Raw genomic sequence first — 56,258 nt, forward strand, 5'->3', positions numbered from 1 at the left:
GGCGGGTTCCGGCGGGGCGGGTTCGGTCCCCTGGGCGGATCCTGGAGCGGAGGCGGGCGCGGTCCCCTGGGCGGACCCCGGGGTGGAGGCGGGCGCGGGCCACTGGGCGGATGCCGGGGCGGGGGCGGTGGGCTGTGCGCTGTCGGTCGGTGTGACGTCCGGCGTGGTGCGCGCCTCCCGCCCGGACAGCAGCCGCAGCCACCTCCCGAGCACCCCCTTCAGCTCGGCCGGCGCCACGATCGCGTCCGCCGAACCCGCCCTGAGCTGGGACTCCGCCGTGTACGCGGCCGGGTCGGCGCCGGGCGGGCGGACCCGGGAGCCGGCGAAGCCGACCTGGGCGCCGGGGAGGGCCAGGACGATGTCCGCGCCCGCGCCGAGGGTGGCCCAGCCGCCACCGGTCGTCGGGTCCCGCAGGACCGCGATCTGGGGCAGCCCGGCCTCGCGGGTGAGCGCGGACTGCCGGGCCACCCGCTGGAGCTGGGTCAGCGCGAGCATGCCCTCCTGCATCCGGCTGCCCCCGGTCGCGATCAACGGCACGACCGGCAGCCGGTGTTCGCGGGCGTGGGTGTACGCCGCCTCCAGCCGGTCCCCGGTGCGCTCGCCCAGCGAGCCGCCCAGGAAGCCGAACTCGAACGCGATCAGGACGGCCCGGGTCCCCCCGACGCGCGCGGTGCCGCAGACGACCGACTCCCGCTCGCCGGTGCGGGCAGCGGCACGGTCGCGGGAGGCGTCGTAGCCCTGCCAGCCGAGGGGGCCGTCGTCCCGCTTCGACTCCCGCACCGGGGCGGGCAGTTCACGGAAGCTGTCCGCGTCCGCGACCAGCGCGAGTATCTCCCGTGCCGAGAGCCGCTCAGGCATCGGACAGGGCCCGCTTCATGATCTTCCCCATGTCGTTGCGGGGGAGCGCCTGAAGGTAACGGACGACCCGGGGGCGCTTGTGCGGGGCAAGCCGCCGCGCCACGTGGTCCGCCAACTCCTCGGCGCCCGGCGGGGTTTCCGGGTCCGCCGGGACGATCCAGGCCACGATCCGCTCGCCCAGGTCGGCGTCCGGCTCTCCGGTGACCGCCGCCTCCCGCACCCCCGGGTGCTCCAGCAGCGCGTTCTCGATCTCACCGGCCCCGATCTTGTACCCCCCGCTCTTGATCAGGTCGGTGGCCTTGCGGCCGACGATGCGGACGTAGCCGTCGGGCTCGCGCACGGCCATGTCCCCGGTGCGGAACCAGCCGTCGGCGGTGAACGCGGCGGCGGTGGCGTCGGGCCGGTTCAGGTACTCGGTGAACAGGTTCGGGCCGCGCACCTGGATCTCCCCGACGCTCTCCCCGTCGTACGCGGTGATCTCCGTGCCGTCCTCCTCCACCAGCCGCAGCTCCACGCCCGGCAGCGGCACCCCGACCGTCCCGGCCCGGGCCTCCCCGTCGGCCCGCACGCTGGTGTTCATGAGGGTCTCGGTCATGCCGTACCGCTCGATCACCCGGCGTCCGGTCGCCGCCGCGATCCGCTCGTGGTCGTGGACCGGCAGCGCGGCCGAGCCCGAGACCAGCAGCCGGGCCCCGGCGAGCGCCTTGGCCAGCTCCGGGTCGCCGGGCAGCGCCTCCGCGATCCGGTGGTACATCGTCGGCACCCCGAACACCATGGTCGCGCCGGCGTTCAGCTCCCGGGCCACGCCCTCGGGGGAGAACCGCCCCAGGTGCCTTACGGAGCCGCCGCGCCGCAGCGGGCCCAGGACGCCCAGCACCAGCCCGTGCACGTGGAACAGCGGCAGCCCGTGCACCAGCACGTCGTCGCCGGTCCACCGCCAGGCGTCGGCGAGCGCGTCCAGGGTGGTGGCGAGGGCCCGGCGGGGGAGGACCGCGCCCTTGGGCGGGCCGGTGGTGCCGGAGGTGTAGACGATCAGCGCCGGGTCACCGTCCGAGGCCCGTTCCTGAGGGACGGCACCGGTGGCGGACGCGTCGACCTCGATCCGTGCCAGGTCACCGAACACCGGCGGGAGTTCGACGCCGGGCGCGGCGAGCACGAGGGAGGGGGCGCTGTCGGACAGGATGTGCGCCAGTTCCCGCTCGCCCGACTTCGGGTTGAGCGGCACCGCCGCCACCCCGGCGAGCAGCGCGCCCGTCACCGCGACGGCGGTCTCCAGCTCCGCGGTGGCCCATACGGCGACCCGGCCGGAGCCCTCGATCCGCGCGGCCAGGGCACCCGCGGCGCCCGCCAGCCCGCCGTACGTCAGGGACCGTGGTCCGAACCGCAGGGCGGTCCTCCCCCGGACTTCGTCCGGGGGTACCCCCGTCTCGCTGCGCTCGCCCGGACCGTCCGTCAGGGCGGGGAAGAGGGAGGACACGCGGCGCACTCCTTACTGTCGGGCGGTGCCGACTGCCGGGGACGACAGCACCTTCCTACACCAGGACCCGCGTCCCGACGACAGCGCTCAGATCGGCCGCGAGCCGCAGCTCGACCGCCCGCAGCGCCGGATGCTCCAGCCAGTGCAGCCGGGCCCGGTCGACCCGGCCCTCGTGCAGCGGCGGCCATCCGGCCGCGGGCGTGAAGTCGTCCACGACGACCGTGCCGCCGGGCGCCAGCAGCCGCTCCACGTCGGCGGGCGCGTCCCCGGGCGCCTTGCCCTGCCCGCCCCCGTCGAGGACGAGCAGGTCGAAGGGGCCGTACTCCTCGATCCGCCGCCAGTCGCCGGTCAGCACGGTGACCGCGGGCCGGCCGGCGAAGACCTCGGCGGCGCGCCGCGCCCGCTCCGGATCCCGCTCGACGCTGACCAGCCGCACCCCGGGGGCGGCCCCCGACGCGAGCCAGGCCAGGCCGACACCGAGCCCGGTGCCGGTCTCCCCGATCCGGAGCCGGGCGCCGCCCGCCAGCGTGTGCAGCAGGCGGCCCTGTTCGGGCCGGCAGGAGAAGGGGAAGCCGTGCGCGCGGGCGGCGGACAGGGCGTGCCGCACGAGCGGCGGCAGCCCGTCCGCACCGGTGTACGCGTCGGTGCCGTGCTGTGCCATGCGACCGTTTCTAGCCGACGGGGACGGACGGGCGGGCGGATCGCACCACATCGGCGACGACACAACTGACGTTGTCGGGACCGCCCGCCGCGTTGGCCGCGTCGATCAACGACCGTACGACGGCCTCCGGATCGGCCTCGGCGGCCAGCAGCCGTTCGATCAGCGCGTCGGGGACGACCCGGGTCAGCCCGTCCGAGCACAACAGGTACCGGTCCCCGGCACGGGCCTCCCGTACCCGCAGATCCGGCACCGGCGGTGTGCCGAAGGTGCCCAGCGCCTTCAGCAGCAGGGCCCGCTGCGGATGGCTCTCGGCCTCCTCCTCCGTCAGCCGTCCCTCGTCGATCAGCGACTGGACCACGCTGTGGTCGTGGGTGATGCGGAACAGCTCGCCGTCCCGCAGCAGGTACGCCCGCGTGTCCCCGATGTGCACGAGGGCCAGCTTCGACCCCGTCCACAGCAGCGCGGTCAGCGTGGTCCCGCTCTCCTCGCCGCCCTCCCCTCCGGCCCGCGCGAGGTCCTGTACGGCCTCGTTCGCCCCGCGCACCGCCTCCTCCAGCAGGTTCAGCACACTGCCGGCGGCCGGTTCCTGCTGCTCGTCCAGGAACCTCAGCGCCGCCACCGCGGCATTGCTCGCGGGCGCCCCCGCCGGGCCGCAGCCGTCGGCGACGGCGAGCAGCCTGCGGCCCGCGTACACCGTGTCCTGGTTGGCCGGGCGGACGTGGCCGCGGTCCGAACGGGCCGCGTAACGCAGTTCCAGCATGGTGGTGTGTTCCCCTCTCGACTCACCGGTCAGCTCCTCGACGAGGAACGCGGCGAGGTCCCGCCGTACGGCCGTCTCCGCCTCCACCCGCGCCCAGTACGCCCGGATCTCCCGGGCCGCGCCCGCCGCGTCCAGGGCGCACACCGCCCGGATCTCGGCCAGGGGCATGCCCAGGCGGCGCAGCCAGGCCACGAGCCGGGCCCGTTCCAGCTGGGCGAGGGCGTAGTAGCGGTAACCGGTGTCCGGGTCGACCCGGGCGGGCGGCAGCAGCTCCAGCTCGTCGTACAGGCGCAATGCCTTCGGTGACAGCCGGCTCGCCTTCGCGAACGCCCCGATGGTCAGCAGCTCCATGCGCACCTCGCGCGTCTCGTCGTCCGCCACCGATGCTGGGGCTTGACCGAAGGGGAAGGTCAACAGGGGTGTCACGGTTCCCGCGGCGCTTGTTAGCCTCGCAGCCGCACCGACCGTCGAACCCGCGTACGACAGGGAGTCCGCCGTGCCCCGCATAGCCCTCGCCACCTACGACCCCGGAACCGGGCCGAGCAAGGACGCGGACCTGCCGGCGCTGGTGCGGGCGCTCGCGGACGCCGGTGCCGAGGCGGAGGCCCGGCACTGGGACGACCCGGCGGTGGACTGGGGCGGGTACGACCTGGTCGTCATCCGCTCGACCTGGGACTACAGCTGGCGGGCCGCGGAGTTCGCCGCCTGGGTGGACCGGGTCGGCGCGCTGACCCGGCTGGCCAACCCGGCCCCCGTGGTGCGCTGGAACGCCGACAAGCGTTACCTCGGGGAGCTGGCGGCGGCCGGCGTGCCCACCGTCCCCACCCGCTACCTGGCCCCCGGCGAGCCGGCCGGCCTGCCGGCCGGGCACGAGTTCGTGATCAAGCCGACCTCGGGCGCGGGCGCCCGGTTCGCCGCCCGCTACACGCCCGCCGAACGCGACACGGCGGTACGGCACCTGGCGCGGATGCACGCGGAGGGCTTCACCGCGATGGTGCAGCCGTACATGCCGGGCATCGACGTGCGCGGTGAGCGGGCGCTGCAGTTCTTCGGCGGGCGGCTGCTGCACGTCAGCCGCAAGGGAGCCGTGCTCTCGCCCGGCACGCCGTACGACGCCGACAAGGTGGCCCACCCCGACCTGGAGCGCTGGCAGCCCACGGACGCCGAACTCGCCGTCGCCGAGAAGGCGTTGGCGGTCGTGCCCGGCGCGCCCGGGCTGCTGTACGCGCGCGTGGACCTGGTGGACGGCGAGGACGGCGAGCCCCGCCTGATGGAACTGGAGCTGGTGGAACCCAACCTGTTCCTGTGGCTGCACCCGGACTCGCTGCCGCGCGTGACGGAAGCGATCCTCGCGGCGGCCGAGGACCCGGACCCGGCCGCCCCGGCGGTCACGCGTACCTGACCGGCGCGCCCCCGCGCCCTGCCGCTTCCGATGAGGCTCCAGCTCTCACCGCTCCGGGGTGAGGACGGCCGTCCGCTGGAGCAGCCCCCAGGTGAACTCGGCGACCACCTGCCGCCGTACGCCGTCGCGGCCGGGGGCGGTGAGCGCCAGCCCCCACCGGGTGGGGGCGGTGCCCTCCAGCGGGCGGGCGGGGGCGAAGGCGCGGGCGGCCTCGTCGACCGTGCAGGACCAAGGGGTCAGATCCTCCAGCGTGCGCAGCTCCGGCGCCGGCGCACCCGGCGCCCGCACCAGCCACTCGTTCCAGACTCCGCCGTCGGGCCCGACGAGCACCTCGAAGCGCAGGGCGGGCCAGAGCGGCAGGGCCCACCGCCGGGCCTCGCAGTCGACGTCGCCGAGCCGGCGCGGCACGACGGACTCCGGTTCGCCGAGGACGGAGCGGTAACGGGCGGCGGCGCCCCGGGACCGCGGCGAGCGGACCATGGCCTGCCACCGCTTGTTGGCCTCCCGCATGTCCGCGATCGAGGCGCCCAGCCGCCGTCGGGCGTCCTCGACGAGGCCGGGGTTGTGGTCGGCCATGCGGCGCAGCAGGACCAGCTGGAAGTCCGGATCCATGGGTCCATGGTGCCGTGACCACGGGTGTCCCTCCCGACCCATTGCCCGGGCACCTCTCCATGACTAGCCTGTGTTCGTCATGCCGATCGCCTGTTGATATCTCGAACGTCCCGGACGTCTCGACCGCCGATATCGCCGACACAGGCGCTGAGACCCAAGGGAGGGGGCCGGACGTGGGACGCCTCGTGCCTGCCGTGACCCGAGCTCTCGACATTCTTGAGCTGTTCCTCGACGGGGACGGGACGCTCTCCGCCCCCGACATCGTGCGCAGGCTCCAACTGCCCCGCACCACCGTGCACGAGCTGGTCACCACGCTCGCCGCCCGGTCGTACATCGTGCAGGTGCCCGGACAGCCCGGACGGTACCGGCTCGGCGTACGCCCGTACCAGCTCGGCAGCCGCTACGCCGAGCAGCTCGACCTCGCCGCCGAGGGCCAGCAGGTGGCCCGCTCCGTCGCCGAGACCTGCGACGAGACGGTGCACGTCGCCATCCTGGAGGGCACCGACGTCATCTACATCGCCAAGGTCGACTCCACGCACGCGGTCCGCATGGTCTCCGCCGCCGGCCGCCGGCTGCCCGCCCACTGCACCTCCGTCGGCAAGATGCTGCTGGCCTCGCTGCCCGAGCCGGAGCTGACCGCGCGGATCCCCGACGAGGCCGAACTGGTCGCGATGACCCCGAACAGCATCACCGAACCGGCCGCCCTGCGCGAGGTCCTGGCGGAGATCCGGCAGCGCGGGATCGCCGTCGAGAGCCGCGAGTCCAACCCGGACGTCTCCTGCGTGGCCGCGCCGGTCCGCGACCGCACCGGCCAGGTCGTGGCCGCGCTGTCCATCTCCGTCCCGATGATCCGCTGGAGCGACGAGCGCCGGGCCGAGCTGGAGCAGCTCGCCGCGAAGGGCGCGGCGGAACTGTCGGAGCGGCTGGGCCACCGGAGCGCGGCATGACGGCGTACGAGGTCGCGGTGCGGGCGGAGGCCGCGCTCGGTGAGGGCCCCACCTGGGACCCGGCGACGGGCCGGCTGATCTGGCTGGACATCCTGGGCATGCGGCTGCACACCTACGACCCCTCCTCCGGCCGGCGCACGATCCGTACGACACCGCAGCACGTCGGCGCGGCCAAGCCCCGGGCGGGCGGCGGCCTGGTGCTCAACCTGCGGGACGGCGTGGGCCTGCTGGACCCCGACGACACGTTCCGCTGGCTGCACCACGAGCCGGTCGCGGGGCGCCGCGCGAACGATGCGGCGGTGGCGCCCGACGGGTCGTTGTGGGCGGGCACGATGCGGTACGACGAGGCGCCCGGCGGTGGCACGCTGTCCCGGCTGACGGGGGACGGCGCCGTGCGCACGGTCCTGCCGGACGTCACGGTCAGCAACGGCACCGGCTGGAGCCCCGACGGCCGCCTGATGTACTACGTCGACAGCCCCACCCGGCGCGTCGACGTCTTCGACCACGACGAGGACGGCGTCCGTGATCGCCGCACGCTGGTGGAGATCGAGGAGGGCGCGGGCTTCCCGGACGGACTGACCGTCGACGCGGAGGGCTGCGTGTGGGTGGCGCTGTGGGACGGGGGAGCGGTCCGCCGCTACACGCCCGCCGGCGAGCTGGACCGGGTGATCACCCTGCCGACCCCCCGCACGACAGCCTGCGCGTTCGGCGGCGCCGCCCTGACCGACCTCTACATCACGACAGCCCGCACGGGCCTGCCGCCCACCGACCCCCTGTCGGGCTCCCTGCTCGTGGTGCCCGGCGCCGGGCAGGGCCTGCCCCAACCGGCGTTCGAGGGCTGAGCCCGCCGGCGCGGCTCGGGATCGGGCCGCGCGACCAGGCGCTGACGGGGCCGCCGTGCACCACACAGTCGACGGAACCGCAGTTCCCCAGGGGCGCGGGGAACTGCGCGACCGGCCTCGACGGGCCCGCGGCCGGCGGACGGCAGGGACCACCCCCAGGGCCGCTCCCGAAGGGCCGCGGGGAACTGCGCGATCAGCCACCACGGACCCGCGGCCGGCCGACGGCACAAGCCGCCCCCCCGCGCCCTACAACCCCGCGGACTTCCGTTCCTCCGACGTCAGCGGCGGAGCCGTGAGCGCCGGCTTCAGGGGCCCCGCCACCGCGGCCACCAGCACACTCGGCGCCAACAGCACCTCCGCCCCCCGCTGAAGCGCCGTCACGTCCGTCACCCGCCGGGCCACGCGCCCGTTCCCCGTGGCGGTCCGCAGCAGGCGTCCGACGTACGCGGCCAGCACCCGGTCCCGCAGCGTCGGCCCCTGCTCGGTCGCGCCGGGATAGAACACGTCCGCCCCGACGGCGAGGTCCCACGCCGCCCGGACGGTCCGCCCGACGGCCCTCTGCGCCTGGCGGGCCACTCCCCGGCCCCCCAGCCCCTGACGCCGTACCACGTCCCGCAGCGCCAGCGCCGATCGCGCGGCCACCGCCATGCCGTGCCCGTACACCGGGTTCAGCGCGCACACCGCGTCGCCGACGACCACGAAGTTCTCGGGCCACACCGGCATCCGCTCGAAGAAGTGGCGCCGGTTCGCCGTCGTCCGCGTGACCGCGACCTCCCCGAGCGGCTCCGCGCCCCCGCCCAGCAACTCCCCGATCAGCGGATGCCGCAGTCCGTCACGGGCGTACGCCTCGAACTCCTCGGCGCGGGACGGCGGTTCGTCACCGCGGCCGCCGAACAGCGTGACGATCCACTTGCCGTCCTCCACCGGCATCAGCACACCCCCGCGCCCGGTCCCGGAACCCCGCGGATCGGGCTCGATGTTGACGACGGGGAAGCCGGCCCGCGCCGCCTCCGGCGCCCGGTACAGCCGGCTGGCGTACACCAGCCCGGAGTCGACCTCCCGCCGTTCGACGGCGGGCAGCCCCAGCCCGGTGAGCCACCCCGCCGCCCGCGAGCCGCGTCCGGTGGCGTCCACGACGAGGTCGGCCGTCAGCGTCCGCTCGGCGCTGTCGTGGGCGCGGATGCGCACCCCCGTCACCGCGCCGGCCGTGCCGGTGAGCCCCGTCGCCTCGGCCCGCTCCACGAGTTCGGCCCGCCCGTCGGCCAGCACCAGCCGCCGTACCACCCAGTCCAGCAGATCCCGGCTCGCGGGCAGCATGAACGCGGACTCGGCCCAGCGCCGGTACCAGCCGTACGGGGACAGCGCCACCATGTCCGTGGTCATCGGCACCCGGCTCACCCCGGCCGCGCGCAACCGCCCGATCGCCCCGGGCAGCAGCTCCTCCAGCGCCCGCGCCCCGCCGGACCAGAGCTGATGCACATGCCGGGCCTGCGGCAGCCCCTTGCGGGGCGCGGGCCCGTCGGGCAGCGCGTCCCGCTCGACCACCGTCACCCGGGCACCGGCGGCCGTCAGGGCGTGGGCCGCGAGCAGGCCGGCGAGGGAGCCGCCGAGGACGACGGCGGTGGGTCTGTGCTCATTCATGAACGGCAACGCTCTCTGCTGGGACGGCCGCACGCGCGCGCACCGCCGCGATGTCGTCGGGACGGCGGAGGGCTCGGGATACGGCCCCGATCTCCTGGAGCAGGTTCGTGGTGTCCGGCCCGGCGGCCGCCTCGGGCGGCTCGGGCGCACGGGCCTTGGTCTCGACGGCGTCGAGGATGCTCACCGCGGCCGCCAGCGCGCGGGCCCGCTCGGGCGGGTGGCCGAGGCCGAGCGCGGCGTCGTACGCGCGCCGGCCGAGCCCGGTGTCGATGTGCCGGGCCAGCGGCAGCAGCACGTCCCGGATGAACGTCTCGCGCCGGGTGAGCCGCAGTTCGGGCGTGGCGCGCAGCACGAACGGCACCCCTTCGCCGCTCACGGTGCGCATGAGCTGGTACAGGGGCCGCAGTTCGCGGTGGGCGAGCCGGACCCGCCAGCGGTCGTGCAGGTACTGGCCGGCGTGCGGCAGGATGAAGCCGACGGCGATGAGGATGGCGGAGAGCGCGGCCACGGGCGGGGCCAGATTGGTGCTCAGCCAGTCCAGGTCCTGGCCGAACCAGCGGGCGACGACGGCGATCAGCTTGACCGCGTCGAAGATCAGGTTCAGCACGTAGCCGGCACCGAGCAGCTTCAGGCCCCAGCGCAGCCAGGCGTCCAGGCCCTCGGTGCGCACCCAGTTCCAGATGAGCCGGGAGGTGATCAGGCAGGCCACGGCGTGGGCGACGAGGTAGAGCAGGATCTCCTCGCGCATGAACGGGGTGGTGGCGTAGTGGGTGTCCAGGTCCCGCAGCCGCTCCTCGGGGGCGTCGGCGAGGAGGAACAGCACCCACAGGGCGACGATCACCCCCGAGTACACCGAGATCACCCAGCGCATCGCGCGGCGGGTGGCGGCCGAGCGGTCGGACAGGCCGTTGCGCCAGGTGATGATGAGCAGCAGACAGGAGCCGCAGAACGCGGTGATCAGCGAATAGCACCAGGGCGCGGAGATGTTGGGCACGCCGGTCAGCCGGTTGACCCAGGCGATGGTGGAGGGCGTGCAGAACACGAACACCGCGCAGGCGAGCAGCAGCAGTCCGCCGACCGCGCGCAGCAGTGGGTCGCGCCACAGCCGGATGATGGTGGGCAGCTTGATCACCAGGGCGGCGGTGAGCACGGCCGTGGGGATCCAGAAGGAGATGTAGAACTCGTTGAGGAATCCCGAGGGGTTCAGCGCCAGCCGGGTCACCGGGCGGTTCCTCCCCTCACCGGGCCGTTCCTCCCCTGCCTCGGTATCCGAGGGAACGCTGCACCGGGTCCAGCGCGGTGGTGCGGGTCCCGCAGAGGTGGCCGCGGAACAGGGTGGCCAGCCGGTGCCCGAAGTCGTCGGCCTCGGCCTCGTCGGTCTCCCGGGAGCCGTCGCGGGCGGCCACGGTGAGGGCCGCCTCCCGCCAGCCGGGCGTGTCGGTGAGGGCCCGGGCGGCGGCGGCTCCGGCCAGGTGGTGGTGCCGGTGACCGGCGTGCAGGTGCCACAGTTCGTGCCCGAGGATGACCAGTTGCTGCACGGCCTCGGCCCGCTCCTCCACGATGACCAGGTCGAAGTCGGCGAACTCGACCCACAGACCGGTGACTTCGATCTCGTCCGGGAAGCGTTCGAAGCGCAGCTCCACCGGCCGTCCGCCGCGCAGCGCGCTCATCTCCTCGCACAGCGCCCGGCACAGGGCCCGTACACCGCCGGGCGGTTCGGGCCGGGCGCGGACGGCGGCGGCGAGGTCGCCGGCCAGGGCGCGCATCGCCGGGCCGGGGCCGGAGCGCCGTGTGCGGGCCGGGCCGGAGCGGGCGCGTCGCAGTCGTGCGGCCAGGCGTGCCGCCTGCTCCCGCGCGCCCCCGAAACTCATCTGTCTCCCTCCCCACCGCCGGTTGCGGCTGGTCCGAGCGTACGCGCCTGGATGTGTCCGCGTCATGCAATCCGGCGACCGTCGTTCAACGAGGAACCACCTATGAGCTTGTCTGCGACCCATTGACGTGGAAGCGCTTCCTATCTACGGTTCCGTTCGAAGTTACGAGCGCTATCCGATATCTCGAACGGCGATCTCTCGAACGGTGGGGGCACGCACCGGTCCACCACCTGGCGACCCGCCCCGACGCCCCCTACGCGGTCGAGGGCCCGACAGCGAGGGCCGGTCGATGCTCGACGGAGGCGGCGACCTCCTGCTGGCCGGCCACGGCCGCTACGTGGGCCCCGGCGGCGAGTCGACGTTCCGCACCCACGGCAAGACCTGGCTGGCCTACCACTACTACGACGCGGACGACGACGGCACCCCGAAGCTGGGCCTCAACGAGCTCCGGTGGCGTGCGGGTTGGCCGGTCTTCAAGTGACCCGGAAGGATTCCATGAGCAACAGCACCGCCCGCTTCACCCTGGACCCCGCATTCACCGTCGGCCGAGTCAACCCCCGCCTCTTCGGCTCCTTCGTGGAACACCTCGGCCGCTGCGTCTACACCGGCGTCTACGAACCCGGCCACCCCACGGCAGACGCCGAAGGCCTCCGCACGGACGTGCTGGACCTCGTCCGCGAACTCGGCGTCACCACCATCCGCTACCCCGGCGGCAACTTCGTCTCCGGGTACAAGTGGGAGGACTCCGTCGGCCCCGTCGAAGAGCGCCCCCGCCGGCTCGACCTGGCCTGGCACTCCACCGAGACCAACCGCTTCGGCCTCTCCGAGTACATCGCGTTCCTGCGGAAGCTCGGCCCCCAGGCCGAACCCATGATGGCGGTGAACCTCGGGACGAGAGGCGTGGCGGAGGCCCTCGAACTCCAGGAGTACGCCAACCACCCCGCCGGCACCGCCCTCTCCGACCTGCGCGCCGCCCACGGAGACAAGGAGCCCTTCCGCATCAGGCTCTGGTGCCTCGGCAACGAGATGGACGGCCCCTGGCAGACCGGCCACAAGACGGCGCGGGAGTACGGACGGATCGCCGCCGAGACCGCCCGCGCCATGCGCCAGCAGGACCCCGGTGTCGAACTGGTCGCCTGCGGCTCCTCCAGCCAGGCCATGCCCACCTTCGCCGAGTGGGAGGCGACCGTCCTGGAGGAGACCTACGACCTGGTCGACCACATCTCGCTGCACGCCTACTACGAGCCCGTCGACGGCGACCTGGACTCCTTCCTCGCCTCGGCCGTCGACATGGAGTCCTTCATCGAGAACGTGGTCGCGACGGCCGACCACGTGGGCGCGAAACTGAAGTCGAAGAAGAAGATCAACCTCTCCTTCGACGAATGGAACGTCTGGTACCTCTCGAAGTGGGAGGAGTACGCCAGGTCCGTCGACCAGTCCGACTGGCCCGAGGCGCCCCGCCTGCTGGAGGACAACTACAGCGTCACGGACGCGGTCGTCTTCGGCTCGCTCCTCATCGCGTTGCTCCGGCACGCCGACCGCGTCACCGTCGCCTGCCTCGCCCAGCTCGTCAACGTGATCGCCCCGATCATGACCGAGCCGGGCGGCCCGGCCTGGCGGCAGACGACGTTCTTCCCCTTCGCGCAGGCCTCGCGGTACGGCCGGGGCCAGGTGCTGGACGTCCGCGTGGACTCGCCGACGTACGACACGAAGAAGTACGGCGAGACCGACCTGCTGCACGCCACCGCCGTCCGCGCGGACGACGGCACGGTCACCGTGTTCGCGGTCAACCGCGGCCGCACCGAGCCCCTGCCCCTGGAAGTGGCGCTGAACGGACTGGAGCTGACGGCCGTGACCGAGCACAGCGCGCTCGCGGACGCCGACCCCGACGCCCGCAACACCCTCACCGACCCCGACCGCGTCACCCCGCACCCGGTCGAGGGCACCGCCCTGAGGGACGGCACCCTCACCGCCGTACTGGAGCCGCTGTCCTGGAACGTGATCAGGCTGGCGTGATCAGACCGGCTCGACCGGCACGCCGCCCGTCGCCTTGCCGAGCAGCGTCAGCCGGACCGACCCGGGGCCCGACAGCGTGGTGAACTCCGAGAGGACCGCCAGCGCCAGGGTGTTGGTGCCCCGGGTGCGCAGGATGCCGTTCGGCAGGACGAAGGTGTGCTGCGGGCCGACGTTGTTGACGTACTGGCCCAGGTTCCAGCCGTTGAGGAAGATCTGGGCGCGGTAGGCGCGGTACGGGTCGTCGTCCAGGGTCAGGCCGATCGACGCGTCCACGTCGGCCGGCACCGACAGCCGGAACGTGGTCCGGTACCAGGTCACGCCCTGGTACCGCGCCGCGCGCGGGAAGGTCACCTTCTCCCAGTCCCGGTCCCGGAAGCCGGGCAGGTGCCAGCCCTCCCGCTCGCCGTACAGGCCGCCGTTGTTCATCGGCCCGCGCACGGGGTCGGCGGCGCCCGCGCCCTGGATGCGCCACCGCACCTTCGGCGACGCCCCCTTGAACGTGACCGCCGTCAGGCCCCGCGCCACCTTGTGCGTGTCGAGCGCCTTGCCGTCCTGGTCGTGCTGCATACGCCGGACGAGGACCGACAGCACATGCCGACCGGGGGAGCGCAGCCGCTCACGCACCGGGAACACCGCCGTGTCCGCCCAGCTCCCCTTGCGGATGGTCACGTTCTTGTCCGGCACCGGCATCCGGTGCGTGCCCAGCGGCTCGCCGTCCAGCCACGCCATCAGCAGGCCCTGCGTGCCGGTGCTGTAGGCGAGGGAGACCTCCTCGACACCGGTGCTGTCGGAGAAGCTGCCCCGGTACCAGACGTCCCCGTAGTGGAAGCCGTAGTCGTCCGCGAAGAGGACCGGCTGTCCGTCCGGGACGGCCGTGGTGCTGTACGAGGACGTCTTGTCGGCCGCCTTCCACGACGAGTCGTCGAAGCTCGGGCCCGCCTCCGGGTTCTCCGTGCGCATCCGCCAGCCGCCCAGCCCGGGCAGCCTTACCTCGGGCGTGTCCGGCAGCATCCCGGTGGTCAGCAGGCTGCCCGAGAGCGTCACCCGGGTGGGCAGCTTCCGCCCGTTCCAGACCAGGGTGCCGATCCCGCGCGGGCCCCACACCTCCATGCTCGTCCGCTCGGCGATGTCACCCGTCAGGTGGACCTCCGACCCGCGCAGCTCCGCGTGCCGCAGCAGCGCCGGGCCGTACACGAGGAGGGTCCCGGACGGGGTGTCGTACGGGAAGAGGCGGACGGCCGTGGCGTCGTCGGCGAAGAGCAGCAGCAGCGGGGTGTCGGTCTCGCCCTTCTGCACCAGCACCCGGGTCAGCCCGCCCTGGCCAAGGGGGGCGTTGACATGGAGTTCGTTCCGGTCGAAGGCCCAGCCGGCCTCCGGGTCCAGCCGCTGCACAAGGGGCTCCGCCGGGCACTTCAGCACCAGCTCGGCCATCTCGTCGCCCCGCCCGGCGAACACGGCGATGTCCTGCCGGCCCGCCGTCAGCACCGTCATGGGCGCGGCGGTGGCGTACTTCAGCGTCCGCTTGCCGAGCGGCAGTCCCGTGGTGAGCAGCTTGGCGTCCTTGCCGGGCACGGTGATCCGCAGCTTGCCCGCGTCGGTGGGCAGCTCCGTGGTGACCGGGTCGGTGCCGTCGTTGCGGGCGACGTACACATGGGTGCCGGTGTCCGGGTTGGTCAGGTGGTAGACCTTCAGCCCGTCGGCCGTCACGTCCGCCGCCCGGTCCAGCTTCGCGAAGTCGGGCACGCGCTGGAGCAGATGGCCGAGCTGGTGCATCGGCGCGATCTTGTCCGTGACGTTCCGGCCCTCGTCGATGGCGGCGCCGTAGTCGTACGACGTGTAGACGACCGGCGCGGGCAGCCAGCCCCACGACGTCCCCCCGAACGTCATGTACACGTTGTGCAGGGTGAGTCCGTTGGCGAGGTTGGTGAGATAGAACCGCCGCTCGTACGCCGCGTCCCGGGTGCGCCGTGACTCGGCGTATCCCTTGCCGTCGAACCAGGCACCGCCCCACGGATCGAACCAGCCGCCCCCGAACTCGGGCACGAACCCGGGCGTGGTGGGGGAGGCGGTGGCCCCGCCCTTCGCCCCGCCGGGCCCGTAGTGTCCCCAGTCCGGCGGGGTCTGGGACGGCGACGGATACCCGTCGAACCCGTACAGCCAGCCGCCCCGCTCCCCACCGGTGTCGAAGGACCCCGGGACCCAGTAGCCGTTCCGCCCCTTGTCGTTGTGGAACAACGGAACGTCGATCCCGTCGCCCCGCACCTTCCGGTACAGGTGGGACATGTAGTTCCGCCCGGTGGACTCGTCCACGTGGGCGTCGTACTCGTTCTCGATCTGGTACAGCAGGATCGTGCCGGTGCCCTGCGTGAACAGATGCCGGCGGGCGATCCGGTTCACCCGGGTCAGCCACTCGTCCACGTGCGCCAGATAGGCCGGGTCGTCGGTCCGGGCCGTGCCCTCGGTCGCCGTCAGCCACCCGGGGAAGCCGCCCCCGTCCACCTCGGCGTTGATGTAGGGACCGGGCCGCAGAATGACGTACAGCCCGGTCTCGGCGGCCGTCCGCAGGAACAGATCGAGGTCCCGGACACCGCTGAAGTCGTACTCGCCGGGCGCGGGGGAGTGGTAGTTCCACGCCACGTAGATGCTCACGGCGTTGTACCCGTGCGCCCGCATCTTCTGGAGCACGTCCCGCCACAGGGACGGGCTCGGCAGCCGGAACGGATGCATCTCGCCGGACCACACCACCAATCGCCGCCCGTCCACGAGCAGCGAGTAACGGTCGTACCCGATGGTGTGCCGCTCGCCGTCGGCGCTCGGCGGCAGCGGTGCCGGACCGGTCGGCGCGCTGCTCCCCGCGTACGCGGAGGGCGCCCCGGGGCCGCCGCTGCCGCCGAGGGCGAGACCGAGCGCGGCGGAGCCGGTCAGGGCACTGAAGGTACGTCTGCTGAGCGCCAAGGTGGATCCTCCCGGGCGATCTTACGGGGGCGAGGTCCGGCCATTCTCCCCACGGACACGCCCCACAATGGACCCATGAGGATCTCGGCGCGGGCGGATTACGCGGTACGGGCGGTACTGGAGCTGGCCGTACGGCAGGGTAACGGCCCGGTGAAGGCAGAAGAAATCGCCGCCGTGCAGGAGATCCCGCACAAGTTCCTGGAAGGGATCCTCGGCGACCTGCGACGGGCCGGGATCGTCGACAGCCGGCGCGGCGGGGGCGGCGGCTACCGGCTGGCACGGGACGCGGCCTCGATCACCGTGGCCGACGTCATCCGGGCGGTCGACGGCCCGATCGTGTCGGTGCGCGGCGAACGCCCGACGGGCCTCGCCTACACCGGCACCGCCCAGCCGCTGCTGCCGCTGTGGATCGCCCTGCGCGCCAACGTCCGCCGCGTCCTCGAGGGCGTCACCGTCGCCGACCTCGCGGCCGACGACCTCCCCGAGCCGGTCCGCGCCCTGGCGGCGGAACCGGCGGCCTGGGAGAACCCGTGAGCGCAACGCCGGCCCCCCGGCGGGCGCACCGGTGAGTGTCCCCCGGCCGGCGCACCGGCGAGTTTCCCCGGCGGGCATCCGTCGTTAGGGCGGGCATGATCAAGAAACTCGCCTGTGTCACCGCCCTGACGGCCGCCCTCCTGGCATCCGCGCCCACCGCCGGAGCGGCCGCCCGCCCCGCCCCGCCCACCGGTGTCCCGGGCGCCTCCCTCCTCAACGGCATCCTCGGCTCCCTGGAGATCGGCCACCCGGCCACGTCCCTCAAGACGCTTGTCCCCACGGGCGTCCGGGGCGAGTGAACGGCACGACCGCCGCGTGCGCGCCCGGCCCACCGGGCGCGTCCGTGAAAACCCCGATGTGAATGGCCGGAGTTCGCTCTCCCGGCGCCGGGCGGGGCTCCCTACGCTACCCACGCCTCCACGCTCCGTTCACAACGGACGCACAACTTCTTCAAACTTGAACGGCCCGAACGGCTCGAACGACTGGAACGACCCGGAGCGGATGCGGCGGGAGGCACACCCCCCACTCGAAAACCGGGAGAAACCATGGCTGGTGGAATCCTCCTGAGCGGCGCCGTGGCCGCTCTCCTCACCACCGCACTGCCCGCCCAGAGCCCCTCCTCCGTCTTCGACGACCCGCCCCCGGACAAGATCGTCATCGACGTGGCGACGGTCAACGGCTCGGGCTGCCCCGCCGGTACGGCCGCCGTAGCGGTCTCGCCGGACAACACGGCCTTCACGGTGACCTACAGCGCCTACCTGGCCCAGGCCGGCGGCAACTCCGACCCCACGGCCTTCCGCAAGAACTGCCAGCTCAACCTGGTGGTCCACGTCCCGCAGGGCTTCACGTACGCGATAGCCAGCGCCGACTACCGGGGCTTCGCCTCGCTCCAACGGGGCGCCACGGGCACGCAGAAGGCGTCGTACTACTTCCAGGGCTCGTCGAACACCGTGCCCAGGACCCACCCGTTCAACGGCCCCTACAACGACGACTGGCAGGCCACCGACTCCACCGACTGGGCCCAACTGGTCTGGGCGCCCTGCGGTGTGCTGCGCAACTTCAACATCAACACGGAGCTGCGCGTGAACGCCGGCACCGCGACCCCCGACAAGGTCAGCTTCATGACGATGGACTCGACGGACGGGGACATCAGTACGGTGTACCACTTGGCCTGGAAGGAGTGCCCGACCTCGTGAACGGCGCCGAGACGCCCGGACCGTGAACGCCGGCTGAGTCGGTTGCCGTCGGTCCGCCCGCTTCTTCGCCAGTGTCGTGCTTCCGCGGCCCGAGTAAAGGGCGCGTTCCGCGTCGCCTTCGGCGATGGGCCTCCGGCCCCCCCTTGACTCGGCCCGCTCCACCACGAGGGAGAAGCGAGCGGGCGGCCCGGAAAGCCGTGGCCCAAGCGGCTACGGGCCCTCACCCGAGCCCGGCACGCACCCGGAGTCGGGGGCGCGGTCGCGTCTCGCCTGCACGCCGGGTGGGCTGAGCGGCGAACGGTGGGTGGGATCCTCCTGCCGTGGCGCCCCAGGAGCCCCTCAGGTCACACGGTCCCGGTGATTGGCGGATTTGAACCACTCCCACCGACCACCCAACCCCACGACCTGCCCCTTTAAGCGCACCCCTTGGCACAAATCCGCCAATCACCATGCCGACCCCAGGGCCCGGTACCGGTCCGGGCCACCGCCTCTCCGGGGCGCTCGCTCCAGCCCGACACTGGCCGGGAAGCGAGCGGAGCGACAGTTACTTCCCGGTGAGGGTGGCGTGCCGCCGACTCCCCTCCGCCCCGGGGGAGTAGCCGGCCGGTGGCGTACTGAGCGCGGGGATCAGGGCGGGGTCGGCACCGAGGTCCGTGACCCCCTCGCGAACGGCGTCCGTGAACCGCGTCAGCTCCGCCACCAGGACCTCCCAGGCGACCGGCGCGGTCCAGCCGTCCGGCTCGAAGACCGAGCCGACCCGCCAGCCGCCCGTCGTCTGCTCGATCCGAACCGTGCCCACCTCCTCGAAGGACATCGACTCGAAACGGAAGCCGTCCCGCTCCGGCTCCCGCCCAAGCCAGTCGACCAGGGCGCGTGCCAGTTCGGCGACCGGGAAGTCCTCCACCGCGCACACCGTCCGCTCGCCGTCCCGGATGACGAGGTCCGCTTCGAGATCCACCAGCAGGACGTGGACGGGCGCCGTCGCGGGCTCCATGCCCCGCCTCGGCAGGTCAGAGGTGTTCAGGTTCTCGTACGCGACAGTCACCGGCATCAGGTGAACCTATCAATCACCGGATGAAGCCGGCGGTCCGGCGGGAGCCGCGTCAGACGGCCGCTTGGCCCGTTCCCGCCGCGTTCGGCCAGCTCTGCGCGTTGGGCCAGCCCGTCGCGGGTGCCGGGGTCAGGCCGGCGGCGGGTGCCGGGGCCGTCATCCCGCGGACCTGGGCGGCGGTGAGCCCACCCCGGGCCGGAACGCCGGGCGGGGTGGGGGCGAGGGCCGCGGCGGGCGCGAGCGGTACGGGTGCCGGGGCCGGTACGGGCGTAGGGGCCACCGGCGCGGGCGCGGGCGCGGGCGCGGGTACCGGGACGGGGGCCGGCGCCGCGGGGGCCGGCGTCGGCAGTGGCTGGGCTGCCGCCGGCATCGGCATCCCGCCGCCGGCCGGTGCCACGGCGGCGGGGAGCGGCATGCCGGTGCCGGCGGCCGGAGCGGGGCCGGCCGGTGTGAGCCGCACACCGGCCCCGTTGGTCTCGCTGACCAGCCGGTCGACCGCCGCCGTACCCGAGCTGTAGCTGGTCCCGGTGCCCGGCTCGGGTACGGCGGCTCCCCTCCTGGACCCGTAGAGCACCTGTTCCAGGCCGGACACCAGGCGACGCACGTCGACCTGGGGGCGCACCACGAGCCGCAGGAAGCGGCTGGAGGATCCGATCTTGTTGCCGCACTCGCGGACCAGGATCCGGTGCTCGGTGAGCATCCGGTCCCGTACCACCGTGCCCTCGGCGCCGACGGGCAGCCGTACGAAGAGGAAGTTGCCCTGGGAGGGGTAGACGGTGAGGCCGGGGAGTGCGGAGAGTTGGCTGGCCATCTCCAGGCGGTCGCGGCGGACCTGCTGGAGGCTCTGCGCGTACTCGGGCCCGTGCTCCTTCAGCATGAACACCACGTGCTCGGCGAAGGAGTTGAGGTTCCACTTCGGCAGCATGGCGCGGACCTTGCCCGCGAGCGCGGGGTTGGCGACGAGGTAGCCGAAGCGGATGCCGTGCAGGCCGAAATTCTTGCCGAGGCTGCGCAGGACGATCACGTTGGGGCGGAGCATGGCCTCCTGGACGACGCTCGGCTCGGCCTCCGCGTCGGCGAACTCCAGGAAGGACTCGTCCACGATCACCAGGTCGAGGTCCGCCATGGCGTCCATGAACTGCACGATCTGCCGGCGGCGCAGATAGCCGCCGTCGGGGTTGTTGGGGTTGCAGATCACGGCCACCCGGGTGCCCCGGGCGCGGATGAACTCGGCGTACTGGCCGAGGTCCAGCGCGAAGCCGTTCGCCTCCTGGAGCGGGAACATGTCGACCCGCTTGCCGGTCTCCATCGGCTGGTCGGTCCAGCGGCCGAAGGTGGGCACGGGGACGGCCAGGGACTCGCGGACCAGGAGGTGGTCGATCCAGGTGATCAGCTCCGTGGAACCGTTGCCCATCGCCACGCACTGCGGCGGGAGCTGGAGCAGGTTGCACAGCTCCGCGGTGACGGTGTCGGCGCTGCTGGGGTAGTACGTGACGATCTCGCGCAGCCGGCCCGCCATCTCCTCGAACATGGCGGGCGTCGGGAAGTACGGATTGCACGGAATGCAGAAGTCCACCGGGCCGGTCCCGTCGCCGCCCTCCCGCGTCAGCGCCGCCATGGAGGGGCTGTGCGCGGCGGTGCCGCGGAACAACGAGGTGACGTTGCCGGCCAAGGGAACCTCCGTCGAAGGGTGGCCCGTGCGGGGGAGCACGGGCCACCCTTCGATACGGAGGCGACGGCAGTGTCGTTCAACTCACCGGCGGTGTGAGCCGGTTCACGCCCCGAAGGTGTGGATGGTCGACGTCCGGTACGTCTGGCCCGGCCGCAGCACCGTCGACGGGAAGTTCGCGTGGTTCGGCGAGTCCGGGAAGTGCTGCGTCTCCAGGCACAGGGCGTCGCCCTGCCGGTAGGTGCGGCCGCCGGTTCCGGTGAGCGTTCCGTCGAGGAAGTTGCCGGAGTAGAACTGCAGCCCCGGCTCGTTGGTGGCGATCTTCAGGGTGCGGCCGGAGCGCGGGTCGCGCAGGGTGGCGACGTGCTCGGGCCTCGCCGTGATCCCCTTGTCCAGCGCCCAGTTGTGGTCGTACCCCTTTGCCAGCACCTGCTGCTCGTGACCCGCCCGGATGTCCCGGCCGATGGGCTTGGCGTGCCGGAAGTCGAACGGGGTGCCCGCGACCTTGGCCAGCTCGCCGGTGGGGATCAGACCGGAGTCGGTGGGGGTGTAGCGGGAGGCGGCGATCGTGAGTTCGTGGTCCTCGATCGTGCCGCTGCCCTCGCCGGCCAGGTTCCAGTAGACGTGACTGGTGAGGTTGACGACGGTGGCCTTGTCGGTGGTGGCCTCGTAGTCGATGCGCCAGTCGCCGTGCCGGGTGAGGGTGTACGTCACCGTCGTCCGCAGCGTGCCCGGGTAGCCCATCTCGCCGTCGACGCTGGTGTAGTGCAGGCTCAGGCCGACGTCGGAGCCCTTGGTGAACGGCTCGACGTGCCACACGTGCTTGTCGAAGCCCTGGGCCCCGCCGTGCAGACTGTTGGCGCCGTCGTTCACGGAGAGCTGGTACGGCTTCCCGTCCAGCGTGAACTGTCCCTTGCCGATGCGGTTGCCGTACCGGCCGATCAGGGCGCCGAAGTACGGGCTCTTCGCCACGTAGTCGGCGATGTTGTCGAACCCGGCCACGACGTTGGCGTACCGGCCGTGCCGGTCGGGCAGCTCAAGGGTCTGGACGATGCCGCCGTAGGAGAGCACCTTCATCCGGGTGCCGCCGTTCTCCAGCGACCAGCGGTACACCTTCGTGCCGTCGGCGAGCGTGCCGAAGAGTTCCTTCCTCGGTTTCCTTCCCGAGGCGGCTTCGGCAGTGCCGCCGAGGGTGGTGGCGGCGAGGCCCGCCGCGGCTGCTCCCGCTATGACCGTGCGTCTGTTCAGTTCCATAGGTGCGGCTCCGTTTTCTGGGCGCTTACGAACCGGACTTGCGCTTGTTCCACACGTCGAACCCGACCGCCACCAGCAGGGCGAGGCCCTTGATGACCTGCTGCCAGTCGGTGCCGACGCTGAGGAGGTTCATGCCGTTGTTCAGCACGCCGAGGACGAGACCGCCGATGATGGCACCGAGGACGGTGCCGACACCGCCGCTCATGGACGCGCCACCGATGAACGAGGAGGCGATGGCCTCCAGCTCGAAGTTGACGCCCGCCTTCGGCGAGGCCGCGTTCAGGCGGGCGGCGACCACCAGACCCGCCAGGGCCGCGAGCACGCCCATGTTCAGGAAGACGTAGAAGGTGACCTTCTTGTCCTTCACACCGGACAGCTTGGCCGCCGGCAGGTTGCCGCCGATCGCGTAGATGTGCCGGCCGAAGACCGCGTTGCGCATGACGTAGCCGTAGCCGACGACCAGCGCGCCGAGGATGATCAGCACGATCGGGGCGCCCTTGTAGCTGGCGAGCAGCAGGGTGAGCACGAGGATCGCGGCGACCAGGGCGGTCAGCTTGAGCAGGAACAGCCGGGTCGGCAGCACGTCCAGGGAGAACTCCTGCTGGCGGCGGCGGTCCCGGAACTCCTGCCACACCACGGCCGCGATCAGGACGAGCCCGAGCAACAGGGTGAGGTTGTGGTAGTTGGTGTCCGGGCCGACCTCGGGCAGGAAGCCGTTGCCGAGCTTCTGCAGACCGTCGGGGAACGGGCCGAGGGTCTGCCCCTTGAGCAGGATCTCGGTGAGGCCGCGGAAGAGGAGCATCCCGGCGAGGGTGACGATGAAGGACGGTATGCCGAGATAGGCGATCAGATAGCCCTGGATCGAGCCGGCGACCGCGCCGACCACCAGGCACAGCACCAGCGCGATGGGCCAGGAGATCCCGTGTTGCACGGTCAGCACGGCCGCGAAGGCGCCGACGAACGCGGTGAGCGAGCCGACCGACAGGTCGATGTGCCCGGCGATGATCACCAGCATCATGCCGATCGCGAGGATCAGGATGTAGCTGTTCTGCAGCACGAGGTTGGAGACGTTGCGCGGCAGCAGCAGGTCCCCGTCCGTCCAGATCGCGAAGAGGACCACGATCAGGCCGAGCGCGATCAGCATGCCGTACTGGCGCATGTTGCGGCGCAGACCGGCCAGCATCAGGCCGAGCAGTCCCCCGTCGGCAGCCGGTCCGCTCTTGCCCGGCGGCGCGGGGGCCGGGCTCTTGGCGGTCACATCCGTGCTCATCGCGTTACCTCTTTGTCCTTCGTCATATGGCGCATCAGCACTTCCTGCGTGGCCTCGGCCCGCTGCACCTCACCGGTCAGCCGCCCGGCGGCCATCGTGTAGATGCGGTCGCACATGCCGAGCAGCTCGGGAAGCTCGGAGGAGATGAAGACGACCGCCTTGCCCTGGGCGGCGAGCTGGTCGATGACCGTGTAGATCTCGTACTTGGCGCCCACGTCGATGCCGCGGGTCGGTTCGTCGAGGATCAGCACGTCGGGACCCGCGAAGATCCACTTGCTGAGGACGACCTTCTGCTGGTTGCCGCCGGAGAGCTTGCCCACCGGCTCGAAGACCGTGGGCGCCTTGATGTTCATGGACTTCCGGAAGCCCTCGGCGACCTGCCGTTCCCCGTGCTCGTCCACCACACCCCGCTTGGAGACCTTGTCCAGCGCGGTCAGCGAGATGTTCCGGTTGATGGTGTCGATGAGGTTCAGGCCGTAGTGCTTGCGGTCCTCGGTGACGTACGCGATGCCGTGCCCGATCGCCTCCGCCACGGTCTTCGTACGGATCTCCGTGCCGTCCTTCAGGACCGTGCCGGCCGCGTACCGGCCGTAGGTCCGCCCGAAGACGCTCATCGCGAGTTCGGTGCGGCCCGCGCCCATCAGGCCCGCGATGCCGACGATCTCGCCGCGGCGCACGTTCAGCGACACGTCGTCCACGACCTTGCGCTGCTGGTCGATCGGGTGGAACACGGTCCAGCCGCGGATCTCCAGCGCCGGTGCCGCGCCCACCTCAGGCTGGTGCGGGGTGCGCTCGGGGAAGCGGTGGTCGAGGTCGCGGCCGACCATGCCGGCGATGATCCGCTCCTCGGTCGTCTCCGGCGCCTTCACATCGAGGGTCTCGATGGACCGGCCGTCCCGGATGATCGTCACCGAGTCGGCGACCTTGCGGATCTCGTTGAGCTTGTGGGAGATGATGATCGAGGTGATGCCCTGGTTCTTCAGCTCCAGGATCAGATCGAGGAGCTTGTCGCTGTCCTCGTCGTTCAGGGCCGCCGTCGGCTCGTCCAGGATCAGCAGCTTCACCTGCTTGGACAGTGCCTTTGCGATCTCGACCAGTTGCTGCTTGCCCACGCCGATGTCGGCGACCCGGGTCTCCGGGTGCTCGTCCAGACCGACCCGGCGCAGCAGCTCGGTGGCGTGGCGCAGGGTCTCGCGCCAGTTGATGAGCCCGCGCGTGGCGTGCTCGTTGCCGAGGAAGAGGTTCTCCGCGATGGACAGATGCGGCACCAGCGCCAGTTCCTGGTGGATGATGACGATGCCGTGCTGCTCGCTCGCCCGGATGTCCTTGAACTGGCAGGTCTCTGACTCGAAGAGGATGTCCCCCTCGTAACTGCCGTACGGGTGGACGCCGGAGAGCACCTTCATCAAGGTGGACTTGCCGGCGCCGTTCTCCCCGCAGATGGCGTGGACCTCGCCCTGCCGGACGGTCAGGGTGACGTCCGACAGCGCTTTGACACCGGGAAAGGTCTTGACGATCGAGCGCATTTCCAGGACGGGTCCCGCCATGGTCGTGCCTTCCAATCCTTGGGAACGGGCGGGTTACTTGAGGTCGGCCTCGGTGTAGTAGCCGCCGTCGATCAGCACCTGCTTGTAGTTGCTCTTGTCGACGCTCACCGGCTGGAGCAGGTAGGCGGGCACGACCTTGGTCCCGTTGTCGTAGGTCTTGGTGTCGTTGACCTCGGGCTTCTTGCCCTTCAGGGAGTCGTCCATCATCGTGGCGGCGACCTCGGCGAGCTTGCGGAGGTCCTTGTAGACGGTCTGCGTCTGCTGACCGGCGATGATCGACTTCACCGAGGCCAGCTCGGCGTCCTGGCCGGTGATGACCGGCAGCGGCTTGCTGCCCGAGCCGTAGCCGTCGGACTTCAGGGCGGACAGGATGCCGATGGAGATGCCGTCGTACGGCGAGAGGACCGCGTCGACCCGGCCGCTCTTGTAGGCGGAGGTGAGGACGTCCTCCATGCGCTTCTGCGCGGTGGTTCCGTCCCAGCGCAGCGTGGTGACCTGGTTGAGCTGGGTCTGCCCGGACTTGACGACGAGCTGCTTCTTGTCGATGTACGGCTGGAGCACCTTCATGGCGCCGCCGAAGAAGTACTTCGTGTTGTTGTCGTCGTTGGAGCCGGCGAACAGCTCGATGTTGAAGGGGCCCTTCTTGCCCTTGCTCAGCCCGAGCTTGTCCACGATGTACTGGCCCTGGAGCGTGCCGACCTTCTCGTTGTCGAACGAGGCGTAGTAGTCGACGTTCTTGGTGCCGAGGATCAGCCGGTCGTAGGAGATGACCGGGATGTGCGCGTCCGCGGCCTGCTGGAGCACGCTGTTCAGCGACTTGTTGTCGATGGCCGCGATGATCAGGCCCTTGACGCCCTGGGTGATCAGGTTCTCGATCTGCGAGACCTGGGTCTCCGGGTCGTCCTCGCCGTAGACCAGCTTGGTCTTGTAGCCCTTGGCCTGCAGGTCCTTGACGACGTTCTTGCCGTCGGAGATCCAGCGTTCGGAGGACTTGGTCGGCATGGCGATGCCGATGGTGGCGCCCTTGACGTCGCCCGACTTCTCCTTGCTGCCACCTTCGCCGCTCTGGCCGCAGGCGGTGAGGGTGAGGGCGAGCGAGGCGGCTCCGGCTATCGCGGCGAGGGCGGCTCTGCGGTTGCGCATGGCAATCAGTCCTTGTTCTTCTCGTCGTTGAGAGGGATCACGCGGTGGTCGGGAAGCGGTGGAGCGTCCCGGGCAGTCGGGAGCCGAGCGGCGCCATGTCGCCGTCCGCGCCGTGCCGGGCGAGCAGGTCCAGGGCGAGCCGGCCGCGCCGGACCCGCTCCCGGGCGGTGTCCAGGGTCACGTCCCGCAGGTGGGTGCCCCACGGGTAGATGCCGGGGGCCTTGGACAGACCGAACTTCAGGTAGAGCGGTGCGCCGCGCCGGATCAGCTCGGCGACCTCGTACATCCGGACGTAGCCGCCGAGGTCGTCGGGCGCCTCGATGTACATGTCCATGGGGGCGGCGGAGACCCGGCGGATCTCGGTGAGGTGGTCCAGCGTCAGATCGCTGGGCACGTTGACGGAGTCGGCGCCGAGCCGCTCGTACACGGCGTACGAGGCCGGGTTGACCGGGCCGATGAGCGCCGAGACCTTCAGCGTGGTGTCGGCCGGGATGATCCCGGCCTGGCGGGCCCGGTGCAGGGTCCACAGCACGCCCTCGTCGGCGACCAGCAGGCACTTGACGCCCAGTTCGGTGGCCCGGACGGCGTCCTCGACGCAGCCGGCGACGGCGTCGTGGCCCCGGGCGCGCAGTCCGGCCCCCCGCGAGTCGGACCGCACCGAGCCGCCGATGTCCCAGGTGCCGCGCGGGCCGGTGAACAGGCAGAGCTCGATGTCGCGCTCGTTGGTGGCGTCGACCATCTCGGTGATCTCGGCGTCGGAGAGCATCCACACGCCGCTGCCCTGGCTGATCCGGTGGATCGGCACATCGAGGCGCGAGGCCTCCTTGAGGACGACCGCCAGCGCTTCGGGACCCTCGCACGAGGGGATCTCGGTGCGCCAGCGACCGCCGCCCGGGAAGCTGTGGGCGGAGGCGTCGGCGGGGTCGAGGGCGGGCGCGCCGAGGCCGAGTGCGGCGAGCACCTGCTCGCCGGGCCTGCGGGCTGCCGGGGCGGAAGCGTCGGTCACAAGCTGTCCTTAGGGTCCTGAGTGTTCGGTATTTCGGACAAGGTTCGCGGCTCTGGGTGTGAAAGAGCGCTGGGTGTACGCCGGTCAGGGCGCCGTCAGGTCACGCCCTGACCGGCGTACGGTCAGGGGCGGAGCAGCACCTTGCCCACCTTGGGATCGCCGGCCCCCACGAGCTCGATGGCCTGCGGGAACTCGGTCAGCGGCAACTCGTGGGTGACCAGCGGCAACGGGTCCAGCAGCCCGGCGCCGAACACCCGCACGGTGTGCGACCAGGCCTCCGGCGGCGCCCCGAAGACGGTGTGCACCTCCAGCTGCCGTACGACGAGATCGGTCGGGTCGAGCCCGTCCGCACCCGGCGCCGGAATCCCGGTGAGGGCCAGCCGACCGCCGCGCCGCAGCAGCGCGGCGGCGGTGCGCGCGGCGGACGCCGACCCGGCGGTCTCGATCACCACGTCGAAGTCGTCGGGCAACTGCTGGTCCTTCAGCCGGAAGTCGCTCGCCCCGAACCGCCGGGACAGCGCCTCCCGGTCGTTCCGCGTGCCCACCACGAGCAGCTCCGCGGGCGAGACCGCCTTCAGGAACTGCACGGCGAACATGCCCAGCGTGCCCGTGCCGACCACCGCGACCCGCTCGCCCGGCTGGGCGTTCGCCTTCAGCGCGGCGGCCGCGATGCAGGCGGCCGGCTCCAGCAGCGCGGCGGCGGTGAGGTCGGCGTCGTCCGGCAGGACGTGCAGCAGCCGGGCGGGCAGGGTCAGCGTGGCGGCCATGGCGCCCGGCTGGGTGAAGCCGGTCTCCTCGTACCCGGCCGAGCACAGCGTGGTCTCGCCCGCGTGACAGCGCTCGCACACCTGGCAGTTGCGGAAGCCCTCGCCGACGACCTTGCGCCCGACGAGGGAACCCGGCACCCCCGCACCCACCGCCGTGACCGTCCCCGACCACTCGTGTCCGGGCGTGAGCGGATACCGCACGTACCCTTCCGGCCGGTTGCCCTGGTACACCTCGCGGTCGCTGCCGCAGATGCCGGCCGCGTGCACCGCGACCAGCGCCTCGCCGGGACCGGGCTGCCGGGGCGTGTGGGCCTCGACCCGGTGCACGCCCGGCGCCTCGATCAGGACCTGGGAGCTCACTTCGTGCCCTTCGGCTTGCGCTGCTCCCAGCCCTCGGCCCACAGGTCGAAGCGGGCCTGCTGCTGCGGGAACTCGGCCGCCGCGTCGACGTCCAGCTCGACACCGAGGCCGGGCGCGTCGGAGAGGTGGAAGCAGCCGTCCTCCGGGTTCACCTGCGGCGCGCCCTTGACCACCTTCTTGATCTCGGCGTCCGCGAAGTCGTTGAAGTGCTCGAGGATCTTGAAGTTCGGGGAGGTGAAGCCGACCTGGAGGGAGGCGGCGGTGAGCACCGACCCGCCCACGTTGTGCGGGGCGACGAGCATGTAGTGCGTCTCGGCGGTCGCGGCCAGCTTCCGGGTCTCCCAGATGCCGCCGATGTGGCCGACGTCGGGCTGGATGATGTCCACCGCCTGGCTGTCGAACAGCTCGCGGAACTCGATCCGGTCGTGGATGCGCTCACCGGTGGCCACCGGGAGGTCCACCTTGGCCGCGACCTTCTCCAGCGCCTTCAGGTTCTCCGGCGGCACTGGCTCCTCCAGCCAGGCCGGCTTGAAGGGCGCCATCTCCTTGGCCAGCCGGACGGCGGTGGCGGGGGAGAAGCGGCCGTGCATCTCCAGCATCAGCTCGGCCTCCGGGCCGATCGCGTCCCGCACGGCCTCGATGAGCGAGACCGCGTACAGGGTCTGCTGGTGGTCCAGCTCGAAGTGCCCGGTGCCGAAGGGGTCGATCTTCAGCGCCTTGTAGCCGCGCTCCATGACCCCCTGCGCCGCCTTGTGGTAGGCCTCCGGGGTCCGCTCGGTCGTGTACCACCCGTTGGCGTAGGCCTTGACCTTGTCGGTCACCTTCCCGCCGAGGAGCTGCCACACCGGTACGCCCAGCGCCTTGCCCTTGATGTCCCAGCACGCCATCTCGACCACCGCGATGCCGGACATGACGATCTCACCGGCCCGGCCGTAGTCGCCGTACTTCATCCGGCGCACGAGGTCCTCGACAGCGAAGGGGTCCGATCCGAGAATGTGGTTGGCCTCGGCCTCCCGCAGATAGCCGATCAGCGCGTCGGTGTGCCCGAGCATCCGGGTCTCGCCGACTCCCGTGATGCCTTCGTCGGTGTGCACCTGGACGTAGGTCAGGTTGCGCCACGGCGTGCCGACCACGTGCGTGCTGATTCCGGTGATGCGCACGGCAGTTGCCCCTCAGGTGTTCGAGATTTCGTCACACGTTCGAAATGTTGGCGTGACAGTAAGGATGGTCCGGCAGGGGTGTCAATGGGTCGAACAGGTAACGGTTTCGGCAAGGCTTTCGAGAAGTCTTTCGACTCCGCACCAAACCTTCACAGTGACGCCTGGAACCGGAACCGCGCGGACTCTAGTCTTCCCGCGTCATGAACTACTGCCTCCCGTGCCGACGGCACCTCAATGGCGCCCTGGCCTGCCCGGGGTGCGGAACTCCGGCCGACCGGCTCGCGGCCGCGCCGGGCGCGCACGCGCAAGGGCAAGAGCACGGGTACGGGCAGACACCGACGACGTACGAGCAGCCGTACGAGGAGCCGCACGAGCAGTCGTACGAGGAGCCGCACGACGGCCCGGACGCCCCCGGGGAGCCGGAGCCGGCGGAGGAACCGGAACCGGCGGAGGCGGGGGCCGGTGAAGCGGGTGAGGCGGAGGCCGACGATGCCGACGGCGGGCCCGGCCGGCGGGCCCGGGGCGGGGCCGAGGGCAGCCGCCGCGACCGCAAGGCCGCCGCGCACCGCCGCCGGCGCCGTCGCACCGTCCTGGTCGCCGCCGGGTTCGTCCTCGCGGCGGGCGGGCTCAGCCTCGCGGAACTGGGCACGGACGCGCCCTTCTCACCCTTCTCCAGCGACGCCCCCGCCCCGGCCGGTGACACCTCGGCGGACGGCGGTGCCGCCTCCGTCGCGCCGGACCGCACCGCCGATCCGATAGGGGCCACGTCCGGCGCCACCCCGCGCGCGGGTGACTCCGCCTCCCCGGACGCCTCGGGCTCAGCCTCCCCGTCGAAGTCCCCGAAGGACGAGGATTCCGCTTCCCCCTCCGCCACGGAAACGGGCACGGCGCAGCAGTCGGCCACCGCGGACCCCGGTGCGACCCCGACGACCCCGGCCGCTCCGCCCCCCAGCGAGCCCGCCACCCCGACCGCGGCTCCGACGACCTCCGCGCCCCCGCCCGAGCCGTCGCCCACCAAGACCTGCGACCGCTTCCTGTGGTGGTGCACCTGAGGGCGTCCGCGGTCGCTTGAGCGCGTCCGCCCGCGTCCGGCTCCGTCCGTGTGCACGTGGAGCACGCCCCGGCGCACCCCCGCCACCCCGCGCCATCGGCCATCCGGGGCATCCGTGACACCCCTCGGCCCTCAGGGGGGTTGAGTCGATCAGGCGCGTCTCGCCGTACCGGTTTCGGAACGCCCGATGTCAGGGAGGGCGTTGTGCCGAGGGGGAGCAGCGAGCAGCGGATCGGTCGAGGAGAGCGGATGACGCAGGAGATCACCGTCCAGGGCGCGGTCGCCGAGGGCTTCGAGTCGGTGCGCGAGGAGTTCGCGGCCTTCGTCGCCGAGGAGCGGGCGGACTACGAGGGCCAGTTGTGTGCGTACGTCCACGGACGGCGGGTCGTGGACCTGTGGGCGGGCCCGGGCGTGACGGGTGACTCGCTGTACGCCGTGTACTCGGCCACGAAGGGCGCGGCGCATCTGGTCGCGGCGCTGCTCGTGCAGGACGGCACGCTGGAGCTGGACCGCAAAGTCACGTACTACTGGCCGGAGTTCGCCGCCGAGGGCAAGGGCGCGCTGACGCTGCGGGACCTGCTGGCGCATCGCGCGGGGCTGGTCGGCACCGACACCGGGTTCACTCCGGCCGAGCTGGCCGACGACCGGATGATTGCCGAACGCCTCGCCGACCAGCGGCCGTTCTGGCGGCCGGGCGCGGCGTTCGGCTACCACGCGCTGGTCATCGGCGCGCTGACCGGCGAGGTCGTGCGCCGGGCGACGGGCCGTACGCTCCAGGAGGTGTACGAGGAGCGGGTCCGCGCTCCCCATGGCCTCGACCTCCGTCTGGGGCTGCCGGAGGCGCACGAGCCGCGCTTCCGCACGGTCCTGCCGATGCTCCCGACGCCCGCCCAGCAGGCGCAGCTCGACGCCGTGCCGACCGGTCCGCACACCCTCGCATCGATCGCCTTCAACCGGCACGGCGCCGAGCCCACCGACCTGGAGGGCCTGCCGAACGAGCGGCTGATCCGCGCCCGGGGACCCGCCTCGGTGGGCGGGATCGGCTCGGCACGCGGCCTGGCGGGCATGTACGCGGCGATGATCAGCGAGGTGGACGGCAGGGCCCCGTTGCTGAAGGGCGACACGCTGGCGGAGTTCGCCCAGATCCACTCCACGGGGTACGACCTGGTGGCCCGCGCCCACAAGTCCTTCGGCCTCGGCTTCCAGGCGACCGCCGACGTCTGGCACCCGTTCCTGGGCGCGGGCACGCTGGGCCACAGCGGCGCCAACGGCGTCCAGGCCTTCGCGGACCCCCACGCGGGCCTCGCCTACGGCTACACGCGGCGCAGGTTCGCGTTCCCGGGCGGAGCGGCCGCGGAGAACAACAGACTGGCGGCCGCGATCCAGCGAGCGGCGCTGACGACCTCCTAGGGGGACGCCCCCGGCGGAAACAGCAGCCGCACCCCACGTCCAAGGATGCGGCTGCCGATGTAAGGAACGACGAAGGTCAGACCAGCGTCACGCTGATGTTCCCGCGAGTCGCCTTCGAGTAGGGGCACACCTGGTGGGCCTTCTCGACCAGGGCCTTCGCGGTGGCCGCGTCGACGTTCGGGATGTTGGCCGAGATCTCCACGATGATCCCGAACCCCTCGTCGTTCCTGCCGATGCCGACCCTCGCCGTGACGGTGGACCCGGACACGTCGGCGCCCTCCTGCCGGGCGACGACCCCCAGCGCCCCCTGGAAGCACGCGCTGTAGCCGGCGGCGAACAGCTGCTCCGGGTTGGTCCCGGACCCGCTGCCGCCCATCTCCTTCGGCGGGTTGACGACGACGTCGAGTCGGCCGTCGTCCGTGGCGACCCGCCCGTCGCGGCCGTTCTCGGCGGTGGCGACGGCGGTGTACAGGACGTCGGACTGCGTGATGGGCATGCGGTTGTCTTCCTCCTCGGTCCGCCGCGACTCGCGCCCACGATCGACGACGGATTACGGAAAGAAGCTACCGCATGCCGGAAACCGCGGGAAGGTCAGAGCTTGACGACCATCTTGCCGATGTTGTCGCCGCGCAGGACCCCGAGGAACGCCTCCAGGGTGTTCTCGATGCCCTCGGCCACGGTCTCCCGGTACTTCAGCGCGCCCGAGGCGACCCACGGGCCGACCTCCTGGACGAACTGCGGCTGGAGGTCGTAGTGGTCGCCGACCAGGAAGCCCTCGATCCGGCCGCGGGTCTGGATCAGACGGGCCAGGTTCTTCGGGCCGGGCGCGGGCTCGGTGTTGTTGTAGACCGAGATCATGCCGCAGACGGCGATCCGGCCGCCCTGGTTCAGCGAGCCGATCGCGGCCTCCAGGTGGTCCCCGCCGACGTTGTCGAAGTACACGTCGATGCCGTCGGGCGCCGCCTGGCGCAGCTGCTCGGCGACCGGGCCGTTCTTGTAGTTGAACGCGGCGTCGAAGCCGTACTCGTCCACGAGCAGCTTGACCTTCTCGTCGGAGCCGGCCGAGCCGATGACCCGGGAGGCGCCCTTGAGCTTGGCGATCTGGCCCACCTGGCTGCCGACGGCCCCGGCCGCGCCCGACACGAACACGATGTCGCCCTCCTTGAAGGAGGCGGTGCGCAGCAGGCCGGCGTAGGCGGTCAGACCGGTCATGCCGAGGACGCCCAGGTAGGTCGACAGGGGCGCGGCCTCCGGGTCGACCTTCACGGCGTTCTTCGCGTCCACGGCCGCGTACTCGCGCCAGCCGAAGAAGTGCAGGACGTGGTCGCCGACGGAGATGCCCTCGGCACGGGACTCGATCACCTCGCCGACCGCGCCGCCCTGCATGACCTTGCCCAGCTCGAAGGGGGCGACGTAGGACTTGGCGGCGCTCATCCTGCCGCGCATGTACGGGTCGACCGAGAGGTACTTGTTCCGCACCAGCACCTGACCCTCGCCCGGGGTCGGGACCGCCTCCTCGACGAGGGCGAAGTCCTCGGGCTTCGGCCAGCCGACGGGACGGCTGAGCAGGTGCCACTCGCGGTTGATCATGACGGAGCCTTTCGTGTCACGGCATTTACTTCAGTACCTGAAACAACCATGCTCCTGAATATTTCAGGATGTCAAGTAACCGGGTATCCTGGTGGGCATGTCCACCCCATCGAAGACCCACCGCCCCGACGCCCTGACTCTGGAAGTGGTCGAGCTGATCGGTGACGTCGTGGCCCGCTTCTACGCGGACTACGAGGAGGCGGCGGGCGAGCACACGCTGACCGGCCCGCAGGCCAGACTGCTCAGCCTGCTCTCGCTGGAACCGCTGCCCATGCGCAAGCTGGCCCAGAAGCTCAAGTGCGAGCCGTCGAACGTCACCGGGATCGTGGACCGGCTGGAGTCCCGCGGCCTGGTGGAGCGCCGCCCCGACCCGGCCGACCGCCGGGTCAAGGTCGCCGCCGCCACCGAGGAGGGCCGCCGGGTGGCCCGGGACCTGCGCGAGAGCCTGCACTTCGCCCGCGAGCCGCTCGCCGCGCTCACCGACGACCAGCGCCGCTCCCTGCGCGACCTGCTGCGCCGCATGCTGGACGTCTGAGGGCCCGCCCGGTCACCGGCCGCCGCGCTGTCACACCGAGCCAGTAAAGTCCTGGCCATGCGTGATCTCGGGGTGGGTTTCGGGTACTTGCTGAAGGGCCAGCGGTGGGTGGCCCGGCACGGGCGGAGTTACGGCTTCGGGCTGCTGCCCGGACTGATCACGCTGGTGCTGTACGCCGCCGCGCTGGCCGCCCTGGCCATATGGGGCGCGGACGCGGTCACCTGGGCGACCCCGTTCGCGGACGACTGGTCCAGCCCCTGGCAGGGCCTGTTCCGCGGCTTCCTGACGGCCGTCCTCTTCGCCCTCGGCCTGCTGCTGGCCGTGCTGACGTTCACCGCCGTCACCCTGCTGGTCGGCCAGCCCTTCTACGAGAACCTGTCGGAGAAGGTCGACGCCGACGTCTCGCCCGACGGCACCGCTCCCGTCTCGGACCTCCCGCTCTGGCGCGAGCTGTGGATCTCCGCCCGGGACAGCCTGCGCGTCCTGGTGCGGGCCGGTCTGTGGGGCGTCCTGCTCTTCGCCCTCGGGTTCCTGCCGGTCGTCGGGCAGACGGTCGTCCCCGTGATCGGCTTCTTCGTCACCGGCTTCTTTCTCACCGAGGAACTCGCCGCCGTGGCGATGCAGCGCCGGGGCGTCGACCTGCGCGCCCGCCTCGCCCTGCTCCGCTCCCGCAAGACCCTGGTCTGGGGTTTCGGCACACCCCTGGGCCTGGCCTTCCTGGTCCCGTTCGTCGCGGTGTTCCTGATGCCGGGCGCGGTCGCGGGCGCCACGCTCCTCGCCCGCGACCTGCTGGGCGAGGAGACCCGTGAGGACGGCGCCGACGAGCCCGCGGCGGAGGACGTCACCCCGTGACCGAGACGCTCGCCGTAGCCGTCATCACCGTCCTGGCCGTCATCGCCCCCGGCGCCGACTTCGCGATGATCGTCCGCAACAGCTACCTGTACGGCCGCCGCACCGGCCTGCTCGCCGCCGCCGGGGTCGCCGCGGGCGTGCTGGTCCACGTCACCTACACCATGCTCGGCGTGGGCCTGCTGATCGCCTCCTCCACCTTCCTGTTCACGGTCATCAAGCTGATCGGCGCCGCCTACCTCGTCCTCATCGGCGTCCGCACCTTCCGCGCGCGCGGCGAGGTGACGGTGGACCTGGGGCACAGGACGGAGCTGACCCCGCTCGCCGCGCTGCGCACCGGCTTCCTCACCAACGTCCTCAACCCCAAGACGACCCTGTTCGTCGTCTCCACGTTCGCCCAGGTCGTCGGCCCCGGTACGCCCGTCCACCGGCAGGTGGGCTACGGCCTGTTCATGTCGCTGGCCCACCTGCTGTGGTTCGGCGTGGTCGCGCTGTTCTTCTCGCAGGAGCGCATGCGCACGCTGATGCTCCGGGCCCAGAAGGTCCTCAACAAGGTCATCGGATCCGTCCTGGCCGGTCTCGGCGTCAGCCTGGCCTTCGCTCCGTCGCACTGACGGACACGGCGACGATCGCCCGGACCTGCGCGATGATGTCCAGCCGGTTGCGCACGAACTCGGGGTCGGTCACCTCGGTGCTGTTCCCGGCCCCGAACTGCAGCACGGGCGTGTGCACGTGCCCGCCCGGCAGTGTGTCGTGCAGCCCGAGCCGGTCCCGCAGCAGGGTGGCCCGGTAGGCGATCTCGTTGGAGAGGTAGTCACCGCCGCCCCCGGCACGGGCGGTGGAGCCGGGGGTCGGCCCGTCCGGCCGTACGACGGGCGCGGTGCCGCCCGCCGGGATCTCGGTCACCTCCGTGTGGTCGTACACGGGGAAGCGGCCCGTCCGCGCGGCCACGACGGCGGCGTACGGCAGGGTGGTGGTCGTCCACTGCGGCTGCGACGCCGGGTCCGTGACCGGGACGGTCCCGGTCACGCCGGCGTTGTCGTTGTCCGGGAAGCCGCCCCGCCAGGCGCCGTTGGTCCGCTCGATGTCGAACCGGCCGACGCGGCCCTGGCTCACGGTCGTGAACAGGTCCACCTTCGGCAGATACGGCCGCAGGGTCCGCTCCACCGTTCCCTCGGCGAAGTCCTGCCAGCGCACCGGGAACACGGCGGTCTCGACGCGCGCCGGCCCCTCGGCCGTCTCGACGACCGTGCCGTCCAGCGCCAGCGCCGTCGCCCCGGAGGGGTTGGAGATGCGGATGTCCCGGTCGAGCGTGAAGGGGTCGAACCCGGTGAGCAGGACGCGCCGCAGGTGGCCCTTCCCCGGGTAGCGGATGTCGGTCTGCCCACGGGAGGTCCGCTCCAACTGGTCGAGCAGGGCACCCCGTTGCTCGTCCGTGAGCCCGAAGCCGGGATCCCACGTGCGCACTTCCCGGGTCATCCCCAGCCGGGCCCAGTACAGCGGCCGGTCGTCGTCCCGGCTCAGATCACCGCCGGCCGGCCCCCGCCCCTGCGCCCGCTCCACGGCCCGCCGCCACAGCGCGGACCCCTCCCGTACGACGATGCGGCGGGCCTGCGCGTACGAGTGCGCCCGGTGCAGAGCGCGCCCGAACTCCGGTGCCGTGCCGGCGAATCCGGAGCGCCGGAGGATCTCCTGCGGCACGGCCTTGTCGAGCCGCTGTTCCTCGACGGTGGGGGAGGGCGGTGTGGTGGCGGCGTGGGCCGTGGTCGTGGTCGTGGTCGCGGACAGGCCGGTCAGCAGGGCCAGTCCGAGGAGGCCGAGGCGTATACGGGTCAAGGGAGTCGGGACCTTCCGTCGCTGTGGGGCGCGTGGGGCGGTGGACGGCCGCAGTATCGCGTGACGGAAGTGACCTGCGCCATGGTGCGGGCGGTACCGGCGGCTGGCACCGGACGGCGAAGACGTGGCCAAGTGTGAAGGGTTCGTACGAGATCTCCGCCGGACGCTCGATCGAGGGCCGCCGCGTCATCACGACGATTAACGTCTGATCCGGGACAAGTCCCCCCGCGGGGAGGACGCGTCTCTCCCGCGCAGCCCCGGTCCGGGAACCTGACCCCCGGACCGGGGCTACACGGCCCCTCGGCGACGGGCTACCGGCCCCGGACGCCGAAGCCGTACACCGTCTCGGAACGGAAGACCTCGCCGGGCCGCAGCACCGTGCTCGGGAAGTCCGGCCGGTTGGGGGAGTCCGGGAAGTGCTGCGTCTCCAGCGCGATCCCGGCGCCGGGGCCGAGCGGCCCGGACAGATGGTCGGCGGTGTAGAGCTGGAGGCCCGGCTCGGTCGTGGCCACCGTGAGAGTCCGTCCGGAGGCCGGGTCGTACAGCTCGGCCACCTCCTCCGCCGCCTCGGTCACGCCCTTGTCCAGGACGAAGTTGTGGTCGTAGCCGGAGCCGGTCTTCCGGGCCGTACGGAAGTCGAAGCGGGAGCCGGTCACGTCCTCCGGCGCCCCGGCCGGGATCAGGTCCGCGTCCACCGGCGTGTACCGGGACGCGGCCAGCCGCAGCTCGTGCCCGCCCGCGTCACCGGAGCCGCTCAGGTTCCAGTACGCGTGACTGGTCAGGTTGACCACCGTCGGCGCGTCCGTGACCGCCTCGTAGGCGATCCGCAGCGCACCCGACGCGTCGAGCGTGTACGTCACCGCCACCTCCAGCCGGCCCGGGAAGCCCTCCTCGCCGTGCGGGCTGACCCGGCTCAGGCGGACGCCGTGCGGGACCGGCGTCACCTCCCACACGCGCTTGTCGAACCCGTGTTCACCGCCGTGCAGCGAGTTAGGGCCGTTGTTGCGGGCCAGCGCGTACGTCCGGCCGTCCAGCGGGAACCGGCCGCCCGCGATCCGGTTCGCGTACCGGCCGATCACGGCACCCAGATACGGCTCCGGATGCGCCAGATAGCCGTCGAGATCCGGGAAGCCCAGCGTCACGTCCGCCGTCCGCCCGGCGCCGTCCGGGACCTCCACGGACTGCACGATCCCGCCGTACGACAGCACCCGCACCCGCACCCCGCCGCGCTCCAGCGTCCACCGGTGCACCGCCGTGCCGTCGGGAAGCGTGCCGAAAAGTTCGTTCATGTGGGAAACCCTAGGTCACGGATTTCTCGCCGTGATCCTCCGGTACGCGATCTCCGCCAGCCGTGCCTGACCGTCCTTGCTGGGGTGGAACCAGTCCCAGTGGCTGAGCTGGTCCGTGCCGAAGCGGTAGTCGTACACCGCGTTGTCGTCGAAACGGCAGCGGCGGTCCTTGGCGCAGACCTCCCTCAGCACCTGGTTGTACTCCACCACCCGCTGCTGCACGGAGTCCCGGCGCAGCATCGCCGCGCCGGTCAGATCGTCCGCGTCGCCCAGCATCGACGGGCAGATGCCCAGCTTCCACACCTGCTTGCCCAGCGGATTCGCCCGGCCCTCCGACCACAGCCGCTTCAGGTTCGGCACGCTCGCCACGTACACCTGCGTCTTCGGCAGCGCCGAACGCAGCGTGCGCAGCGCCTCCTCGAAGTCCGCGCGGAAGTCGGCCACCGGGGTCATCGCCGACGCCGAGGCCCGGCAGGCGTCGTTCGCCCCCACCATCACCGTCACCAACTGCGGGCCGCGGGAGACCGCCTGCTCCATCTGCCCGGGCAGGTCCGCCATCCGGGCGCCCGTCACCGCGTAGTTCCAGCTGCGCTCCGCCGCCCCCGTCACACCCAGCAGCCGCACCGCCAGGCTGTCCACCCTGGCGTCGCTGCCCGTCGCCCACGACACCTCCGGGCAGTCCGACAGCACCGTGCACGCGTCGAAGCCGCGCGTGATGGAGTCGCCCACCGCGGCGATCGAGTCGGGGCTGCGGTCCCACACCGGGAGCCGGGCCGCGCGCGCCTTGGTGCCCGCCGGCGCCGGCGCGCTCCCGTCCCCGTCGTCACATCCGGCGGCACCCAGCAGTACGGCCGCCACGACGGCGAGAACGGCCCGTACACGGTGGCTTCGCTTCCGCATCCCTGCTGTTCCCCTCGTTCGACGGGTGGGCACTCCCTCCCCTGACAACGTGCGAGGGTTCCCGGCCCGGCGGCCCGGGAACGGTGCACCCCCGCACAAGCGTCCCCCTGGGTGAATGGCGGCGGTTTCCTGGCACCGGGACCGACGGTACGTCACACTCCTTGCCCCGCCGCAGGGTAGCCTCGCCATCAACGCGGCCGTCGCGCCACTGCCGCCCAGCCAGTCCGCAAGATGTCCCGCTCTGCCCGGAGGTTCCGGTGACGACACGTGGAGTTCTGTACGTGCACTCCGCGCCGCGCGCGCTGTGCCCGCACGTCGAGTGGGCCGTCGCCGGGGTGCTCGGCACGCGCGTCAACCTCGACTGGATCCGGCAGCCCGCGGCCCCCGGCACCTGGCGCTCGGAGTTCTCCTGGCAGGGCGAGGCCGGCACCGCCTCCAAACTCGCCTCGGCACTGCGCGGCTGGCACCTGCTGCGCTTCGAGGTCACCGCCGAGCCCTGCGCCACCGCCGAGGGCGAGCGCTACAGCTGCACCCCCGACCTCGGCATCTTCCACGCCGTCACCGGCATCCACGGCGACATCCTGATCCCCGAGGACCGCCTCCGTGCCGCGCTGACGCGCTCCAAGCAGGGAGAGACCGACCTCGAGGCGGAGATCGCCAAGCTCCTGGGCAAGCCCTGGGACGACGAACTGGAGCCGTTCCGCTACGCGGGCGAGGGCGCCCCGGTCCGCTGGCTGCACCAGGTGGTGTGACTTCGCGCACGTACCGGACATACCGAAGGGCCCTCACCTGCCGGTGAGGGCCCTTCGGCTGACGTTTCTCAGATCGTCCGGAACGCCAGGACCACGTTGTGCCCGCCGAAGCCGAACGAGTCGTTCAGCGCGGCGATACGGCCCTCGGGCAGAGCCCGCGCCTCGCCGACGACGACGTCCGCGTTGACCTCGGGGTCGAGGTTGTCCACGTTGATGGTCGGCGGAGCCGTACGGTTCACCAGCGCCAGGATCGACGCGACGGTCTCCACACCACCGGCACCGCCCAGCAGGTGACCGGTCATCGACTTGGTCGCGGAGATCGCCATGTGGTCGACGTCGTCGCCGAACACCTTCCGCAGCGCCTTGATCTCGGCCACGTCACCCTGCGGCGTCGAGGTGGCGTGCGCGTTCACGTGCACGATCTCGGCCGGCTTCAGGTCCGTGTTGTCCAGCAGGTTCTGCAGCGCGTGCGCGATCCCGTTGCCGGACGGCTCCGGCTGCGTGATGTGGTGCGCGTCGGCGGAGATGCCCTGTCCGAGCGCCTCCGCGTAGATCCGCGCGCCGCGGGCCTTCGCGTGCTCCTCGGACTCCAGGACGATCACACCGGCGCCCTCGCCGAGCACGAAGCCGTCCCGGCCGGCGTCGTAGGGACGCGAGGCGCCCTGCGGATCGTCGTTGTTCTTGGACATCGCCATCATGTTGCCGAACGCGGCGATGGGCAGCGGGTGGATGGCGGCCTCGGTACCACCGGCCACGACCACGTCCGCACGCCCGGTGCGGATCATCTCGATCGCGTACCCGATGGCCTCCGCGCCCGAGGCGCAGGCCGAGACCGGGGTGTGCACACCGGCGCGGGCACCCAGCTCGATCCCGACGTTGGCCGCCGGGGAGTTGGGCATCAGCATCGGCACGGTGTGCGGGGAGACGCGGCGTACGCCCTTCTCCTTGAGGATGTCGTACTGGTCCAGCAGGGTCGTCACGCCGCCGATGCCGGAGGCGATGACCGCGCCGAGACGGTCGGGGTTGACGGACGAGTCCTCACCGGCCCTGGCGGTGAAACCGGCGTCCTTCCAGGCCTCCTGAGCGGCGATCAGCGCGAACTGCGCGGACCGGTCCAGCTTGCGGGCCTGCGGGCGGGGGATGATCTCGCCCGGCTCGACGGCGATCTGCGCGGCGATCCGGACCGGCAACTGCGCCGCCCACTCCTGCTCCAGCAGGCTGACACCGGACGTGCCGGCGACGAGGGCCTCCCAGGTCGAGGCTGCGTCGCCACCCAGCGGTGTGGTTGCGCCGATACCGGTGACGACCACGGTGCGATTGGTCGGGCTCACGGGAATTCTTTCTCCAACGGATACGGGAGGACTACCCCCGCGTCTGCGGGGATTACGGCGCCACCGCCGGGTGGCGGGGCTTGCAGCCTCGGCCTACGCGGTGGCTCAGGCCTGGTGCTTGAGGATGTAGTCGGTCGCGTCGCCGACGGTCTTGAGGTTCTTGACGTCCTCGTCCGGGATCTTCACGTCGAAGCGCTCCTCGGCGGCGACGACGACCTCGACCATGGACAGCGAGTCGACGTCCAGGTCGTCGGTGAAGGACTTGTCCAGCTGGACGTCCTCGGTGGGGATCCCGGCGATCTCGTTCACGATCTCGGCGAGACCCGCGACGATCTCTTCCTGAGTGGCGGCCATGTCAGGCGCTCCTTCTTCGATAATCCAGACGGTTTGTGGCAGTTGTCCCCCTGCCGGATCGCATGATCCGGCACGGAGTGCCTAGGGGAGGGTAACGACCGTGGCGGCGTAGACGAGACCCGCCCCGAATCCGATGACGAGCGCGGTGTCGCCGCTCTTCGCCTCCCCGGTCGCCAGGAGCCGCTCCATCGCGAGCGGGATCGAGGCGGCCGAGGTGTTGCCGGTGGTGCGGATGTCACGGGCGACCGTGACGTGCTCCGGCAGCTTCAGTGTCTTCACCATCGAGTCGATGATCCGCACATTGGCCTGGTGCGGGATGAAGACGTCCAGGTCGTCCGCGGTGATTCCGGCCGCGTCCAGCGCCTGCTGGGCGACCTTCGCCATCTCGAACACGGCCCAGCGGAACACCGCCTGGCCCTCCTGCGTGATCGCAGGGAACTTGATGTTGCCCTGGCTGTCCAGGGGCAGCTGGGAGACGTCGCCGACGGCGAACCGGTCCCAGGAGACGGTCTGCTTGATCGTCTCGGACTTGTCGCCCTCGGAACCCCACACGGTCGGGCCGATCGCCGGCTCGTTCGAGGGGCCGACCACGACCGCGCCGGCGCCGTCACCGAACAGGAACGCGGTCGCCCGGTCCTCCAGGTCGGTCAGGTCGCTCAGCCGCTCCACGCCGATCACGAGGACGTAGTCGGCGGAACCTTCCACCACCATGCCCTTGGCGAGGGTCAGGCCGTAGCCGAAGCCCGCGCAGCCGGCCGAGATGTCGAAGGCGGCGGCCTTGTCCGTGCCGAGCTTGTCGGCGATCTCGGTGGCGACGGCCGGGGTCTGGCTGAAGTGCGAGACGGTCGAGACGACCACCGCGCCGATCTGCTCGGCGTCGATGCCGGCGTCCGCGATGGCCTTCCCGGAGGCCTCGATCGCCATCGCGGCCACGGTCTCCTCCGGACCCGCCCAGTGCCGGGTCTCGATGCCGGAGCGGGAGCGGATCCACTCGTCGGACGAGTCGATCTTCTCCAGGATCACCTCGTTGGGCACGACCCGGGTCGGCCGGTAGCCGCCGACGCCGAGGATGCGCGCATACGGGGCGCCCTTGCTGGGCTTGATCTTCGCCATGTACGGCTCCTTAGGCACCGGCGTGCTCTGCGAGCAGAGCGCGGGCCGCGTCGAGGTCGTCGGGGGTCTTCAGGGCCAGCGTCGCGACACCGGGCAGGGCCCGCTTGGCCAGGCCGGTCAGGGTGCCGCCCGGGCACACCTCGACGAGCGCGGTGACCCCCAGCTCCTGGAACGTCTCCATGCACAGGTCCCAGCGCACGGGGTTGGCGACCTGGCCGACCAGCCGGTCCAGCACCTCGGCGCCGGACGCGACGGTGCCGCCGTCCTTGTTGGAGACGTAAGGAATCTTCGGGTCGGCCGGCGACAGCTCCGCCGCGGCCTTGGCCAGGGTCTCGACCGCGGGCGCCATGTGCCGGGTGTGGAAGGCGCCGGCCACCTTCAGCGGGATGACCTTGCGCACGCCCTCGGGCTTGTCCTCGGCCAGCGCCGCCAGCTGCTCCAGCGTGCCCGCGGCGACGATCTGGCCCGCGCCGTTGATGTTCGCCGGGGTCAGGCCCAGCTTCTCCAGGTGCGGGAGGGTCACCTCGGGCGCGCCGCCGAGCAGCGCCGCCATGCCGGTCTCGGTGACCGCGGCGGCGTCGGCCATCGCCAGACCCCGCTTGCGGACGAGACCGAGGGCGGCCGTGTCGTCCAGGACACCGGCGAAGGCCGCGGCGGTGATCTCACCGACGCTGTGACCGGCGACCGCGCCGGGGTTGATGTCACCCAGTGCCGCGGCGGACAGGATGCCGGCGGCCACGAGCAGCGGCTGGGCCACCGCGGTGTCCCGGATGGCGTCGGCGTCGGCCTGGGTGCCGTAGTGCACGAGGTCCAGTCCGATGGCGTCCGACCAGGCGGCGACGCGGTCAGCGGCACCGGGCAGTTCGAGCCAGGGGGTCAGGAAGCCGGGCGTCTGAGCGCCCTGGCCGGGAGCGACGAGTACGAGCACTCTCACACTCTCTCTTGGGGACGGGCACGGCCGCCCGTGAGGACAAGGACGAAGAACACGAAGGGCTTTTGTGGGCCTCCGACAAAACCCTATGCCTGGGTATCAGCGTCGGCCAGACGCCCCAGGATGAGCGCGATCCGTAGTGTGAACGCGGATCGTACATCCGAAGGCGACCAACCGGTGACGTCAGTCACACGTCGGAGCCGGTAGCGCACGGTGTTCGGGTGAACGAAGAGCATCCTCGCCGCGCCTTCCAGGCTGCTCGCCTGCTCCAGGTACACACTCAGGGTTTCCAGGAGCGCCGAGCCCGCCTCCTCCAGTGGTCTGTAGATCTCCTCCACCAGCTGCTCACGGGCGCTCGGATCACCGGCGATGGCCCGCTCCGGCAGCAGATCGTCCGCCAGCACCGGACGCGGCGCGTCCTGCCAGGCGGAACAGGCCTTCAGCCCCGCGGCGGCGGCCTGCGCGGACCGGGTGGCGGCCAGCAGATCGGGTACGACGGGTCCCGCCACGACCGGGCCGGCGGCGAACGGCCCGATCAGCGACTTGGCCACGGCGAGCGGATTGGCGCTGCCCCCGGCGACGACGACCAGCCGGTCGCCGAGCACCCCGGTGAGCACCTGGAGCTTGGCGTGCCGGGCGGCCCGCCGGATGGCCTCCACCGTCAGCTCGCTGTCCCCGTCCGGCGCGGTCCCGAGCACGACGCAGACGTGCTCCGGCGAGTTCCAGCCCAGCGCGGCGGCCCGGCTGACGGCCCCCTCGTCCGCCTCCCCGCTCAGCACCGCGTTCACGACCAGCGACTCCAGTCGCGCGTCCCAGGCACCCCGTGCCTCGGCGGCCTGGGCGTACACCTGGGCGGTGGCGAAGGCGATCTCCCGGGCGTACACGAGCAGCGCCTCGCGCAGCACGCTCTCGTCGCCCGGCGCCGCCACCTCGTCGATGGCGGACTCCATGACCTCGATGGTGGTCCGCACCATCTCCACGGTCTGCCGCAGCGTGATGGCCCGGGTCAGCTCCCGCGGCGCGGTCCCGAAGACGTCCGTCGAGATCGCCTGCGGCGCCTCCGGGCGCCGGAACCACTCGGTGAACGCCGCGATGCCCGCCTGGGCGACGAGGCCGATCCAGGAACGGTTCTCCGGGGGCATGGCCCGGTACCACGGCAGGGTCTCGTCCATGCGCGCGATGGCCTGCGCGGCCAGGCTCCCGGAGGACTTCTCCAGTCGCCTCAGGGTCGCGGCGTGCGGATGGACGTCGTGGGCTGCGGGATCGCCGTTGTGGGATTCGGGTTCGGGCACGGGGACAAGACTGCCTTATCGGGCCGGGCCCGTGCGCCGCCGGGGCTGGCTTGACGGCTCGGCCGCCTGGGAACGGCGGGCGAAGGCGGGCTCTCCCCCTTGGTGGATCGCGTGCTCGGCCCGGCTACCGTGGTGCGCGTGATGGACGTACGGCGCGCCGGTGAGCGCTATCGCGGAGGGGATCCCGGGGCCGGGATCGACACCCGGCACGCCTTCTCCTTCGGCCCGCACTACGACCCGGACAACCTGCGCTTCGGCGCGGTGATCGCCTGCAACGAGGAGCGGCTCGCGCCCGGCGCCGGCTTCGACGAACACCCGCACAGCCACACCGAGATCGTCACGTGGGTGGTCGAGGGGGAGCTGACGCACCGTGACTCCACGGGCCACGAGACGCGGGTCCGGCCCGGGGACGTCCAGCACCTCAGCGCGGCGGCGGGCGTGCGGCACGTCGAGCGCAACGACGGGGACGTCCCCCTGACCTTCGTGCAGATGTGGCTGACGCCACGCGAGCCCGGCGGCGACCCCTCCTACGACCTCGTCCCCGGCATCGCCGACTCCACGCCGTACGCGGTGCCCGCCGCCGGCGCGATGCTCCACGTGCGCCGCCTGGACCCCGGTGAGCGGACCGCGGTCCCGGACGCGGCGTACGTGTACGCGCACGTGGTCCGGGGAGAGGTCCGGCTGGCCGCGGAGGAACTGGGCCCCGGCGATGCGGCGAGGATCACAGGGGCGGAGGGCCTGGAGGCGGTGGCGGCGACGCCGACGGAGCTGCTGCTGTGGGAGATGACGGCTTAGCCGCGCGCCTCGGCGAGCACCGCGTCCGTGAAGGGCGGCCACGCCTCGGCCGCCCAGGGGCCGAACGCGCGGTCCGACAGGGCGACCCCGGCGAGCCCGGCATCCGGGTCGACCCACAGGAACGTACCGGACTGCCCGAAATGCCCGAAGGTGCGGGGCGAGGAGGAACTCCCCGTCCAGTGGGGGGACTTCCCGTCGCGGATCTCGAAGCCCAGCCCCCAGTCGTTCGGGTTCTGGTGGCCGTATCCCGGCAGGACCCCCTTGGTCCCCGGGTACTGCACGGTCATCGCCGCCGCCACCGTCCGCGCGTCCAGCAGCCTCGGCGCCTGCACCTCCGCCGCGAACCGCAGCAGATCGCCGACCGTCGACACCCCGTCCTTCGCCGGCGACCCCTCCAGCGACGTCGACGTCATCCTCAGCGGCTCCAGCACCGCCTGCCGCAGGTACTCCGCGAACGGGATCTCCGTCGCCTTGGCGATGTGGTCCCCGAGCTGCTCGAACCCGGCGTTGGAGTACAGCCGACGCTCCCCGGGCGGGGCCGTCACCCGGTGCTCGTCGAAGGCCAGCCCGGAGGTGTGCGCGAGAAGGTGACGAACGGTCGACCCGGGCGGCCCGGCCGGCTCGTCCAGCTCGATCGCGCCCTCCTCGTACGCGACGAGCGCCGCGTAGGCCGCCAGCGGCTTGGTGACGGAGGCCAGCGGGAAGCGGTGCCCGACGGGACCGTGCGTCCCGAGGACGGTCCCGTCGGCTCGTACGACGCCCGCCGCGGCGGTGGGGACGGGCCAGTTCTCGATCAGCGCCAGGCTCTGCAACGACATGCGTCCGAGCCTATGCGGCTCACAGCAGCAGCCGCATCGACGGGTCGGGGTCGCGTGTGAAGCCGAGGGACGTGTACAGCGGCTCGGCCTCCGGCGAGGCGTTCAGCAGCACGTGCCCGGCACCCCGCGCCCGGAACCAGGCCAGCAGCTCCTCCATGCACGCGCGGGCGTACCCGCGCCGCCGGGCGTCCGGGTCGGTCGCCACGCTGAAGACGTGCCCGACCCGCCCCCGGGGATTCCCGGCCTTGCCGATGCGGTACTCCACCGTCCCCGCGACCAGCGCGGCCAGCGCCCCCGGCCGGCCGGGACGCTCCACGACGAACGCGGCGAAGTCCCCGTCCTCCTCGGCGAGCCGCTCCCGCAGCGTCGGCAGCGACTCCGCGTGCCACTCGGTCGATCCCGGACCTCCTCCGCTCCACAGGGAGTCGATCATCACCTGGCGCAGTCGCACCACTTCGGCGGCGTCCTCGGGCCGGGCCCGGCGTACAAGACTCATGGGTCGCACGCTAATCAGCCGCCCCGGGTGCCGTCCCGCGGATTTCTCGGCGAACCCGCTTGCTTGGAGTGCACTCCAAGGCCATAGCGTGGGGGCCATGACGGTGATGCAGACCACGCCAGCGGCCACCGAGCACGCCACCCCCGCCGACATCTGCTCCGCCCCGCCCCGGCGTCACCCCCGCCCCGACGGCCAGGACCGCTACACGATCAGCGAGGTCGTCGCGTTCACCGGCCTGACCGCGCACACGCTGCGCTGGTACGAGCGGATCGGGCTGATGCCGCACGTGGACCGCTCGCACACGGGCCAGCGCCGCTACAGCAACCGCGACCTGGACTGGCTGGACTTCGTGACCAAGCTCCGCCTGACCGGCATGCCGGTGGCGGACATGGTGCGCTACGCGGAACTCGTCAGGGAGGGCGACCACACCTTCGCGGAACGCCGTCAACTGCTGGAGTCGACCCGCAGGGACGTCCTGTCCAGGATCGCGGAACTCCACGACACCCTGGGCGTCCTGGACAGGAAGATCAGCTTCTACGGGCGGGAGCGGTAGCTACAGCTCGGCCAGCAACTCGGCCTTCTTGGAGGAGAACTCCTCGTCGGTGACCAGCCCCGCCTGGTGCAGTTCCCCGAGATGCCGGATCCGCTCGGCGATGTCGGCGGGGTCACGCCGTGCCGGGGCCGGTACGGCGGGTACCGGCCCACGCGTGCGCACCGCCGCCAGCACGGCCGCGGCGAACGGCAGTGACTCGTGCACCGGCCCGTACCCCAGCCCGAACACCACCGACGCCGGATCCTGGTCCGGCTGCGCGGAACGGGCGGAGCCCGGGTCCCGGGGCACCAGCCGAAGGTGCCCCTCGAAGATCTCCGGCGACCGCCACTCCACCCCGCTCAGCTCGCCCACCGGAAAGCTCTGGTCGCCGGCCTTCCACTTCGCCGAGGACGCCCCGGTCCAGGACCAGCGGAACTGCACGGACGTCCCGTCGAAGGACGCCTTCCCGTCGTACGCCTTGAACTGCAGCGGCGCCTCGGGTGCCGCCACCAGATGCCGCTCGACGGGCCCCGACTCGGTCAGCAGGCCCTTCAGCTCGTCGGCGTAGTACTCGGCGAGCGTCTCCCGCTCGGCCGGCAGCACCAGCCGGTAGGGGTCGGAGCCCTCCTTCAACTGGCCGTCGGCCGCCTCCATCAGCGGATCGGCGCCGGGCCGTGGCGTCAGGCGCAGGACGACCGTGCCGCGCTTGCCCGGGGCGAGGGTCACGCCCTCGACCGCGGACAGCGGGATGCGGCGCTCGCCGAGTGCCTGGAACAGCTTCGGTGTTCGAATCCCCCGTTCGTAACGGATGAGCACGGAGTCGGACTCGAACTCCCAGACGGCATGAAAACCCGCCAGTACGTCACCCATGCGGCTCATCGTATGCGGCACGTGCTCCTCCGTCGCCACCCGCGCAGACCGCACTTCCTGGTGTTTCTACGCGCGTCCGGCCGTCACCGTGCCGGACAGACCGGACCGGCACGCATCGTTCTCCTGTGCGCACGTCACCGCGTCGTACGCGCCCACGCCGATGTCGGCGAGGTTGCGCAGGCTGTCCGTGCCGGGCTGGAAGTAGCCGCTGTGCCCCTGGGCGTCGCGGGCCGACAGCACCCGCGCGCCGAACGCCGAGGAGACCGGGTCGGCACCGTGGCCGAGGCCGCCCAGCTCCAGGTACGGAACGTCCTGCACCCAGTCACTGGCGTCCCGCATGGCCCACACCCGGGCCGTCGTGCCCAGGTGGGAGGCCTTGGCGACGCGCATCCCGGGGCTCGCGGCCACCGCTATGTCGGCGACCCGGCGGGGCATGCCGTGTGCGGCGACCCCGCAGACCACCGAGCCGTAGCTGTGACAGAACATCGACACCGGCGCCCGGCCGGGCAGCGCGTGCAGCAGCGCGTTCAGCCGTACGGCCCCCTCCTCGGCGCGCAGCCCGGTGGCCGCGTCCACCCCGAGCCCGTCGGGGGAGGTGTAGTCCGCCCAGGCGATCACGGCCGTACGGGTCCGGGGGCTCGCCGCGCGCTCGGCCGCGTACAGGGCCTTGGCCATGCCGACCGGGGCGCTGTACTTGCGGTTCGTCCGCTGGAAGGTGAGCAGGTCGGTGTCGACGCCGGGGACGACGATCGAGATCCGCTGCGCCTCGGTGAGGTTGCCGAAGACCTCGGCGACCCGGCCCGAGCCCTCGGGGTCGAAGGCCAGGATGTGCCGGCCGGCGGTCAGCAGGGACGCGTAGCGGTCCATCCGGCGGGCCGCGTCCTGCTGGCCCGCCGTGCTGAGCCGGCTGTCGTGCATGCGCGTGTGCTCGACCTGGCGGGCCTGCTCCAGCGCGATGCGGTTGGCCCGGTAGCGCAGAAGGACGGGCGCGCCGTTCATGTTGCCGACCGCCAGCGGATAGCGGTGGGCGAGGCGGTCGCGGTCGTGCGGGGTGAGCGAGGCGAAGAAGCGGGCCAGCCGGGCCGGCGCGGATTCGGGGTCCGGCAGGCGGAGGCCGTGGAGGTGGCCGTGTTCCCACTTGGTGAGCGAGGCCTGCAGGGCTGTCGACTCCCGGTGACTGCGCAGGGCGGTCCAGCCGGTGGTCGCGAGCATCACGAACACGACGGCCAGCGCCAGCAGTGCGCGCCAGACGTTCCATTGCGGGGAGGTGTCGAAGGAAGTCACTGGGAGGACACACTAGGAGAACGGGAGGGTCTCGGGGTAACCGAGTGGCAGAGATCACGTTTCGGTGGTAACCGAACACCGCGCCGTCGTTCCGCCGGACACGGTCCCGGCGATCTGCCAACGATCTCAGGCGCCGCGCCAGTTACCCGTGAGCGCCGAACCCACCTGATCGAGGTACGCCGCGCTGAGCGTTCGGAGCGCTTCCGGGCCGAAGTCCTCGCGCGCGCAGCACTGCCGTTCGGTGACCCGGATCACCCCGGCGAACACGGCCACCGCCAGCCGGGGGCGCGGATCGGTGTCCACGTCGACGCCCTCCCGCTCGGCCAGTACGCGTGCGATGGACTCCTCGGTCGCCGCCGACCGGCGCAGATGGGCGGCGAGCAGCGCCGGCGTCGACTCGATCGTCCGGTACATGCGCAGGTACAGCTCGACCGGGACGATCGACTCGACGGTCTCGCGTATCGCGTCCCAGCCCTCCAGGAACGCCTGCCGCAGGGCCTTCATCGGCGCCTCGTGCGGCGGACGCGCGCGGACGGCCGCCACGTAGGCCGCCTCCGTGATCTCCTGCACCGCGAAGGCCACGTCCTCCTTGCCCGCGAAGTAGCGGAAGAAGGTGCGCTGCGAGACGTCCACGGCCTCGGCGATCTCGTCGACGGTCGTGTGCTCGTAACCCTGGGTGGTGAACAGTTCGAGAGCGGCCCGCAGCAGCGATTCCCGTGTACGCCGCTTCTTGCGCTCGCGCAGCGTCTCCATGGCCTCTCTCCTGTGCGTGTCCGGCCGGCCCAGCCTATGCGCCGATGTCGTGTCAGTAACCGACGAGTGAATTTGTTTGTCAACTGTCAGTGACTGTCACTAGCCTGAGAAGTATGACTAGTCAGACCACCGTCGACGCGACGGGGCCGGGGGGCAAGGCGCCGGCGGCCCCGTCGGGGCGCCCGTCGGCCCAGGGCCTGCGCGGCCACCCGTGGCTCACCCTCATCACCGTCGCCGTAGGGGTCATGATGGTGGCCCTCGACGGCACCATCGTGGCCATCGCCAACCCGGCCATCCGTGACGACCTCAACGCGTCCTTCGCGGACGTGCAGTGGGTGTCCAACGCCTACTTCCTCGCCCTCGCGGTCACGCTGATCACCGCGGGCAAGCTCGGTGACCGCTTCGGCCACCGGCAGACCTTCCTCATCGGTGTGACCGGCTTCGCCGTCGCGTCCGGTGCCATCGGGCTGTCCGGCAGCATCGCCGCCGTCGTCACCTTCCGTGTCTTCCAGGGCCTGTTCGGCGCGCTGCTGATGCCGGCCGCGCTCGGAGTGCTGCGCGCCACCTTCCCGGCCGAGAAGCTGAACATGGCCATCGGTGTGTGGGGCATGGTGATCGGCGCGTCCACGGCGGGCGGCCCGATCCTCGGCGGTGTCCTCGTCGAGCACGTCAACTGGCAGTCGGTCTTCTTCATCAACGTGCCGGTCGGTGCCCTCGCGCTGCTCCTCGGCGCCATGATCCTGCTCGACCACCGGGCCGAGAACGCCCCGCGCTCCTTCGACCTCCTCGGCATCGCCCTGCTGTCCGGCGCGATGTTCTGCCTGGTCTGGGCGCTCATCAAGGCCCCGACGTGGGGCTGGGGCGACGGCAAGACGTGGGCGTTCATGGCCGGGGCCGTGGTGCTCTTCGCCCTCTTCGCCTTCTGGGAGACGAAGGTCGCCGAACCGCTGATCCCACTGGGCCTGTTCCGCTCGGTGGCCCTGTCGGCGGGTGTCGTCCTGATGGTCCTGATGGCCATCGCCTTCCTGGGCGGCCTGTTCTTCGTGACGTTCTACCTGCAGAACGTCCACGGGATGAGCCCCGTCAACGCCGGCCTGCACCTGCTGCCGCTCACCGGCATGATGATCGTCGGCTCGCCGCTCGCCGGCACCGCGATCACCAAGCTCGGCCCGCGCGTCCCGCTGGCCTTCGGCATGGCCGTGACCGCCGTCGCGCTGTACGGCATGTCGACGCTGGAGCCCGACACCGGCAGCGGTCTGATGTCCCTCTGGTTCGTCCTGCTCGGCCTGGGCCTCGCGCCGGTCATGGTCGGCGCCACCGAGGTCATCGTCGGCAACGCCCCCCTGGAGCTGTCCGGCGTGGCCGGCGGCCTCCAGCAGGCGGCCATGCAGATCGGCAGCAGCCTCGGCACGGCGGTGCTGGGCGCGGTGATGGCCTCCAAGGTCGACCGCGATCTGCCGGGCAACTGGGCGGACGCGGGGCTGCCGAAACTGACCCCGGATCAGTTGGACAAGGCCTCCGAGGCGGTCCAGGTCGGCGTGGCCCCGGTGACGAAGGGCATGCCGGAGCCGGTCGTCGCGAAGATCACCGCGGTCGCCCACGACACCTTCATCTCCGGCATGAGCCTCGCCTCCCTGGTCGCGGCCGGCGTGGCGCTGGTCGCCGTCCTCGTCGCGCTGTTCACCAAGCGGGGCGCGAACGCGGAGGCGGGCGTGGGCGTGGGCCACATCTGAACCCGGTCCCTCCGCCTCTTCTCGGCGGAGTTCCCCTATCAGGGTGACGTCGCTAAAGATCGCTCGCCCCCGGCACGCGCCGCAGGTCACAGTGGGTCAAGTCCTCCGCAGGACATGGGAGGACGGCCGGGCCGCGGCGCGCGCTGCTGGAGGGGGGCAGCGCGCGCACGTCTGCCGACGCGGAACCGGGGTACCCGCACAACGAAGCCGAACTGTCCACACACCCCAGGGAGTTGATGATGGCAGGCTTCGGGCGAGGAACGCACGGGTACCCCCGGTCACGCGGCCGCACGTGGCAGCGGACCGGGCCGGACCGGGCGACGCTCGGGATCATCGGGGCCATCTGCGCGGTGGCCGGCTTTTTCGCGCTGGGCATCGTCCTGGGCCCGGTGGCGATGTTCTGCGGCTGGCAGTCGATGGGGCGCAAATGGTCCAACGACGGCCATGTCCCCGCACTGGTCGCCCTGATCCTGGGCGCCATCGACACGCTGCTCGCCATCGTCGCCCTGGCGGGCGCGGCGACGTGGAGCCACGGGCTCCTCTAGCCGACGGCGTCTCGCCGCAGGGGCGTGGGCGCGTTGGCGGCCGCGGGCACGTCGTGGCCGCCCGCGCGGCTCTCCCCGGCCCCTTTGGGGCGTTCGTGTTCGGCCAACCGGGCCACCTCCGCCCGCAGCAGCCGCACCTCTTCGGCCAGGGCGGCGATGGCCTCGGTCTGCCGGCGCTCCTCCACGTCGTCCTTCTCGAAGCGCGAGATGAACCACGCGGCGATGTTCGCGGTGACGACACCGAGCAGCGCGATCCCCGACAGCATCAGCCCGACGGCGATCATCCGCCCCAGCCCGGTCGTCGGCGCGTGGTCCCCGTACCCCACGGTCGTCATCGTCGTGAACGACCACCACACCGCGTCACCCAGTGTCCGGATGTTCCCGTCCGGTGCCTCCCGTTCCACGGACAGCACCGCCAGCGACCCGAACATCAACAGGCCGACGACGGCCCCGACGACATAGGTGGTCAGCCGGATCTGCGGAGCCATCCGCGCCCGCCGGCCGACCAGCAGCAGCGTGGACACCAGCCGCAGCAGCCGTAGCGGTTGCAGGACCGGCAGGACCACCGCGCACAGGTCGGGCCAGTGCTGCCGTACGAAGTCCCGCCGGTGCGGGGCGAGGGCCAGCCGGACCAGGTAGTCGAGGGCGAACGCCGCCCACACCACCCACTCGACACCCGTGCACACGGTCGTCAGGGAGTGACCGGCGGAGGCGTCCACGATCGGCACCGCGTACGCCACGGCGAACGCCACCGCGAGCGCCAACAGCGGCCGCTGGGTACGCCGCTCCCACCGCGCCTGCGCCGACAGTTGATCCATGCCCCGCATAGTAAAGAAACCGTAACGACAGCGCGCACCGAAGGGGCGCGGGGAACTGCGCGATCGACCCCCACCGGCCCGCAGATCCCCACGGCCCCCGCGCCCTCGTCGGCCGAAGCCGAGCGCAGCGGCTACGCGTCGCCGCCCGCCGCCCCCGGATCCGCCGCCGAGACGTCCAGCAGCTGGTAGCGGTCGATGGCCTGCTTCAGTACGGAGCGGTCGACCTTGCCCTCGCGGGCCAGCTCGGTCAGCACCGCCACCACGATCGACGGGGCGTCGATGTGGAAGAAGCGGCGCGCCGCGCCCCGGGTGTCGGCGAAGCCGAAGCCGTCGGCGCCCAGGGACTGGTACGTGCCGGGGACCCAGCGGGCGATCTGGTCCGGAACCGAACGCATCCAGTCGGACACGGCCACGAACGGCCCCTCGGAACCGCTGAGCTTCCGCGTCACGTACGGCACCCGCTGCTCCTCCTCCGGATACAGCAGGTTGTGCTGCTCGCACTCCACGGCCTCGCGGCGCAGCTCGTTCCAGGAGGTCGCGGACCACACGTCCGCCCTGACGTTCCACTCCTCGCCGAGGAGCCGCTGCGCCTCCAGGGCCCACGGGACCGCCACGCCCGACGCCATGATCTGCGCCGGGACGGAGCCGCCCGTGCCCTGCTTCAGCTTGTGGACGCCCTTGACGATGCCCTCGACGTCCACGCCCGCCGGCTCGGCCGGGTGCTGGATGGGCTCGTTGTAGACGGTGAGGTAGTAGAAGACGTCCTCGCCGTGCGGGTGCTCGGTCGAGCTGCCGTACATCCGGCGCAGGCCGTCCTGCACGATGTGCGCGATCTCGTACGCGTACGCCGGGTCGTACGCCACGCACGCCGGGTTGGTGGAGGCCAGGAGCTGGGAGTGGCCGTCCGCGTGCTGGAGGCCCTCACCGGTCAGGGTCGTACGACCGGCGGTCGCACCGAGGACGAATCCGCGCGCGAGCTGGTCGGCCATCTGCCAGAACTGGTCACCCGTGCGCTGGAAACCGAACATCGAGTAGAAGACGTACACCGGGATCAGCGGCTCGCCGTGCGTGGCGTACGCCGAGCCCGCCGCGATCAGGGACGCCGTGCACCCCGCCTCGGAGATGCCGTCGTGCAGCATCTGGCCGGTCGGCGACTCCTTGTAGGCCAGGAGCAGCTCGCGGTCCACCGACTCGTACTGCTGGCCCAGCGGGTTGTAGATCTTCGCGCTCGGGAAGAAGGAGTCCATGCCGAACGTGCGGTACTCGTCCGGCGCGATCAGCACGAACCGCTTGCCGATCTCCTTGTCCCGCATGAGGTCCTTGAGGAGGCGCACAAAGGCCATGGTCGTCGCGATGGACTGCTGGCCCGTGCCCTTCTTCACGGTCGCGTACGCCTTGTCGTCCGGCAGGGCGAGAGGCTGGGAGCGGACGATCCGGGTCGGGACGTAACCGCCGAGGCCCTTGCGGCGGTCGTGCATGTACTGGATCTCCTCCGAGTTCCGGCCCGGGTGGTAGTACGGCGGCGGGCCGGACTCCAGCTCCTTGTCGGAGATCGGCAGGTGCAGACGGTCCCGGAAGCGCTTGAGGTCGTCGACCGTCAGCTTCTTCATCTGGTGCGTGGCGTTGCGGCCCTCGAAGTTCGGGCCCAGCGTCCAGCCCTTGATCGTCTTGGCCAGGATGACCGTCGGCTGCCCCTTGTGCTCCTTGGCCGCCTTGAACGCCGCGTAGATCTTGCGGTGGTCGTGGCCGCCGCGGCCGAGGTGCAGGATCTGCTCGTCGGTCATGTTCTCGACCATCGCGCGCAGGCGCAGGTCGTCGCCGAAGAAGTGCTCGCGGATGTAGGCGCCGGACTCGGTGGCGTACGTCTGGAACTGGCCGTCCGGCGTGATGTTCATCTTGTTGACCAGCACGCCGTCCCGGTCCTGCGCCAGCAGCGGGTCCCAGGTGCGGTCCCAGATCAGCTTGATCACGTTCCAGCCGGCGCCCCGGAAGACCGACTCCAGCTCCTGGATGATCTTGCCGTTGCCGCGGACCGGGCCGTCCAGCCGCTGGAGGTTGCAGTTGACCACGAAGGTCAGGTTGTCCAGGCCCTCGCGGGCGGCCAGGGTGAGCTGGCCGAGCGACTCCGGCTCGTCCATCTCGCCGTCGCCGAGGAACGCCCACACGTGCGACCTGGAGGTGTCGGCGATGCCGCGCGCCTGCATGTAGCGGTTCATCCGCGCCTGGTAGATCGCGCCGAGCGGGCCGAGGCCCATGGAGACCGTCGGGAACTCCCAGAAGTCCGGCATCGAGCGCGGGTGCGGGTAGCTGGACAGGCCGTCCGGGTACTTCGACTTCTCCTGCCGGAAGCCGTCCAGCTGCGCCTCGCTGAGCCGGTCGAGCATGTACGCGCGCGCGTAGATGCCGGGGGAGGCGTGGCCCTGGAAGAAGACCTGGTCGCCGCCGTCGCCCTCGTCCTTGCCGCGGAAGAAGTGGTTGAAGCCGACGTCGTACAGCGAGGCGGAGGAGGCGAAGGTGGCGATGTGGCCGCCGACGCCGATGCCCGGGCGCTGCGCGCGCGAGACCATGACGGCCGCGTTCCAGCGGGTCGCGTTCAGGATCTTGCGCTCGATCTCCTCGTTGCCCGGGAAGAACGGCTCGCTCTTGGTGGGGATCGTGTTGACGTAGTCCGTGCTGCGCATCTCGGGCACGGCCACGCGCCTCTCGCGGGCGCGCTCGATCAGACGCAGCATGAGGTAGCGGGCCCGCTCCCGGCCGCGCTCGTCGACGGCGGCGTCCAGGGAGTCGAGCCACTCCCGGGTCTCTTCGGGATCGAAGTCAGGAACCTGACTCGGAAGGCCGCCAATGATGATCGGATTGCGATCGGATCCGGAAGCCACGCTGTTCCTTACCTGTCAGAGGGCCAGTTTCTGCACCTGCCTACACCGTTCCCCATCGTGTACCTCGGGAAGGCGTACGTCACCCGCACCGTCATCTGCACCGGTCAAAACGCAACGATACGCCCGGGGTGTGACGTGCATGGCAAAGTTGTTCGAGCGTCGTAACCCCGGATGATTCTGAAGGTGACAAACCGGGCACATCGGTGTGATGTGGGCCACGTGGAATCGAGATACGGTGCTGGGAGTTGCGGCGACACGGCCGGGATCGTCACCGTTTCGGCGGTCCCGACGGCCGGGTACTTGCGCGATCCGCCCCGCCCGTGTGGACTACGGCCAATGCTTCGCGCACGCGCGTGGCTGAGATACTTACCAAGACATGATCAGGAGGCAACCCGTGAGCGCGACCGCGGACCACGCGGAGGAGCGGACGAACCCTGCCGCCAGGCTGGGGTTCCAGCCCGGGCAGGTGGTCCAGGAGATCGGCTACGACGACGACGTCGATC

54 protein-coding genes (1 of these 54 running past the window's edge) are annotated in these 56,258 nt (G+C 71.7%); 19 read left to right on the forward strand and 35 right to left on the reverse strand.

The features are described from left to right. The 4 genes from OO52_RS30075 to OO52_RS30090 form a co-directional block, all read right to left on the reverse strand. A partial coding sequence (locus OO52_RS30075; protein WP_280923250.1) for a carboxyl transferase domain-containing protein occupies positions 1–858 on the reverse strand: 858 nt, incomplete at its 3' end. Continuing rightward, positions 851–2,335, reverse strand: coding sequence for an acyl-CoA synthetase (locus OO52_RS30080; RefSeq protein WP_030649583.1), 1,485 nt, complete (start codon positions 2,333–2,335; stop codon positions 851–853). The genes OO52_RS30075 and OO52_RS30080, both read right to left, overlap by 8 nt. Before the next feature lie 55 nt (positions 2,336–2,390). Then, positions 2,391–2,996: an O-methyltransferase gene (locus OO52_RS30085; protein ID WP_030649582.1), complete on the reverse strand. Its 606-nt coding sequence runs from the start codon at positions 2,994–2,996 to the stop codon at positions 2,391–2,393. A 10-nt stretch (positions 2,997–3,006) separates the two neighbouring features. Continuing rightward, positions 3,007–4,107 carry a MerR family transcriptional regulator gene (locus tag OO52_RS30090; protein ID WP_030649580.1) on the reverse strand — a complete coding sequence of 367 codons (1,101 nt, stop codon included), beginning with the start codon at positions 4,105–4,107 and terminating at the stop codon, positions 3,007–3,009. A 145-nt stretch (positions 4,108–4,252) separates the two neighbouring features. Between OO52_RS30090 and OO52_RS30095 the strand changes: the two genes are divergently transcribed. Continuing rightward, positions 4,253–5,158, forward strand: coding sequence for an ATP-grasp domain-containing protein (locus OO52_RS30095; protein ID WP_030649577.1), 906 nt, complete (start codon positions 4,253–4,255; stop codon positions 5,156–5,158). Positions 5,159–5,203: 45 nt separating this feature from the next. Here OO52_RS30095 and OO52_RS30100 read toward each other — a convergent pair whose 3' ends face one another. Continuing rightward, positions 5,204–5,770: a hypothetical protein gene (locus OO52_RS30100; protein WP_420711433.1), complete on the reverse strand. Its 567-nt coding sequence runs from the start codon at positions 5,768–5,770 to the stop codon at positions 5,204–5,206. Between the two features lie 173 nt (positions 5,771–5,943). Between OO52_RS30100 and OO52_RS30105 the strand changes: the two genes are divergently transcribed. Both OO52_RS30105 and OO52_RS30110 read left to right on the forward strand, forming a co-directional pair. Continuing rightward, complete coding sequence (locus tag OO52_RS30105; RefSeq protein ID WP_030649572.1) at positions 5,944–6,717, forward strand: IclR family transcriptional regulator; 774 nt, start codon at positions 5,944–5,946, stop codon at positions 6,715–6,717. Then, the gene (locus OO52_RS30110) at positions 6,714–7,559 is read left to right on the forward strand and encodes an SMP-30/gluconolactonase/LRE family protein (RefSeq protein ID WP_030649569.1); all 846 of its coding nucleotides are present in this window, start codon (positions 6,714–6,716) and stop codon (positions 7,557–7,559) included. The genes OO52_RS30105 and OO52_RS30110 overlap by 4 nt, the downstream gene beginning before the upstream one ends. A 246-nt stretch (positions 7,560–7,805) precedes the next feature. Here OO52_RS30110 and OO52_RS30115 read toward each other — a convergent pair whose 3' ends face one another. From OO52_RS30115 to OO52_RS30125, 3 genes are read right to left on the reverse strand one after another with little or no spacing between them, the layout of a single operon-like run. Then, positions 7,806–9,200: an NAD(P)/FAD-dependent oxidoreductase gene (locus OO52_RS30115; RefSeq protein ID WP_030649566.1), complete on the reverse strand. Its 1,395-nt coding sequence runs from the start codon at positions 9,198–9,200 to the stop codon at positions 7,806–7,808. Then, the gene (locus OO52_RS30120) at positions 9,193–10,422 is read right to left on the reverse strand and encodes an MAB_1171c family putative transporter (RefSeq protein WP_030649563.1); all 1,230 of its coding nucleotides are present in this window, start codon (positions 10,420–10,422) and stop codon (positions 9,193–9,195) included. Before OO52_RS30120 ends, OO52_RS30115 begins: the two co-directional genes overlap by 8 nt. A gap of 16 nt (positions 10,423–10,438) precedes the next feature. Then, the gene (locus OO52_RS30125) at positions 10,439–11,071 is read right to left on the reverse strand and encodes a hypothetical protein (protein WP_030649560.1); all 633 of its coding nucleotides are present in this window, start codon (positions 11,069–11,071) and stop codon (positions 10,439–10,441) included. A gap of 289 nt (positions 11,072–11,360) precedes the next feature. Between OO52_RS30125 and OO52_RS30130 the strand changes: the two genes are divergently transcribed. Both OO52_RS30130 and OO52_RS30135 read left to right on the forward strand, forming a co-directional pair. Next, positions 11,361–11,552, forward strand: coding sequence for a hypothetical protein (locus tag OO52_RS30130; protein WP_030649557.1), 192 nt, complete (start codon positions 11,361–11,363; stop codon positions 11,550–11,552). 14 nt (positions 11,553–11,566) lie between these two features. After that, entirely contained in the window at positions 11,567–13,087 is a 1,521-nt protein-coding gene (locus OO52_RS30135; protein ID WP_030649554.1) for an alpha-N-arabinofuranosidase, read from the forward strand. Here the strand turns inward: OO52_RS30135 and OO52_RS30140 are convergent, their stop codons facing one another. Next, the gene (locus OO52_RS30140; RefSeq protein WP_030649551.1) at positions 13,088–16,042 is read right to left on the reverse strand and encodes a glycoside hydrolase family 35 protein; all 2,955 of its coding nucleotides are present in this window, start codon (positions 16,040–16,042) and stop codon (positions 13,088–13,090) included. A gap of 75 nt (positions 16,043–16,117) precedes the next feature. Between OO52_RS30140 and OO52_RS30145 the strand changes: the two genes are divergently transcribed. The 3 genes from OO52_RS30145 (at position 16,118) to OO52_RS30155 (ending at position 17,772) form a co-directional block, all read left to right on the forward strand. Continuing rightward, positions 16,118–16,576 carry an RrF2 family transcriptional regulator gene (locus OO52_RS30145; RefSeq protein ID WP_030649548.1) on the forward strand — a complete coding sequence of 153 codons (459 nt, stop codon included), beginning with the start codon at positions 16,118–16,120 and terminating at the stop codon, positions 16,574–16,576. Between the two features lie 95 nt (positions 16,577–16,671). Beyond that, the gene (locus tag OO52_RS30150) at positions 16,672–16,875 is read left to right on the forward strand and encodes a hypothetical protein (RefSeq protein ID WP_030649546.1); all 204 of its coding nucleotides are present in this window, start codon (positions 16,672–16,674) and stop codon (positions 16,873–16,875) included. Between the two features lie 246 nt (positions 16,876–17,121). Further along, a complete protein-coding gene (locus OO52_RS30155; RefSeq protein ID WP_030649543.1) occupies positions 17,122–17,772 on the forward strand; it encodes a DUF4360 domain-containing protein in 651 nt (216 codons plus the stop codon). 544 nt (positions 17,773–18,316) lie between these two features. On the opposite strand, the gene OO52_RS30160 is transcribed toward OO52_RS30155, so the two are convergent. The 9 genes from OO52_RS30160 to OO52_RS30200 all read right to left on the reverse strand — a co-directional run bounded on the left by OO52_RS30160 (position 18,317) and on the right by OO52_RS30200 (position 28,999). Next, the gene (locus OO52_RS30160; RefSeq protein ID WP_234339801.1) at positions 18,317–18,823 is read right to left on the reverse strand and encodes a hypothetical protein; all 507 of its coding nucleotides are present in this window, start codon (positions 18,821–18,823) and stop codon (positions 18,317–18,319) included. A 52-nt stretch (positions 18,824–18,875) separates the two neighbouring features. Beyond that, on the reverse strand, positions 18,876–20,495 hold the full coding sequence (locus tag OO52_RS30165) for a pyridoxal phosphate-dependent aminotransferase (protein WP_030649541.1): 1,620 nt from the start codon (positions 20,493–20,495) through the stop codon (positions 18,876–18,878). A gap of 102 nt (positions 20,496–20,597) precedes the next feature. Continuing rightward, positions 20,598–21,746, reverse strand: coding sequence for an aldose epimerase family protein (locus OO52_RS30170; protein WP_030649540.1), 1,149 nt, complete (start codon positions 21,744–21,746; stop codon positions 20,598–20,600). A gap of 25 nt (positions 21,747–21,771) precedes the next feature. Beyond that, the gene (gene mmsB / locus OO52_RS30175) at positions 21,772–23,016 is read right to left on the reverse strand and encodes a multiple monosaccharide ABC transporter permease (RefSeq protein ID WP_030649538.1); all 1,245 of its coding nucleotides are present in this window, start codon (positions 23,014–23,016) and stop codon (positions 21,772–21,774) included. Next, complete coding sequence (gene mmsA / locus OO52_RS30180) at positions 23,013–24,563, reverse strand: multiple monosaccharide ABC transporter ATP-binding protein (protein ID WP_030649536.1); 1,551 nt, start codon at positions 24,561–24,563, stop codon at positions 23,013–23,015. The genes mmsB and mmsA overlap by 4 nt, the downstream gene beginning before the upstream one ends. A 33-nt stretch (positions 24,564–24,596) precedes the next feature. Next, positions 24,597–25,706: a multiple monosaccharide ABC transporter substrate-binding protein gene (gene chvE / locus OO52_RS30185; RefSeq protein ID WP_030649533.1), complete on the reverse strand. Its 1,110-nt coding sequence runs from the start codon at positions 25,704–25,706 to the stop codon at positions 24,597–24,599. 37 nt (positions 25,707–25,743) lie between these two features. Beyond that, entirely contained in the window at positions 25,744–26,712 is a 969-nt protein-coding gene (locus OO52_RS30190) for a hypothetical protein (protein WP_030649531.1), read from the reverse strand. A gap of 122 nt (positions 26,713–26,834) precedes the next feature. After that, positions 26,835–27,839, reverse strand: a complete 1,005-nt coding sequence (locus OO52_RS30195) for a zinc-dependent alcohol dehydrogenase (RefSeq protein WP_030649529.1) — start codon at positions 27,837–27,839, stop codon at positions 26,835–26,837. Then, positions 27,836–28,999: a mandelate racemase/muconate lactonizing enzyme family protein gene (locus OO52_RS30200; protein ID WP_030649528.1), complete on the reverse strand. Its 1,164-nt coding sequence runs from the start codon at positions 28,997–28,999 to the stop codon at positions 27,836–27,838. Before OO52_RS30200 ends, OO52_RS30195 begins: the two co-directional genes overlap by 4 nt. Positions 29,000–29,199: 200 nt before the next feature. Between OO52_RS30200 and OO52_RS30205 the strand changes: the two genes are divergently transcribed. Both OO52_RS30205 and OO52_RS30210 read left to right on the forward strand, forming a co-directional pair. Then, positions 29,200–30,051 carry an SCO2400 family protein gene (locus OO52_RS30205; protein WP_030649525.1) on the forward strand — a complete coding sequence of 284 codons (852 nt, stop codon included), beginning with the start codon at positions 29,200–29,202 and terminating at the stop codon, positions 30,049–30,051. Between the two features lie 248 nt (positions 30,052–30,299). Beyond that, complete coding sequence (locus tag OO52_RS30210; RefSeq protein ID WP_030649523.1) at positions 30,300–31,460, forward strand: EstA family serine hydrolase; 1,161 nt, start codon at positions 30,300–30,302, stop codon at positions 31,458–31,460. A gap of 76 nt (positions 31,461–31,536) precedes the next feature. On the opposite strand, the gene OO52_RS30215 is transcribed toward OO52_RS30210, so the two are convergent. Next, positions 31,537–31,956 carry an organic hydroperoxide resistance protein gene (locus OO52_RS30215; protein WP_030649521.1) on the reverse strand — a complete coding sequence of 140 codons (420 nt, stop codon included), beginning with the start codon at positions 31,954–31,956 and terminating at the stop codon, positions 31,537–31,539. A gap of 95 nt (positions 31,957–32,051) precedes the next feature. Beyond that, complete coding sequence (locus tag OO52_RS30220) at positions 32,052–33,050, reverse strand: NADP-dependent oxidoreductase (protein WP_030649518.1); 999 nt, start codon at positions 33,048–33,050, stop codon at positions 32,052–32,054. 97 nt (positions 33,051–33,147) lie between these two features. Between OO52_RS30220 and OO52_RS30225 the strand changes: the two genes are divergently transcribed. From OO52_RS30225 to OO52_RS30235, 3 genes are read left to right on the forward strand one after another with little or no spacing between them, the layout of a single operon-like run. Further along, positions 33,148–33,585 (forward strand): MarR family winged helix-turn-helix transcriptional regulator, encoded by a 438-nt coding sequence (locus OO52_RS30225; protein WP_030649515.1) that lies wholly within the window; start codon positions 33,148–33,150, stop codon positions 33,583–33,585. 57 nt (positions 33,586–33,642) lie between these two features. Beyond that, entirely contained in the window at positions 33,643–34,437 is a 795-nt protein-coding gene (locus OO52_RS30230) for an EI24 domain-containing protein (RefSeq protein WP_030649513.1), read from the forward strand. Beyond that, positions 34,434–35,048: a LysE family translocator gene (locus OO52_RS30235; RefSeq protein WP_030649510.1), complete on the forward strand. Its 615-nt coding sequence runs from the start codon at positions 34,434–34,436 to the stop codon at positions 35,046–35,048. Before OO52_RS30230 ends, OO52_RS30235 begins: the two co-directional genes overlap by 4 nt. Here the strand turns inward: OO52_RS30235 and OO52_RS30240 are convergent. The 3 genes from OO52_RS30240 to OO52_RS30250 form a co-directional block, all read right to left on the reverse strand. Continuing rightward, positions 35,020–36,270: a hypothetical protein gene (locus tag OO52_RS30240; RefSeq protein ID WP_030649507.1), complete on the reverse strand. Its 1,251-nt coding sequence runs from the start codon at positions 36,268–36,270 to the stop codon at positions 35,020–35,022. The two genes, OO52_RS30235 and OO52_RS30240, sit on opposite strands and share 29 nt — an antisense overlap. A 311-nt stretch (positions 36,271–36,581) precedes the next feature. Continuing rightward, positions 36,582–37,559 carry an aldose epimerase family protein gene (locus tag OO52_RS30245; RefSeq protein ID WP_030649503.1) on the reverse strand — a complete coding sequence of 326 codons (978 nt, stop codon included), beginning with the start codon at positions 37,557–37,559 and terminating at the stop codon, positions 36,582–36,584. Positions 37,560–37,574: 15 nt separating this feature from the next. Beyond that, the gene (locus OO52_RS30250) at positions 37,575–38,459 is read right to left on the reverse strand and encodes an SGNH/GDSL hydrolase family protein (RefSeq protein WP_030649500.1); all 885 of its coding nucleotides are present in this window, start codon (positions 38,457–38,459) and stop codon (positions 37,575–37,577) included. 257 nt (positions 38,460–38,716) lie between these two features. Here OO52_RS30250 and OO52_RS30255 point away from each other — a divergent pair, with 257 nt between their 5' ends. Beyond that, positions 38,717–39,211, forward strand: coding sequence for a DUF3145 domain-containing protein (locus tag OO52_RS30255; protein WP_030649497.1), 495 nt, complete (start codon positions 38,717–38,719; stop codon positions 39,209–39,211). 68 nt (positions 39,212–39,279) lie between these two features. On the opposite strand, the gene fabF is transcribed toward OO52_RS30255, so the two are convergent. The 5 genes from fabF to fasR form a co-directional block, all read right to left on the reverse strand. Beyond that, positions 39,280–40,542 (reverse strand): beta-ketoacyl-ACP synthase II, encoded by a 1,263-nt coding sequence (gene fabF / locus OO52_RS30260; RefSeq protein WP_030649494.1) that lies wholly within the window; start codon positions 40,540–40,542, stop codon positions 39,280–39,282. A 105-nt stretch (positions 40,543–40,647) separates the two neighbouring features. Then, the gene (locus OO52_RS30265) at positions 40,648–40,896 is read right to left on the reverse strand and encodes an acyl carrier protein (RefSeq protein ID WP_018545314.1); all 249 of its coding nucleotides are present in this window, start codon (positions 40,894–40,896) and stop codon (positions 40,648–40,650) included. 81 nt (positions 40,897–40,977) lie between these two features. Then, a complete protein-coding gene (locus OO52_RS30270) occupies positions 40,978–42,009 on the reverse strand; it encodes a ketoacyl-ACP synthase III (protein ID WP_030649488.1) in 1,032 nt (343 codons plus the stop codon). A 10-nt stretch (positions 42,010–42,019) separates the two neighbouring features. Then, positions 42,020–42,937 (reverse strand): ACP S-malonyltransferase, encoded by a 918-nt coding sequence (locus OO52_RS30275; protein WP_030649485.1) that lies wholly within the window; start codon positions 42,935–42,937, stop codon positions 42,020–42,022. Positions 42,938–43,026: 89 nt separating this feature from the next. Then, complete coding sequence (gene fasR / locus OO52_RS30280; protein ID WP_030649481.1) at positions 43,027–44,232, reverse strand: fatty acid biosynthesis transcriptional regulator FasR; 1,206 nt, start codon at positions 44,230–44,232, stop codon at positions 43,027–43,029. A 141-nt stretch (positions 44,233–44,373) separates the two neighbouring features. Between fasR and OO52_RS30285 the strand changes: the two genes are divergently transcribed. After that, a complete protein-coding gene (locus OO52_RS30285; RefSeq protein WP_030649478.1) occupies positions 44,374–45,027 on the forward strand; it encodes a pirin family protein in 654 nt (217 codons plus the stop codon). Here OO52_RS30285 and OO52_RS30290 read toward each other — a convergent pair. Together OO52_RS30290 and OO52_RS30295 are read right to left on the reverse strand one after the other, a co-directional pair. Continuing rightward, positions 45,024–45,845: a serine hydrolase domain-containing protein gene (locus OO52_RS30290; protein ID WP_030649475.1), complete on the reverse strand. Its 822-nt coding sequence runs from the start codon at positions 45,843–45,845 to the stop codon at positions 45,024–45,026. The genes OO52_RS30285 and OO52_RS30290 overlap by 4 nt on opposite strands. A 19-nt stretch (positions 45,846–45,864) precedes the next feature. Continuing rightward, complete coding sequence (locus tag OO52_RS30295; protein WP_030649472.1) at positions 45,865–46,341, reverse strand: GNAT family N-acetyltransferase; 477 nt, start codon at positions 46,339–46,341, stop codon at positions 45,865–45,867. Between the two features lie 97 nt (positions 46,342–46,438). Here OO52_RS30295 and OO52_RS30300 point away from each other — a divergent pair, with 97 nt between their 5' ends. Further along, positions 46,439–46,894, forward strand: coding sequence for a MerR family transcriptional regulator (locus tag OO52_RS30300; protein ID WP_030649469.1), 456 nt, complete (start codon positions 46,439–46,441; stop codon positions 46,892–46,894). Here the strand turns inward: OO52_RS30300 and OO52_RS30305 are convergent, their stop codons facing one another. The 3 genes from OO52_RS30305 to OO52_RS30315 all read right to left on the reverse strand — a co-directional run bounded on the left by OO52_RS30305 (position 46,895) and on the right by OO52_RS30315 (position 49,780). After that, entirely contained in the window at positions 46,895–47,743 is an 849-nt protein-coding gene (locus tag OO52_RS30305) for a DUF4429 domain-containing protein (RefSeq protein WP_030649466.1), read from the reverse strand. Positions 47,744–47,809: 66 nt separating this feature from the next. Next, on the reverse strand, positions 47,810–49,027 hold the full coding sequence (locus OO52_RS30310; protein ID WP_030649463.1) for an alpha/beta hydrolase: 1,218 nt from the start codon (positions 49,025–49,027) through the stop codon (positions 47,810–47,812). Between the two features lie 126 nt (positions 49,028–49,153). After that, positions 49,154–49,780 (reverse strand): TetR family transcriptional regulator, encoded by a 627-nt coding sequence (locus OO52_RS30315; RefSeq protein ID WP_030649460.1) that lies wholly within the window; start codon positions 49,778–49,780, stop codon positions 49,154–49,156. 113 nt (positions 49,781–49,893) lie between these two features. Here OO52_RS30315 and OO52_RS30320 point away from each other — a divergent pair, with 113 nt between their 5' ends. Together OO52_RS30320 and OO52_RS30325 are read left to right on the forward strand one after the other, a co-directional pair. Continuing rightward, positions 49,894–51,513, forward strand: a complete 1,620-nt coding sequence (locus tag OO52_RS30320; RefSeq protein WP_030649457.1) for an MFS transporter — start codon at positions 49,894–49,896, stop codon at positions 51,511–51,513. Positions 51,514–51,752: 239 nt separating this feature from the next. Continuing rightward, a complete protein-coding gene (locus OO52_RS30325; protein ID WP_030649454.1) occupies positions 51,753–52,058 on the forward strand; it encodes a hypothetical protein in 306 nt (101 codons plus the stop codon). Here the strand turns inward: OO52_RS30325 and OO52_RS30330 are convergent. Both OO52_RS30330 and aceE read right to left on the reverse strand, forming a co-directional pair. After that, positions 52,055–52,876 (reverse strand): potassium channel family protein, encoded by an 822-nt coding sequence (locus OO52_RS30330; RefSeq protein ID WP_051818719.1) that lies wholly within the window; start codon positions 52,874–52,876, stop codon positions 52,055–52,057. The two genes, OO52_RS30325 and OO52_RS30330, sit on opposite strands and share 4 nt — an antisense overlap. A gap of 131 nt (positions 52,877–53,007) precedes the next feature. After that, the gene (gene aceE, locus OO52_RS30335; RefSeq protein WP_030649449.1) at positions 53,008–55,755 is read right to left on the reverse strand and encodes a pyruvate dehydrogenase (acetyl-transferring), homodimeric type; all 2,748 of its coding nucleotides are present in this window, start codon (positions 55,753–55,755) and stop codon (positions 53,008–53,010) included. Positions 55,756–56,149: 394 nt separating this feature from the next. On the opposite strand from aceE, the gene OO52_RS30340 reads away from it, so the two are divergent. Continuing rightward, on the forward strand, positions 56,150–56,258 hold the 5' portion of the coding sequence (locus OO52_RS30340) for a DUF3052 domain-containing protein (RefSeq protein WP_030649446.1). Its footprint extends 329 nt past the window's final position; 109 of the gene's 438 nt are visible here — the first part of the coding sequence; the start codon lies at positions 56,150–56,152; its stop codon lies beyond the right edge, outside the window.

Source organism: Streptomyces flaveolus (genome assembly GCF_000716535.1).
Taxonomy (GTDB): Bacteria; Actinomycetota; Actinomycetes; order Streptomycetales; family Streptomycetaceae; genus Streptomyces; species Streptomyces flaveolus_A.

Excerpts from the sequence above, each read along its gene's own strand:
- OO52_RS30085 (WP_030649582.1), bottom strand. The coding sequence starts at position 2,996 with ATGGCACAGCACGGCACCGACGCGTACACCGGTGCGGACGGGCTGCCG.
- OO52_RS30090 (WP_030649580.1), bottom strand. The coding sequence starts at position 4,107 with ATGGAGCTGCTGACCATCGGGGCGTTCGCGAAGGCGAGCCGGCTGTCA.
- OO52_RS30100 (WP_420711433.1), bottom strand. The coding sequence starts at position 5,770 with ATGGATCCGGACTTCCAGCTGGTCCTGCTGCGCCGCATGGCCGACCAC.
- OO52_RS30110 (WP_030649569.1), top strand. The coding sequence starts at position 6,714 with ATGACGGCGTACGAGGTCGCGGTGCGGGCGGAGGCCGCGCTCGGTGAG.
- OO52_RS30115 (WP_030649566.1), bottom strand. The coding sequence starts at position 9,200 with ATGAATGAGCACAGACCCACCGCCGTCGTCCTCGGCGGCTCCCTCGCC.
- OO52_RS30125 (WP_030649560.1), bottom strand. The coding sequence starts at position 11,071 with ATGAGTTTCGGGGGCGCGCGGGAGCAGGCGGCACGCCTGGCCGCACGA.
- OO52_RS30130 (WP_030649557.1), top strand. The coding sequence starts at position 11,361 with ATGCTCGACGGAGGCGGCGACCTCCTGCTGGCCGGCCACGGCCGCTAC.
- OO52_RS30135 (WP_030649554.1), top strand. The coding sequence starts at position 11,567 with ATGAGCAACAGCACCGCCCGCTTCACCCTGGACCCCGCATTCACCGTC.
- OO52_RS30145 (WP_030649548.1), top strand. The coding sequence starts at position 16,118 with ATGAGGATCTCGGCGCGGGCGGATTACGCGGTACGGGCGGTACTGGAG.
- OO52_RS30150 (WP_030649546.1), top strand. The coding sequence starts at position 16,672 with ATGATCAAGAAACTCGCCTGTGTCACCGCCCTGACGGCCGCCCTCCTG.
- OO52_RS30155 (WP_030649543.1), top strand. The coding sequence starts at position 17,122 with ATGGCTGGTGGAATCCTCCTGAGCGGCGCCGTGGCCGCTCTCCTCACC.
- OO52_RS30160 (WP_234339801.1), bottom strand. The coding sequence starts at position 18,823 with ATGCCGGTGACTGTCGCGTACGAGAACCTGAACACCTCTGACCTGCCG.
- OO52_RS30170 (WP_030649540.1), bottom strand. The coding sequence starts at position 21,746 with ATGGAACTGAACAGACGCACGGTCATAGCGGGAGCAGCCGCGGCGGGC.
- mmsB (WP_030649538.1), bottom strand. The coding sequence starts at position 23,016 with ATGAGCACGGATGTGACCGCCAAGAGCCCGGCCCCCGCGCCGCCGGGC.
- mmsA (WP_030649536.1), bottom strand. The coding sequence starts at position 24,563 with ATGGCGGGACCCGTCCTGGAAATGCGCTCGATCGTCAAGACCTTTCCC.
- chvE (WP_030649533.1), bottom strand. The coding sequence starts at position 25,706 with ATGCGCAACCGCAGAGCCGCCCTCGCCGCGATAGCCGGAGCCGCCTCG.
- OO52_RS30205 (WP_030649525.1), top strand. The coding sequence starts at position 29,200 with ATGAACTACTGCCTCCCGTGCCGACGGCACCTCAATGGCGCCCTGGCC.
- OO52_RS30210 (WP_030649523.1), top strand. The coding sequence starts at position 30,300 with ATGACGCAGGAGATCACCGTCCAGGGCGCGGTCGCCGAGGGCTTCGAG.
- OO52_RS30215 (WP_030649521.1), bottom strand. The coding sequence starts at position 31,956 with ATGCCCATCACGCAGTCCGACGTCCTGTACACCGCCGTCGCCACCGCC.
- OO52_RS30220 (WP_030649518.1), bottom strand. The coding sequence starts at position 33,050 with ATGATCAACCGCGAGTGGCACCTGCTCAGCCGTCCCGTCGGCTGGCCG.
- OO52_RS30225 (WP_030649515.1), top strand. The coding sequence starts at position 33,148 with ATGTCCACCCCATCGAAGACCCACCGCCCCGACGCCCTGACTCTGGAA.
- OO52_RS30230 (WP_030649513.1), top strand. The coding sequence starts at position 33,643 with ATGCGTGATCTCGGGGTGGGTTTCGGGTACTTGCTGAAGGGCCAGCGG.
- OO52_RS30245 (WP_030649503.1), bottom strand. The coding sequence starts at position 37,559 with ATGAACGAACTTTTCGGCACGCTTCCCGACGGCACGGCGGTGCACCGG.
- OO52_RS30250 (WP_030649500.1), bottom strand. The coding sequence starts at position 38,459 with ATGCGGAAGCGAAGCCACCGTGTACGGGCCGTTCTCGCCGTCGTGGCG.
- OO52_RS30265 (WP_018545314.1), bottom strand. The coding sequence starts at position 40,896 with ATGGCCGCCACTCAGGAAGAGATCGTCGCGGGTCTCGCCGAGATCGTG.
- OO52_RS30270 (WP_030649488.1), bottom strand. The coding sequence starts at position 42,009 with ATGGCGAAGATCAAGCCCAGCAAGGGCGCCCCGTATGCGCGCATCCTC.
- OO52_RS30285 (WP_030649478.1), top strand. The coding sequence starts at position 44,374 with ATGGACGTACGGCGCGCCGGTGAGCGCTATCGCGGAGGGGATCCCGGG.
- OO52_RS30290 (WP_030649475.1), bottom strand. The coding sequence starts at position 45,845 with ATGTCGTTGCAGAGCCTGGCGCTGATCGAGAACTGGCCCGTCCCCACC.
- OO52_RS30295 (WP_030649472.1), bottom strand. The coding sequence starts at position 46,341 with ATGAGTCTTGTACGCCGGGCCCGGCCCGAGGACGCCGCCGAAGTGGTG.
- OO52_RS30300 (WP_030649469.1), top strand. The coding sequence starts at position 46,439 with ATGACGGTGATGCAGACCACGCCAGCGGCCACCGAGCACGCCACCCCC.
- OO52_RS30305 (WP_030649466.1), bottom strand. The coding sequence starts at position 47,743 with ATGGGTGACGTACTGGCGGGTTTTCATGCCGTCTGGGAGTTCGAGTCC.
- OO52_RS30315 (WP_030649460.1), bottom strand. The coding sequence starts at position 49,780 with ATGGAGACGCTGCGCGAGCGCAAGAAGCGGCGTACACGGGAATCGCTG.
- OO52_RS30320 (WP_030649457.1), top strand. The coding sequence starts at position 49,894 with ATGACTAGTCAGACCACCGTCGACGCGACGGGGCCGGGGGGCAAGGCG.
- OO52_RS30325 (WP_030649454.1), top strand. The coding sequence starts at position 51,753 with ATGGCAGGCTTCGGGCGAGGAACGCACGGGTACCCCCGGTCACGCGGC.
- OO52_RS30330 (WP_051818719.1), bottom strand. The coding sequence starts at position 52,876 with ATGGATCAACTGTCGGCGCAGGCGCGGTGGGAGCGGCGTACCCAGCGG.